The following is a 57,671-nucleotide window of genomic DNA, read 5'->3' as shown; positions in this document are numbered from 1 at the left end:
AAATTATTGTCGGTAAGTTGCAGTGTTTGATGTTGCGAATGAATATCTATAAGTTGTACCCCCAAACTCGATAACACATCTAAGGTTACAGGAGTATCATTAATAAAGGCACGCGATTTCCCACTTGGAAGTATTTCTCTTCGGATGATGGTTTGCTTTTCAAAATCGAGGTCATTCGCCTTAAAAAAACCTTCTAAATTGTAATTATTAATAGCGAAACTAGCCTCAATGACACATTTTTCATCACTATTTTTAATACTACTTAAATCGGCTCGTTTTCCTAATATCAAAGAGATTCCACCTAAAAGAATGGATTTTCCCGCTCCAGTTTCTCCAGTTATGGCTGTTAATCCATCTTTAAAAGAAACTTGAAGGTTATCTATTAACGCGAAATTTTTAATTGTAAGTGTTACTAACAATGCTATCTAATTTTATTTATCAAAGATAATTGTTATTTCAAGCGGAATAAAATAATGTTAGTATTTTATACGAGACCAAGTATCGGAATAAAGTGGAGCAATCTCATTTAGTGTTTCTTTGAGCTTTACAATATCTACTTTTGGTCCGTCTGAAAAAACATTTGCTATTTCTTCAGATTTTGCATCAAAAAACGCCTGAAGCACAAAAGAATTAGGTCGGACGTTATTCAATTTGTCAAAAAGTTTCATGGAGCCTGCTATCGATTGCTTTGCTAAACTTGCATTATCAACTAAATTATCAAGCCCTAATCGATGGTAATTATACAATGCCAAACGATATTCCTTAAAGGTATTAGACAAAAGGTTATCTACCAACTCCCAACGTGTTCTATTGCCATCTGTTTGTTGCCAACCTGCATACCCGCTTCCTTGCGACAAGTTTACAATATTTTGCGCCTGCTTAAAATATGGCGTACCGCCTTCTTTTACAAAAGTATCGGCATCTATTCCTAAAATAATATATACGTAGTAAGTTATAACCGAAGTTAAATTAGACTCAAAAACATTAGGGTTAAAATATAAAGGTGCAAACTCCACATAATTAAATGTAAAACGCTTGTCTTGATAATTAAATACTGGAGATTGGTAAGTAGAATTAAAAACCGGACGATTAGATTGCACTTGAATTGTTCCACTAAAAGCACTGTTTTCGTACTTGTTAATGGTAATCATCATACTACATTCTATTCTTTCTTTTACTGAAAAGGTACGATTTGTCCACTTTGTTTGGTTTACATAATCGTTAAGCGACTTCTCTAGGGTTTTAAATATTTGCTTGTTTGTTTGATTTACTTGGTCGGAATTAACAATAACAGTACAGCTCAATTCTTGTGCAACTGCAACTTGTAGTGAGCATAAAATTACGAGTAAAAAAAGCTTTTTAATCATTCAGGCGATTCAAGATTTCGTTAAAGATATCATTTGCTACTTCCGTTTTTGATTTTAATGGAAACGGAATACTATTTAGATTCTTATCTATAAAAGTAACTTTATTTGTGGTTTTTCCAAAACCTGCACCTTTATCGTTTAACGAATTTAAAACAATAGCATCTAAATTCTTTGCAGAAAGCTTCTTTTTTGCATTTTCTAGTTCGTTGTTAGTTTCTAAAGCAAAGCCTACTAAAAACTGTTTTTCTTTATTTCTTCCTAAAGAAGCTAGAATATCTTGTGTTGGCTCCAAATCTATCTTCATTGTCGCCATTTTTTTCTTTATTTTCTTATCTGCAATGGTAGCTGGGCGGTAATCTGCCACAGCAGCAGAAAGTATGGCTATATCAACTTGATTAAAAACCTGATGTGTAGCATTGTACATTTCTTCTGCGGAAGTAACTCTGACCAATTTTATATAAGAATGTGAAATAGTTAAATGTGTAGGTCCCGAAATCAAGAAAACTTCTGCTCCTAAATTTGCAGCTTTTTCTGCCAAAGCATACCCCATTCTCCCGCTTGAATGATTTCCTATAAAACGAACTGGATCTATAGCCTCATAAGTAGGACCGGCAGTTATTAACACCCTCTTCCCTTTCAAAGGGAGCTTAGAAAGAATATCTTTTGATATAAAAGATACTATTTCTTCTGGTTCTGCCATTCTCCCTTCGCCTACAAGTCCGCTAGCCAATTCTCCATGTCTAGCAGCAATCATTATATTTCCAAAAGATTTTAGAGTTTCAAAAGTAGCAATTGTAGATGGGTGTTTATACATATCCAGATCCATTGCTGGCGCAAAATATACTGGACATTTAGCAGACAGATAGGTTGCCAACAGAAAATTATCTGAGGCTCCAGATGCCATTTTAGACAAGGTATTTGCCGTTGCAGGAGCAATTACCATAACATCTGCCCACAACCCTAAATCTACATGATTATTCCAAAGTTCATTCTCCTCTTCTTCATCTGTAAAAGAAGAATAAACCTTGTTTTTAGACAACGTAGAAAGCGTTAAAGGAGTAACGAAATCTTTAGCAGATTCTGTCATTACAACTTTAACGCTTGCTCCAGCTTTAATAAATAAACGTATTAAAAAAGCCGATTTATAAGCGGCAATACCTCCTGTAATACCAAGTAAAACTTTTTTGCCGCTAAGTATGGACATGCCTTACTCTTTTTCTGTGTTTCTGTAATAAACCTTATCTTTCAACCACTCTTCTACAGCAATTGCGTGAGGTTTAGGTAATTTTTCGTAAAATTTAGAAACTTCTATCTGCTCTTTATTTTCGAAAATCTCTTCAAGACTATCTGTGTAAGTAGCAAACTCTTCCAATTTTTCAATCAACTCCTTCTTAATATCCCCATTAATTTGATTTGCACGCTTAGCAATAACAGATATAGCCTCATATATATTGTTTGTAGGCTCATCTATCTCATTTCTATCGTAAGTTACTGTAGAAACTGGTGCTTCGGAATTTCTTAATTCGCTCATAACTTTTCTTATTTACTGTATTTCGTATTTCTCTAATAATTCTTTGAATTCTTGCAATTCTGTATCCAAATCTGCATTCATTCTTTCGGCTTTATTCTTATATTCAGTATCGCTGAATTCACTAATCAATTTAGTATATGCTTCTTTTGCTTGCCCTATACGCTCTTCTCTTTTAGAATAAATACTATTTACTGCTAGGTTGTATTTCGCTAAATAATCGTAATATAAAGCATCCTCTTTATAAACAGATCCAGGAAACTCTTTAAAGAATAACTCAAAAGACTTTATAGAGGCGTGGTAATCTGATATTCTATTATATTGCTTTGCTATTTCAAAAGCTTTCTTTTCTTTCTTTGCTCTTAAATCTGCTGCCATTTCATTGGCTTCATCCATATATTCCGATTCTGGATGCGTGTTAATAAACACCTGAACCTTACTAATAGCTTTGTCCGTTTCCGTTTGGTCTAAACTATATCTAGGCGATGTTAAATACTGACTCTTAGCGCCTAAAAAAGCAGCTTCTTCAGCTTTATCACTTCGTGGATATGATTTTGAAAATCTCTCAAATTGATAAGCTGCTAAATAATAGTCGCCTGTTTGATAATAAGAATTCGCATAAAAATAGATTAAACGCTCTCCTTGTGGTTTCCCAACATATTGAGGAACTATTTGTTCAAAAAGTCTAATAGCTCGCTTATAATCTCCTTCATTATAAAGCTTTTCGGCCATATCATATTTCTTCTTAACATCACTATCTTTTAGTACTTTTTGATATTCACTACAACTTGTAAATAATACAACTAAAAGAACTGCTAAATATGTATACTTCATATTTTTAATCATCCGGCAAAATTAGTTAAATATATGTAATTTAAAAAACTATTTTAAAGTGTGAAGAAAAGCACTTCAAAAGTAATTGGCAATACTTCGTTTAATTTTTATTAAAAGTTTAACTTGTTGCAACACTTTATTTATAAGTTTTCAATATCATGAAGCATGGAATGATCTATTACAAGCCTCCCTTCTTCTCCATATCCATAGGACTTCGTAAACTTTTTATCTATAATTAAATCCCTATATAAATAAGATTTTACATCGTAAATTTCATTATTAAAGGCATCATCATAATAAGAAAATAATACTACTATCTCTGCTTTATATTCTTCAATTTTTTCTTTTGTTAGATTAAAAAAAGGACTTTCTTCATCTATTTCATGCACAATAGTCCACGTTGTTGGCAAATATGTAATGGTTTTACGCTCTAATTTTAGATTAAAATATTCGGGCTGAAAATACCCATTAACCAATTTATGTAAGATTAAAGTAACATCCACCTTTGGTTTAATAAGAATATTTCTACTTGTATTCATTACTTTAATCATCAAGGCTCTTTTATTTCTAAAAGGGCGGACTACAAAATTTTTGCTGAAAGAAATAAGAGTTTTAGGTTTAGAAAAACGCCCATATAACAATCCTGTTGTAAAAGAAAAACTCAACAAACCTACCAAAGCTTCAAAGCTTGCCAGAATGCCAGATGCTGTTCCAGAAGGCGACATAACCCCGTAACCTACGGTTGTTATTGTTTGTGATGAAAATAGAAAAGCATTAAGGAAGTTATCTATAAAATAAGGCGATTCATAAGCAGAAATATCATTAACACCAATAAAAACATACCCTAACGCAAAAAGAACATTTATTAAAATGTATGCTAATAAAACATAACAAAAAAAAGAAATCCACGAAATCCTAATTAAATAGGAATACGTGGATTCAAATATGCTTTTTTTATTAATATGGCTTGTATTAAACCGCCCGTCTTCTGTAATAAATCTTTTTACATTTTTAGTGGCATTTAATCCAAACCCAATATCCTTAAGTCTTTTAACCATTAATTTTATTTGTGGCTAAAATAGGAAAACTATTTATCTTCTGTTTTAGTGCAGCTGTTGCCTCCATTAAAGGAAGTCTCACTTTCCCAGTGCTTAATCCTAAATTCTCAAACACAGCTTTAATTCCAGCTGGATTTCCTTCTTCAAAAATATAATCTATAATATCCATTAATTGGAAATGGATATTATTTGCATCATCCAAATTACCTCTTAAAGCATAACGTACCATTAAAGAAAACTCTTTTGGCAACCCTTGCCCAATAACAGAAATAACACCAGCTCCACCAGCAAGAATCATCGGTAACGTAATCATATCATCCCCAGAAATTACTAAAAAGTCTTTTGGTTTGTCTTTAATTAAACGCATAGCTTGGACAATATCTCCTGCTGCTTCTTTTACTCCAATAATATTTTTAAAATCGGTTGCAAGACGAATAATTGTTTTTGGCAGTACATTAGAACCTGTTCTTCCAGGAACGTTGTATAAAATTATTGGCAACGGAGAAACCTCTGCTATTGCTTTAAAATGCTGATAAATTCCTTCTTGTGTAGGTTTATTATAGTAAGGCGATACTGATAAAATTGCATCAAAAGCACTAAGATCGCTTGTTTGAAGTTCGTTTACTACCTCAGCAGTATTATTACCTCCAACACCAACAACCAAAGGAACACGTCCACTATTAGCTTTTACTATTGTATGTTTTACAAGTTCTTTTTCCTCCTTAGTAAGTGTAGCAGATTCTGCAGTAGTTCCTAAAACCACCAAATATTCTACTCCCCCATTAATTGCATGGTTTACAATGTTGATTAATGCATCCACATCAACACTTAAATCTTCTCTGAAAGGTGTTACTAATGCAACTCCCGTTCCTAAAAACTTTGACATAATCATATCTTTTTTAAAATAGAAAGGTATTTAACTAGTTCATTATTAAACTGAGAAAAATCCTTTTCATCTGTCTTCAATACTAAATTGTTTATCGCTTCTCCTTCGCTAGTAATCCCTACTTTTAACTCACTTTTAATTAAAGCTGAAACTAGCGTTAAATAAATATTCGGTTCTGTATAATAATTAATCACAATATCATAATCCCGCTTTAAAAACTCGCTTACTTCTTCACTTTTAATTTTTCCCTTCATACCGAAGGAATTATCTGTAAAAACAGGTATCAAATAATTTACATTCTTATAAAACTTATTTACATACCCAATAATATAAACGTCTTCATTACTTATATTTATAGCTTTTGCTATATCCATAAGTGGTTTGTAATCTACCAGCTTGTCATAATTAATAACAATAGCAAGCGAACGCACAGCACCAGTGTCTCCAGCAGACTGAACTTGGTTTAGAACTGACTTCTGAATTGCTTTTTTTATTGATTTTTCTTTAAGGCCCTTAAAAATCATTTACATTTCCGTTATTTTTGCAAATGTAAAACTTTCAATAGTTCCTGATATTAAAATTAAGAATCTTATGCCTCTTAAAACTAAACATTTTGTTATATTTATAACAATTATAGGTTTCATCTCTTGTAATCAAGGGATTAACTCCCCCCGTAGTATTACAGGAAAAAGAATAAATATAACAGATTCTATAGCTAGCGTGGATAGTATAGATCAATTTATAACACCTTATCGCGAGCATATTGAAGAAGTTTTAGACGCACAATTAGCGTATAATCCTACTAATTTGTCTAAAAATGATGGTAAATTAAACTCTTCTATCGGAAATTTGATGGCAGATATTACTTACGAACAATCTAATCCAATTTTTAATAAACGTACAGGAAATAACATAGATTTTGTGCTTTTGAATCACGGAGGAATTCGCGCAGCAATGTCAAAAGGAAAAGTTAGCCGAAGAACAGCATACGAAATTATGCCTTTTAAAAATGAAACTTATGTGCTAGAATTGTCCGCAGAAAAAGTAAAAGAACTTATTTCTTTTTTAGCTGAAAAGCAAACTGCTCACCCCATTAGTAAACAATTACAAATAATTCTAAACAGGGATAGCTCTGTAAAAAGTAGCACCATAAACGGAAAACCTATTGAAGACAATAGAACCTATTTTGTAGCAACTTCAGATTTTCTTGCAACGGGCGGAGACCATATGAACTTCTTTAAGAATCCAATTCAAACTATAGATATTAATTATTTATTACGAAACGAATTGATAGATTATTTTGAAAAAGTAGACACTATTAAAGCGAGTACCGATAACAGATTTATAAAAAAGTAAGTAATGAAAAGAAGACAATTTATAAACAATACAGTAGCAAGTACTGCATTCATAACAGCTGGCGGACTTTCGTTAACTTCTTGTTCTACGGAAAGAAAAAAACATATTACAATACTCCACACCAACGATGTGCACAGTCATATAGACCCATTCCCTGCCACCGATGCCAGAAACCCTAACCAAGGAGGAGTGGCTAGACGAGCTACTTTAATTGAACAAATAAGAACAGAAAATCCAAATACACTTTTATTGGATGCTGGAGATATTTTTCAAGGTACTCCTTATTTTAATTTCTACGGAGGTGAAATTGAATTTAAGTTAATGAGCATGTTAAAATACGATGCTGCTACCCTTGGAAATCACGATTTTGATAATGGTATTGACGGCTTGCTTTCTCAGCTTCCAAATGCAAAGTTCGAAATTATAAACGGTAATTACGATTTTTCCAACACCATTATGGATGGACAAATAAAGCCCTATAAAATTTTTACTAAAGACGGTCTTAAAATTGGAGTTTTTGGGTTAGGAGTTGAGTTGGAGGGTCTTGTTACTAAAGGACTCTATAAAGAAACCAAATATCTCGATCCAATTGAAATTGCACAAGATTTAACCCGAGAACTAAAAAAAGAACAAAAATGCGACCTTGTTATTTGTTTATCACATTTAGGTTTTAAATACCAAGATAACACTGTTTCTGATATTGTTTTGGCACAAAACACGGAAAACATCGATTTAATTATTGGTGGGCATACACATACTTTTTTAGACAAACCAGTAGTAGAAATCAACAGAAAAGGACAAAAAGTACTTATTAACCAAGTTGGTTGCTATGGAATTTATTTAGGGAGAATCGATTTTTATTTTGACGAAAAAGAAAAATCTTCAGATGGAATTAGTATAAACGTATAAAATTATAGCTCTTAATAAATTTCAGAAGAAAGAAATAACCTATTACTTTAACTACTACCACTGTAAAATCAAAAAAGAATAATTCAAAAAGGTAATTATCTATTGCCATTATAATATCTCCAATTAAAAAACAAACAGCTACCATAACTGGGTAGAAATTTACTTTTGTTTCATTATTAAAATAATTAACTAAGGAAATAATTGTAAAAGCACTCAAAACAATAGAATAAGCCAAAACAAAAGGGTACAAATCTCCCATCTGACTACCGAAGATGTCTTTTATGGAATAATTAAAATATACAAACCAAAGTGTAATTACAGGTAGCGCAGAAAATATAAGCTTTTTAGCATTAAAATCTTGGATAGCTCTGTAGCAAACCAATGCAAAAACTAAATGATGAATTCCAAAAGTAACCAAATACAAACGGGAGGTATACCTGTTAAAATCTAACATAAAAACATCTCCTAAGAAGCAAAAAATCAACAATAACATTGGAATTAACTCCAATTTATTTTTATAGAAATAGTAATTAAAAAACACCAATGGAATTAATGAAACTTTAGCAATATTGGCTACTAATTTTACATGAAGAAGTGATGCTATTAGGAATACAGCACTGAAAATAAAATAAAGCGTCAAAATTTGTCTGCTGTTCATAACATGTTCAAAAATTCATCTTCAGAAATAATGGTAACACCTAGTTTTTCTGCCTTTTCCTTTTTGCTAGGTCCCATTTTATCTCCAGCAACCACATAAGTTGTTTTTGAAGAAATAGACGAAGCTACTTTTCCGCTGTTATCTTCAATTAGTTTTTTAAGTTCATTTCTTGAAACTTTCTCAAAAACACCAGACACTACAAATGTAATTCCTTTGAACTTATCCGTAATATTTTCAAGCTTATCTGCAGAAATCTCCAGTTGAACGCCATATTCTTTTAAACGACTAACAATGGTTAAATTCTTTTCATTCTGAAAGAAATCGACTACACTTTCTGCTATTCTTATTCCAATCTCATCTACTTGCACCAGTTCTTCCGCGGAAGCATTCATTAAAGCCTCGATAGATTTGTACTCTTTAGCCAACTTTTTTGCCACTGTTTCCCCTACAAAACGAATCCCAAGCGCAAATAAAACTCGTTCAAAAGGAATCTCTTTAGATTTTTCAACTCCCTGAATGAGATTATCAGCAGATTTTTCTGCCATTCGCTCTAAAGGAATAACATCTTCCTTTTTAAGCGTATATAAATCGGCATAATTATTTATAAGTCCTTCTTTAAAGAGCAACTCTACTGTTTCTCCTCCAAGACCTTCTATATCCATTGCTTTTCGAGAAATAAAATGCTGTATCCGTCCTGTTATTTGTGGCGGACAACCGTAGGTATTTGGACAATAGTGTTGCGCCTCCCCTTCATTTCTAATTAATTCGGTACCACATTCAGGGCAATTTTCAATATAATGATGTGGCTCTGCATCAAGAGCTCGTTTGGTAAAATCTATCCCAACAATTTTTGGAATAATCTCCCCTCCTTTTTCAACAAAAACCTCATCCCCTTCTCGAACATCTAATTTTTCTATTTGGTCTGCATTGTGTAAAGAAGCTCTTTTTACAGTAGTTCCCGCCAAAAGGACTGGTTTTAAATTGGCTACTGGTGTAATAGCTCCCGTTCGACCAACTTGGTACGTTATACTTTCTAAAGTAGTAGATACCTGCTCTGCTTTAAATTTATAAGCCATTGCCCAACGAGGTGCTTTGGCTGTATAACCCAACTCATCTTGATGCTGAAAACTATTAACCTTTACCACTACCCCATCAATTTCATAAGGAAGTTCATGCCTATGGACATCCCAATAATTCACAAAATCCATCACTTCAGCAGTTGTTTTACAAAGTTTAGCAACTTCAGGAACCTTAAAACCCCATTCTTTTGCTTTTTGTAAACTTTCAAACTGACTTGTAATTCCTAAATTTTCTCCCGTAATATTATAAAGTAAACACTCTAATGGACGTTTTGCCACTTCAGCACTGTCCTGAAGTTTTAAACTTCCGCTGGCTGTATTTCTAGGATTCATATAAGCTTCTTCTCCAGCTTCCAAACGCTCCTGATTCATCTTTGCAAACCCTTCCAACGGTAAAACAATTTCTCCACGGATATCAAATTTCTGTGGGAAACTACCTTTTAATTTTAAAGGAACAGAACGAATTGTTCTTATATTATTAGTAACATTATCCCCCTGAAATCCGTCTCCACGGGTTACTGCCTTTTCTAAAACTCCATCTTCATACGTAAGGCTAATAGATGCTCCATCATACTTTAATTCGCATGTAAAAGCAACCTCTACATCTCCTAAAATACGTTGGATACGTTTTTCCCAATCTTCTAAATCTTCTTTTGAATACGAATTATCTAAAGAATACATCCGATGCTCATGTGCAATAGTTTCGAAGTTTTTACTAACCATTCCTCCTACGCGAACTGTAGGAGAATTTGCATCAAAAAATTCGGGATGTTTAGCTTCTAATTCTTGCAGTTCTTTAAGTTTAATATCAAACTCATAATCTGAAATTTCAGGAGTATCTAATACATAATAATTATAATTATGCTGAGACAATTCCTGACGTAGCGATTCAATTTTTTTTGCTATATCCATGAAAATAATAAAGTAAGAGTGCGTTCTTTTCTGATATCACAAATATAGGTTAATGAAGGATATTTTTATAATCTGAGCCGCTAATTAATCCTACATATTTAAACCAACAATAGATCTAAAAAAAAACAGATTTTATTTCACAACTTAATCTATCGGCTTTTTTAATTCATTCTCATACTTCCAGAAAGATCTAGAATCCATAAGGCTCAAAAATGCAAAACTCTAATAATTCGGAAACAAATTTGATCTAAAAAATAGTTAAACGCTCCCGTATCGAGCATATTCTTACTGCAATAGACTTCCTTATTTTTTCTGTCTTTTATTTTTGATATCCGATAGATGCAAGCCTTTTTCCCTTAAAAAAGAAGTGTTTTTAGGACTCCCAATTATCTGAGAAGAATATACCCCTGTATGACCAGAGAATAAATAAGCCGTACTACAAGCCAATGCAATAAAAACCCCTGCTTCAATTCCAAATAATTCTATCCCCATAACAGTACATGCTATAGGAGTATTTGTTGCTCCAGCAAAAACAGCTACAAATCCCATTCCTGCCAATAACCCCATTGGCAACGGGATAAACCAAATTAGCACATTTCCTAATGCTGCTCCGATGTAAAATAAAGGAGTTACCTCACCTCCTTTAAAACCTGCGCCTAAAGTGAAGGAAGTAAATAAAAGTTTTAGTAAAAAATCGTAAGAATTTAAATTCTCATTAAAAGAATCTACAATTGTTGGAATTCCTAATCCTATATATTTTGTGGTTCCTATTGCATAAACAGCAATAGCCAAAACTATTCCTCCTACAAAAGGTCTTAAAGGAGGATATTTTATGTGTTTTTTAAATAAATTACTCCAAAAATGGGTAGATTTTGAAAATAACATAGCTACCAATCCGAAAATAATTCCTGCTAATAATGCCCATAAAAGGTTTACAGGATTCATCTCTGCCACAGAAGAAATATGATAATGTGTATGAGATACATTCCAAACTTCACAAAAATAATTTGCAAAAACAGCTCCCATAAAACTTGGAATAATAGCATCCAAACGAATTCTACCCAATATTAAAACTTCCAATGCAAAAATCCCTCCTGCCAAGGGCGTTCCAAATACAGAAGCAAAACCAGCGCTAATCCCTACAATTAAAACAATTCTCCTATCTCGATTAGATAGTTTCAACAACTTTGTAAACCTATCTGCTATAGCTCCCCCTATTTGTACTGCAGTTCCCTCTCGTCCTGCCGAACCTCCAAATAAATGAGTAACAATAGTACCAAAAAGCACCAAAGGCGCCATACGGAAAGGAATTACCTTTTTTGGGGTATGAAACTCTTCCAACAACAAATTATTTCCTTTAACTACACTATTTCCATATAAATGATAGGACAGTCCAATAATAAACCCTCCTAATGGAAGTAACGCAATAATCCACAAATGAGCCTCTCTCCAATTTGTTGCCCATTCTAAACTTAATAGAAAAAAAGCAGAGACACTCCCTACAATGCTTCCTATTAAAGCACAAATTAAAATCCATTTAAAAAGATAAAATAATGTGGGAATTTGCTCTAGTGAGAACAAATAATCTTTGATTGTTTTGATATTCATTTTGACATATATATAATGATTCTACACTGGCATAAGCCATTATCAGTAGAAGTCATCAGCTCATTTTGAGCGGTTAAAGGCAGACCTCATTGCCAAATGTGATGCAAATATAGTAAAAAAGCTTACTTATAGAAGATGAAAAACAGATAAAAACAGGCTACTACTTCTCTCCCTTCATCATCCTGTTATTTCCAAAAAGATCCTTTTTAAGTTGATTATTGCTGAATTTATATTTCTCCATTAGTTCCAGCATTTCCTTCCCTAAATATTGATTAATTTCAAAATACAACTTCCCATCTTCTTTTAAATTACTCGAAGCTAATACAGCTATTATTTCATAAAAAAGTAGCGCATTATCATCTGCTACAAACAAAGCTGTTTCAGGCTCGTATGCTAAAACATTCGTATTCATTTCCTTCTTTTCAAGATTCCGAACATATGGTGGATTTGAAACTATAACATCAAATCGGCTTACTTCAGGAAAAATAATTGACAAATCTGAACACTTAAGAATATCTACTTCCGAAAATGTAACTTTTACATTATTACTTTCAGCATTCCTCTTTGCTATTTTTAGAGCTTCCGCAGAAACATCCAACGCATACACCCTTGCATTTGGTAAGTTTTTAGCAATAGCGATTGGAATACAGCCCGTTCCAGTTCCAATGTCAAGAATGTTTAAATTATCGCTTTTTGAAACATCTTTTAAAATCCATGAAACCAACTCTTCGGTTTCTGGGCGCGGAATTAAGGTGTGCTCATTTACCATAAATTCCATACCATAAAAATGAGCACTCCCTAGAATATACTGTATTGGCTTTTCTACTTTTAAAGCATTTAAAGCTGACTGAAATTTTAATAAACTGTTAGCTTCTATAACTAGATCTAAATCCTGCTGTATCTGAAAAGGTTTTAATTGTAAATACGCCTCGCAAAGCCAATTAAAAAAAGTTTTTATTTCCTCTAAAGGATACAAAGCCTCTAATTCGTTTTGATATAACCTTTTTATTTCTCCTAACTTCATTACCAATAAAATATTGTTTAAATAGCTCTAGTTTAGAATTACGTTGATTATTTGTTAGCTTTAATACCAATCCATATACCAGTGACTTCATGCTCTTTATTTTTTTGCTCGCCCAAAAGAAACGAAACAAAAAAAAGGAGTCTTATCAAATGAATTTTTTCAACATCCATACTGGGCAAGAATAATGACCCGTATTTCCCATTGGAGCTTCCAGATATTGAAATCCCGCTTTTTTATATAATTTTTGTGCGTCTGTCATATAAGGCATCGTTTCAATATAACATTGCTCATATCTAAACTCCTGAGCCTTGCTCAAACAAGTATGCATCATTTTCATTCCTAATCCTTTTCCACGTGTACTTCCCAAAAAATACATTTTTTGAAGTTCACAAACTGTTTCAGCCTCATTTGCTAAATGTGCAATTCCAGCACCTCCAACAACTTTCCCTTCAACCTCAATTACAAAATAACAAGCCCTTTCCTTATTATAAGTTTCATATAAATTCTCTAGCGCTTTATCTTCATAAGCCGTTCCTACTTTTGGAGCTCCCATCTCTACAATTACTTCTCTTACAATCTCAGCCATTCTTTCATTATCTTTTAGCTGAATTTCTCTTATATTCATGAAATATTACAATGTTTTAATAGTATTTTTGCCTTGATAAATTTCGGGATGAATATACACGATTTCTACATAAAAAGATGCATCGAACTTGCTAAAAATGGATTAGGAACCACCTACCCAAACCCCATGGTTGGCAGTGTTATTGTTGCTAACGGAAAAATAATTGGAGAAGGTTACACAAGTCCTGCTGGACAAAACCATGCAGAAGTAAATGCTATCCAAGCTGTTAAAGACACCACTTTGTTAAAAGAAGCAACTATATATGTTACGCTAGAACCATGTTCTCACTTTGGAAAAACGCCTCCATGTGCCGATTTAATTATTGAAAATAAAATTCCAAATGTAGTTATTGGAACTCTAGACACCAATGAAAAAGTTTGTGGTCGTGGTGTAAAAAAGCTTCTAGAAGCAGGCTGTAATGTTACTATTGGTGTATTAGAAGACGAATGTAAAGAAATTAATAAGCGTTTTTTTACTTTCCATGAAAAGAAGCGTCCATATATAATTTTAAAATGGGCAGAAAGCAGCGATGGATTTGTAAGTCCGATACAAACTGATGAAAGAAAACCTGTATGGATTACAGAAGAAATTTCAAGGCAATTAGTACATAAGTGGCGAGCTGAAGAACATGCTATTTTAGCGGGAACAACCACAGTTATTAAAGACAATCCTAAATTAAATACTCGCCATTGGAAAGGCAATTCTCCTACACGCATCATTATAGATAAAGAATTAAAAATTCAAAGAGAATCTAATGTTTGGGACGATTCTCAAAGCACCATTTTTATTATTGATAATACCACAGATACTCCCAAAAAAGGATACAAAAACACCACTTTTGAGACGGTTAACTTTAAAAATAATTTAGCCGAGGAAATTACAGCTGTTCTTTATAAAAACAATATCCAAAGTATTATTATTGAAGGAGGAAGTAAAACCCTACAAACATTTATAAATTCTAATTTGTGGGATGAAGCACGTGTTTTTGAAGGCAATGCAATTTTTAAAGAAGGTACTAAAGCACCCAAATTAACCCCATCTACCTTAATTACAAAGAAAACCCTTGGTTCTGATTCTTTAAAAATTTATAAAAACTATTAAAATGCTAGAAACAAATGCACAGAAAAATACCATTAAGAATATTGTATTTGATTTTGGCGATATTTTTATAGACTTGGACAAATTGGCTTCCATGAGATTAATTCATAAAGAATTTCCTGAGTTTACTTTAAATCAGGATATAATTAATACTAATAATGAGTATGAAAAAGGCATAATCTCCACAACAAATTTTATAGAATCTTATAAAAAATCGCTTCCTAATATTTCAGATGAAAGGTTAAAAGAAATATGGAATGCTATTATCTTAAAAATCCCTACACATAGATTAGCTTTTATTGAAGAACTATCGCAAAAAGGCAATTATGAGCTATTTTTGCTTAGCAATACAAATGAGCTTCATATAGAGCAAGTAATAAAAAATAACGGTTTAAAAAGCTACCATCGTTTTAAAAATTGTTTTAATAAATTCTATCTTTCTCATGAAATCAAATTCAGAAAACCCAATAGAGATATTTTTGAATTTGTTTTAAACGATAATAATATCATTCCAGGAGAAACCCTTTTTATTGACGACACTTTAGAGCACATCAATACTGCTAAACAAATGGGATTTCATACTTGGAATTTAATTCCTGGAAAAGAAGATATAACAGAATTATTTAGCAAAGATTATCCGTTCAAGGATTAATTATGTTAGTAACTCCTATCTTGAATTGTTAACATTTTATAAGTTTGCATCCTAAGAAATCAAATTACTTTGGAAGATTTATATAAAACCCTAGTTAAACCAACAAGTGAAGTCCTTTTTAAAGATAAAGGAAGTAAGTTTTTTGGATATGCTTTCCCTGTTGAGAATGAAGAAGATATAAAATATTTTTTAGAAGAAATAAAAAATAAACACAGCAGTGCACGCCATCATTGCTACGCATGGCAAATAGGAACCGAAAAAGACAAAATTCAGTACCGAGCCAATGACGATGGAGAACCATCCAATACTGCTGGAATGCCAATTTACGGACAACTACAATCTTTTGATATTACCAATGCATTAATAATTGTTGTACGTTATTTTGGAGGCGTAAAACTAGGTGTTGGCGGACTTATAAACGCCTATAAAACTACCGCTCAAATGTGCTTGGAAGCAGTAGATATTATAGAAAAAACAATTGATATTCACTATAAAATTACCTTTGAATACAAGCACATGAACACAGTAATGCGAATTATAAAGGAGAAGAATTTAAACATTGAAAGTCAAACAATGAATCTATCTTGTGAAATCGTTGTTAGTATTAGAGAAAGTCAAGCAGCACAAGTCCCTATTTCCTTCGAACCTTTTTATGAGATTAAATTAACCGAGTTGTAGTATTTCTCATAATTTATTTAGAATATAATCTGGACAGCGCATAGGTCTTAAAGTTTCACTATTAATAAATGCCAAAATTGTGTTCCCTTCAGCAATAATATCTCCTACTTCGTCAAAAATTGTATAATCAAATTCAATCTTAACCGTAGGTGTTTTTTTCAATCTAGCTTCTACTGTTAATAAATCGTCATACTTTGCAGATTTCTTATAATTAAGCTGTAGGGACACTACAGGGAGCATTACTCCATTTTCCTCCATCCAACGATAGGAAACCCCAAGTGCTCGCAACCATTCAACTCTCGCAATTTCAAGATATTGAGCATAATTACCATGGTATACCACCCCCATTTTATCGGTTTCACTATATCGAACTCTTATGTTAATTTTATTTGTTTTCTCCATATAAAAATGTATTTTACGAGTGTTAAGAAATTATGAACAGAAAGTTAACAAGCATGCGAAAAAAAAAGAATAAATTCAACCTACTTTCATTTTTTTTTTCAATTTTTTGTTCACATATTTGTTTAATCTTTTACGATAGTTGATTTCTAAAATTCTATTCACTATCAAACCTGACTAACTATTAAAATAATATCAAAGAATGAACGTAACTGCGGAATCCGTATGGGAAAATTGTCTACACTTTATAAAAGACAACATACAACCTCAAGCATATAAAACTTGGTTTGAACCCATAAAGTCTGTAAAGTTAACGGATAATGCTTTGAGTATCCAGGTTCCGAGTAAGTTTTTTTACGAATGGTTGGAAGAACATTACGTAAAACTCCTTAAAGTAGCTTTAACCAAAGAATTAGGAGAAAACGCAAAGTTGGTGTATGTTATTAGAATGGAAAACACCTACGGCAACAAACAACCGTTTACAGAAAGTATCCCGAGTTCCAACAGAGCAACTATGCAACCACAAGAACTTGACGTTCCTGTAAAACACAAGAATCCAGAATTAAAAAATCCTTTTGTAATTCCTGGAATTCGAAATATCAAAATAGAATCTCAATTAAATCCAAATTATAGTTTTGACAATTTCTTAGAGGGCGATTCTAACCGATTGGCACGTTCTGCTGGATTAGCAGTTGCAAACAAGCCCGGCGGAACCTCTTTCAACCCATTACTTATATTTGGAGGGGTTGGACTTGGAAAAACTCACTTAGCGCATGCTATTGGTGTTGAAATAAAAGACAAATATCCAGAAAAAACAGTTTTATATATTTCTGCGGAAAAGTTTACGCAACAATATATTGAATCTGTTAAAAAGAATACCAGAAACGATTTTATTCATTTCTATCAACTTATTGATGTTTTAATTATTGACGATGTTCAGTTCTTCTCAGGAAAATCTGGAACACAAGATGTATTCTTTCATATTTTCAACCATTTACATCAAAACGGAAAACAAGTAATTCTTACTTCAGACAAAGCTCCTGTAGATATGCAAGATATTGAGCAACGCTTACTATCTAGGTTTAAATGGGGATTATCTGCTGAATTACAAAATCCTGATTTCGAAACACGTATTTCTATCCTAAAAAATAGACTCTACCGAGATGGTGTTGAAATGCCAGAGGAGATTATAGAATGTGTTGCAAGAAATATTAAAACAAATGTTAGAGAATTAGAAGGCGCCATCATCTCTTTGATAGCTCAATCTTCTTTCAATAAAAAAGAAGTAACAATTGAACTTGCCAATCAAATTGTTGAAAAGTTCGTTAAAAACACCAAACGTGAAGTTTCTATAGACTACATTCAAAAAGTAATTTCAGATTATTTCCAAATGGACGTAGAAACACTTCAGTCTAAAACTAGAAAGCGTCATATTGTTCAAGCTAGACAATTAGCCATGTTTTTTGCTAAGAAATACACCAAAGCCTCTTTGGCTAGCATTGGTTCTCAAATTGGAAAAAGAGACCATGCCACCGTTTTACACGCCTGTAAAACTGTTGATAACTTAGCAGAAACCGATAAACAATTTAGAAAATACATAGACGACTTAAGTAAAAAGTTTGCCCAATAATGCGTGTAAAAGTACTCATGGTTTGCTTAGGAAATATTTGCAGATCTCCATTAGCAGAAGGTATTTTAAAAGCTAAAGTGGATCCAAACAAAGTTTTTGTGGATTCCGCAGGAACTTCTAATTACCATATTGGAAGCTCTCCAGACCCAAGATCTATTCAAATTGCTTCCAAATACAATATCGATATTACCAATCAACGTGGGAGACAATTTACCCAGAAAGATTTTGAGGATTTTGATTTGATCTTTGCCATGGACAACAGTAATTATAAAAACATTGTCCAGCAAGCAAAAAATGAAACTGATAAAGAGAAAGTTCATCTCATCCTCAACAAATTAACTCCAGAAGAAGACCTAGATGTTCCTGATCCATATTATGGCGGAGTAATGGGGTTTGAAAATGTCTACAAAATGCTCGATGAAGCTACTGATGTTATTGTAAAAGAAATTTCTATTTTATAGTTTCTTTGTATCTTAGAGCCAAAATTTGCTCATGACTTCAGAAAGTAACACTAAGGGAAAACTATACTTAATCCCAACAACATTAGGTGAAGTAGAACCTCTTGAGGTACTCCCACTTTCCATAAAAAGAGTTATTGAAAATCTTGATTTTTATATTGTTGAAAACGAAAAAACAGTCCGTCGTTTTATTAAGCGGATAAGTCCTAAAAAGTCACAACCAAGTTTAAAAATTCAAGTTTTAAACAAATACACTTTACCAGAAGAAATTCCAACTTTTATTACACCCTGCTTAAATGGGTATGACGTTGGAATTATTTCTGAAGCTGGTTGCCCTGGAGTTGCAGACCCAGGAGCAGATGTAGTTGCAATTGCACACGACAAAGGCGTACAGGTAGTTCCTTTAGTAGGTCCCTCCTCCATTTTACTCGCTTTAATGGGAAGCGGAATGAACGGTCAGAGTTTTGCATTTAATGGCTACCTCCCTATAGATAAAGCTGAGAAAAAGAAAGCCTTAAAAGACTTAGAGAAGAGATCTAAAGAACTAGACCAGTCGCAAATTTTTATGGAAACTCCCTACAGAAATGATAAACTACTAGCCGATTTAACAACTATCTTAGCTGCTAATACTCAGCTTTGTGTAGCTACCGATATTACTTTAAATACAGAATATATTAAAACACAATCTGTATCTCAATGGAAGGGTGCTAATGTAGACTTACACAAAAGGCCAACCATATTTATTTTACATGCGGAATAAAACAAAACTATAAAACACAAAAAGCCCGAAAACATTTATGTTTTCGGGCTTTTTTATTAAGATCATTTTAAGCCTACTATATTCTAGCAGCTTTATTAGCCTTTACATGAGATACATCGTATCCTGAAAATTTGCGCATATAATAACGGACAGAAGCTCCATTTGCATCAGCAAAACCAGAAACTCCATGGGTGCGTAAATAGCGTTTTACATTACCAGGGCCTGCTAAATGTGCAGCAGCTAAAATTCCCGACTCTGTAACTTTAACACCATTAAATACACGACCAACATACCATTCGATATCTTTCCTTAAAACCCATTTGTTTCTTTCAAGATTGGCTATAAAAGCTCTTTCCTGCAATTCTGGATTATTAAGAAAATCTGAACTAGAACTCACTCCTATTGTTTTAAGAGTAGATGCTCCAAATTGATATTTGCCCATATATCCTAAAGGGTTTACAGTAAAATAATCCCCTCTTGATTCTTTAAAAGCTAATGCTTCTTTGAAACCATTAAAAGACTTTCCTAAAAAGGGTGTTCTAATAATGTCTTCAACATCTTCATCTTCTAAAGAAACCGAATACGCTAAAGGCTTCGTTACTCTATTAATGTTATGAACGTTTTCTTCGGTTTTTTTTGTTGAAGTAAAACCTAAACTTACCACGATTACTAAAACTAAAACAGCTACTAAAACATTAAATTTTAATATTTGTTTTCTCATATAAGTATATTTCTTTAAGCTTTACATCATCGAAATGATTACTTAAAATTGAGCGTGCAAATATACAACTTTTTTAATAAACAGAAAATCAGTAAGTTAAAGTAATCTTAAAGTTTAAATTAACGTTTTATAGCCTGCGAATTAAGCCATTTTACATACTCTTGCTTGTTTGCATTATGCTGTGAAAGCGTTTTGGCAAATTTATGATATCCAAAATCTTTAACATTTGCTACAAAATACAGATAGTCATTTTTTTCATAATTTAACACTGCATCAATAGCAGAAATATCTGGCATTGCTATCGGACCAGGAGGAAGTCCAGCATACTTATAAGTGTTATATGGAGAGTCCAATTCTAAATCTTTATAAAGAACTCTTTTAATTACTTTATCCTCATCTCCTGTATGCTTTCTTATTGCATAAATTATAGTTGGATCTGCCTGTAAAAGCATATTCCTATTTAACCTATTCATATAAACACCTGCTACCCTTGGTCTCTCATCAACCATAGCTGTTTCTTTATGAACAATAGATGCTAAGGTTACTACTTCCAATGGCGACAAACCAATAGCTTCTGCTCTTTTTAGACGAGTTTCATTCCAAAAACGATTGTATTCCTTCAGCATTCTATCTCTAAAACTATCGGCAGAAGTATTCCAGAAAAATTCATAACTATTTGGCACATACATTGCCAAGGCAGTATCTTCATTAAAGTTACTACTGCTTAAAAAACTACTATCAGTAAAACTAGTATGCAGAGAAACACTATCGGCTTCTATCTGTGTAGCAATTCTACCTGCAAGTTTAGTAAGCGACTCTTGATTATTAAAAGAAAGTGAAATAGGTACGTTTTTACTCCTTAAAGAATTAATAATTTCGTTATTATTCATTCCTTTTTTAATAGCGTACTTTCCTGCTTTAATGTTAGCTGTATATCCTTTTTGAGTTGCTACCTTTTCAAAAGTAGCCATGTTTTCCAACAAAGGATCTAATTGCTCTTTTACATCATTAAATCCAGCATCCGATTTAATATAAACATACGCTTCTTCATTCTGAAAAGCTGTGTTTGGAGAGAATACGGCATTATAAACATAATACACAAATACAAAGCCTACAATGGCACCCAGAAGCGCTATCGCTACTAAAATTTTTCTTATATACATTATTTATTAATCTTTTGATAAAGAATTTCGTTTTGAAATTTTCCCGAAGTATAGTTCCAATCTTTTTTAATTCCAATTCTTTCGAAACCTAAATTTGAAAAGAGATGAATACTAGGTTTGTTGCTTTCAGAAATATTGGCATATAATTGATGAAGATCTAAATGATTAAAAGCATAATCTATTAATAAAGACAACGCTTCACGCCCTACTCCTTTATTTCTATTAGCTTCTTCTAAAACTACAATTCCAACTCCTGCTCTTTTATTTTTAGGATTAAAATCGAAGATATCTATAAAACCAAGTAATTTATTATTGTAATTGGAAATTGCCAATCTAAGTTGCTTAACTTCAAAAATATCTTTGTGACTATTTGCTAAATACTCTTTCAAAATAAATTTAGAATAAGGTGCTAAAGTTTCACTTACCTCCCAAACTTTCTCATCGTTTTCCAAAGTATAAAGAAAGTCTAGGTCTTCTGGTTCCAAAGCCCTTAAATAAATTGTATTTCCAGAGAGTGTTATCATTATACTTTTATTATTCCTGAAAAAACCTGCGTTGCTGGCCCTACTAAATGAATATTTTTATACCCCACTCCATTCTTTTCGAATGAAACTTTAAGTTCTCCGCCAGGGGTTTTTAATGTAATTTTATTACTTGTTGTCTTTGCTGTTTCATGCATAGCAATAGCAACCGCTGTTACTCCTGTACCACATGACAAAGTTTCATCTTCCACTCCACGCTCATAAGTTCGTACACTAAAAGTTGTGTCTCCCTCTTGAGCTACAAAATTTATATTACTCCCTTTACTCCCATATTTACCATAACGTAGCTTGGCTCCATTTTCTTTTACATCTAAATGCATTAAATTTTCTACTAACTGCACATGGTGTGGAGAGCCAGTATTTAGAAAAGTATAGGTGTCAAAAACATCTATTTTTGCTACATTTTGCATTGCCAAACTAACAATTCCACCTGCTACGCTTGCGGTATGTAGACCATCAACAGCTATAAAAGAACAATTATCTTCTATTACATTTAGAAATTTTGCAAATGCCACTAAACATCTCCCTCCATTACCACACATAGAACTTTCGTTTCCATCTGCATTATAATACACCATTTTAAAATCTGTAGCATCATCATTCTCTAAAAGAATTAATCCATCAGCTCCAATTCCAAATTTTCTATCGCATAAAAAATTAACGAGTTTGGTATCATTTTTGGGAAAGATATCCTGACGATTATCAATCATAACGAAATCGTTTCCAGTACCTTGGTATTTATAAAAATTAAGTTCCATAGTAAAATTTATACTTGTATCTATTAGAATTCTGAAGGCTTTGTTAAAAATTAACAGTCTTCTAACCGATTCACAAATATACAATAAAGCAAACGTTTATTTCATTGTTAAAGTGCGTTAAAATTGAAATATGGAATATAATTATCAAGTAATTTTAAGTGTTAATTAAAATAAATTAGTTTAAAAGTGATGAAGAAATTTTTAAGTCTTTTACTCGTATCTATACTAGGGGGTGCCATTACTTTAGGCATTTATAAATTTGCTTTTGAAAAGCAAATTCCTTTAATAGAAAACCAAGAAAATCAATCTAAATTTGTAACTGCTAGTTACAATCCATCAACCTTAGAAGCAGCAGAAAATATCAATTTTACTGAGGCTGCAGACAAAACAGTTCATGCGGTAGTTCACGTTAAAAATCTAACGGTAAGCAAAGGCCCTACAAGTATAATGGAATACTTTTATGGATCTGGAAGTAGTCAGCCAAGAACTCAAGTAGGAACTGGTTCTGGAGTAATTATTTCTCCTGATGGCTATATTGTTACCAACAACCATGTTATAGCAAACGCTACTAGGCTACAGGTAACTCTTAATAATAATAAAACCTATAGCGCCGAATTAATTGGAACCGACCCTGAAACAGACATTGCTCTTATTAAAATTGATGCTGAGAGTGATTTGCCTTATTTAGCTTTTGGAGATTCCGATTATTCAAAAATTGGCGAATGGGTATTAGCTGTAGGAAATCCTTTTAATTTAACTTCTACAGTTACTGCGGGAATTATTAGTGCTAAAGCTAGAGATTTAAATGAACAAGATGGGGTTTTTCAATCCTTTATTCAGACAGATGCTGCCGTAAACCCAGGAAATAGCGGAGGTGCCTTAGTAAATACTAATGGAGAGTTAATAGGTATAAATACCGCTATTACCTCTCAAACTGGGTCGTACATTGGATATTCTTTTGCTGTACCAAGTAATATTGCAAAAAAAGTAGTTGACGATATTATGGAGTTTGGAAATGTACAAATGGGAACTTTAGGAATTAAAGGTCAAGATTTAGCTGTTCTTAATGGTCGAGTTGAAGGAATTAACGAATCTGAAGGGGTTTTAGTTGCTGAAGTATTTAAAAAATCGGGGGCATATAAAGCTGGACTAAAATCGGGGGATATCATTAAAAAAATTGATAATATTAAAATATCTAAGTTTTCTGATTTAACAGGCTATTTAAGAAGTAAAAGACCTAATGATTTGGTTAATTTAACCATCCTAAGAGATGATGAAAATATGGAACTTCCTGTAACATTAATAGATAATACCTCCTACACATACACTATTGAAGAAGTTGGAATTTCCATCCAAGCACAAACAAAGTCGGATAAAGATAGATACAACAATCAAGAAGGTGTTGTAATATATAGTACTAACGACTACAATAGAAGATTAGGTTTAGATGGAAAATTATTAGTTGGTATCAACGACGATAAAATAGAAACTATTGATGATGCTAAAAAAGCCGTTGCAAAAGCTAAAGAATATGGAATGATGAGTCTTGTTATTTTAAATGAACATGGTGAAAGAGAGCGTTTAGTTTTCAGAAATTAAAAGCGTATAATACACACTTAAAAGAGCTTCGAAATGAAGCTCTTTTTTTTATCAAAAAAGCTTCACGAAAACGTTTGAAATATATACTTTTGCGAAAAAATAAAAACCTTCAGTAGATAATAAATGAAGGAGAAGTTAAAAATATTTTCAAAAAAGAGGGTAGCCTCAAAAAAAACAAAACCCTAATAGGGGATTAAAAAAGCACTACAAACAAAACAACACAAGAATGAAAGTAACAAATGAAACCTATGAGAAAGAACTTGCTTTTCAGGCAGACAGAAGAAGAGCAACCGTAGAGTTTATTAAAATTGTAAGTGATCTTTGGTATGATAACTCCGTTGAACTAGTACTTTTTAGAAATCAGTTGATAGACAAAAGTGTTAGTGAAATAATGAACTTACACAAATATGCAGGAGAATTTGTACAGAAACCAATATCAATTTTCGATTCGGTAGACATTGCAAATGCCATAAAAAATATGAATCTACCTCCTTCAAAAATCGACATAGGAAAACTTACCTATGAGTTTCATGTAGAAGATTCTCAGCATACAGATACCGCTTCATTTGTTATCAATAAATTAAAAGATGCTAATAAAACAAATGGGATAAAACCTAAAGACGTTATTTTATACGGGTTTGGAAGAATTGGTAGGCTCTTAGCTAGAGAATTAATGGCAAAAACTGGAGTTGGATCACAACTTAGATTAAGAGCAATTGTTACCAGAGGTGAAATTACAGAAGAAGTCCTAAAAAAAAGAGCTTCATTACTAGAAAACGATTCTATTCATGGTTTCTTTTCAGGAACAGTTGCTATTGATGTGGAGAAAAAAGCATTAATAATAAATGGAACTACTGTTTATTTAATTAATGTATCCAATCCAGAAAACATTGATTATACTGCCTACGGAATTAAAGATGCGCTAGTAATAGATAACACAGGAGTTTATAGAGATGATAAAGAGCTAGCACGTCATTTAAAATCGAAAGGTGTAAAAAAAGTACTTCTTACAGCTCCAGGAAAAAACATTCCTAATATTGTATATGGTGTAAACCACAAAGAATACAATCCTGATAAAGAAACTATATTTTCTGCCGCATCCTGCACCACAAATGCTATTACACCAATTCTCAAAGCTATTGAAGACTCTTTAGGGATTATAAAAGGACACCTAGAAACTATTCATGCCTATACAAACGACCAAAATTTGGTGGATAATATGCATGGAAAATATAGAAGAGGAAGGGCTGCAGCATTAAATATGGTTATTACCGAAACTGGAGCAGGAAAAGCTGTAGCAAAAGCGCTCCCTAATTTAGAAGGAAAATTAACCTCCAATGCCATTAGAGTTCCTGTTCCAAATGGCTCCCTAGTTGTTTTAAATTTAGATATTGAAAAAGGAACAACAAAAGCAGGCATTAATACCATTATAAAAAAATATGCATTAGAAGGAGATTTGGTAGAGCAAATAAAATATTCCTTAAATAACGAATTGGTTTCCTCGGACATTATAGGCACCTCCGCCCCTTCTATTTACGATAGTAATGCTACTATTGTTTCTCCAGACGGAAAAAACATTGTTTTATATATTTGGTACGACAATGAGTACGGCTATAGCCACCAAGTAATGAGACTTGCAAAGTATATTGCTAAAGTTAGACGTTTTACTTACTATTAATAATAAAATAAGCCTTATTCTTGACTCATAATTAAGAATAAGGCTTTTTTAATTTCACAATTATTAACTATTTTAGTTATTTAACTCATATTAAATAACTCATGGAAATACCTAACAAAGAATATGCTTCCTTTAAGGTAATTCTTGTTATTGTTATTTTTATTTTTTTGAATTTTTCATTCAGCTACTCTCAAAATGACAGTATTGCGGATCATGATTTTACCAGACAATTATGGTTTGAATTAAAACCATCTTGGAAATTGAGTGAACGCACCCGTCTAAATACAGATATTAGCTATAGAACTAACGAACCAAAAAATGGAGAAAGATTTGTCTCCAAAGCTGAAATCCAATACCAATTAAAACAACTCAATCTAAAGAATTTAAAATTTAACCATGCGGTAACTGGAGGTATCGGGTATTTTTATATCAATAATTTTAATGCCGTTAACGCATTTGAATATAGGATATACCAAGGATATAGTCTTGGTTTTAACTTTACCAAAAGAACAAAATTTAATCAATACCTTCGTTTAGAAGAACGTTTTACCAATCTTTTCAGAGAAGAAAACAGCTCTTTTGGATTACGATTACGATATAAAATATCTGGTATTATTAATTTGTCAGACTTATTTGCGGATAAGTCAAAAGGCTTTTACATCCCTGCTGATGTTGAGTTTTTCTTCAATATTAAAAAATCTAAACAAATTAACGATGTTATTAGAATCACTCCTGGAATAGGCTATGTATTCAATCCTAGTTTTAAAGCACAATTCAGCATTGGTTATCATTACACTAAACAAGAATTTGAAAACTTAGTTCGAACTAATGATATTATCTTTCAATTAAGAGTATACAAAACATTTCCTTTACGCTTAGTTAAAGACCCACATGAATTATAATAAAATTATTAATGTCCGAGTAAAAATACTAGATCGCTTCGCTATAAGAATAAAGGACAAAACTAAATCTTAAATACCACAAAATAAGTAGTTTAAAGAAAACGCATTACTAAAATCCTTTTTTCATTCATTCTTATTAATAGCAAAGCTTCCATTTTGAAAACCCCATTTGAACTATCATATAAATGGAGTCCAATAAATTCCGTTAAACTTTTATTGGACAACAATATAATAAAATGTAAAACTTTTTTATTAAATGAAAACAATAACTTAATATTGTAATCGTTTGCAGTAAAAACGTAACTTTGCAACCCTAAATATTGCTACTACATAGATTTTTTTGAATCATCCATCTGCTTTAAGCCTAAATATGTGATATTCAAAAAGAATAAATTAATTCATTTTGACATATATTGTCAATGGATTAAACTCTTTATGAGAAATTAAAACGAATAATTAACCTACTTCGGTTCTAGCTAAATGGATTTCGATAAAGAATCGAAGTAAGAATCGAGGAATTAAAACCACGTAGTGGAATTAACATTTTAACGAATGAAGATGACGAGAAAGAACCTATTAACAGCAACATCCTTAATTCTATTTTCAATTTTCACTGTCATTGCACAAGAAAGTGATAAAAAAGAATTGTCTTTAACAGAAGGGAGTATCGACAATCAGTTTGAATACATCTTTCAAAAGGCCAACAATTATCAAGATTATAAAGTAGTAAAGAAAAACTGGCTTTTACTTCTAAAGAAAAACACGCTAGATTCTGTAGCTAGGTTAGAAAAAGAGCTTGCAACATCGGAGCAACTAACGAGTACACAGAAATCAAAAATTGATAATTTAAACAAAGAATTAGCTTCTACAAATCAACAACTTGCAACAGTTACTGAAGAGAAGGATAGCATTTCTTTTTTTGGAGCCCTTATTAACAAACCTGCCTACAAAGGTATTATGTGGGGAATTGTTGCTATCCTAGCTTTAATTCTAGGTTTCTTTGTTTATAAATTTAAAAATGCCAATACAGTAACTCAAGAAGCTCAAAAATCTTTAGCGGAATTGGAAGAAGAATATGAAGAACACCGCAGAAAAGCTTTAGAGCGAGAGCAGAAAGCTAGAAGACAATTACAAGACGAAATAAATAAGCAAAAACTTACTAAAACTAAGTAAGGTTTTAACTTTTTTAAGATATAAATCCCATTTATGGGGATAAATTATGATTCTATTAAACTCCCCTTAAGGGGAGTTTTTTTATCTTACCAATTAAAAACCATCCATGTCAAAAAGAAAAAAAGCAACTTACATAGTTGTAGTTATTATACTTTTATTAGTTATAGTACGGTTATTACTTCCCACTATTGTAAAGAGATATGTAAACAATACTTTACAAGAAATACCAGGCTATTGGGGACATGTAGAAGATATAGACATTAATTTGTACCGAGGTGCTTATGTTATTCATCAATTAAAATTAGATAAGATGAATGGAGAAAGTAGCATTCCTTTTTTAAATTTTGAGAAATCCGACATCTCCATTCAATGGAAATCGCTTTTTGACGGAGAAATTGTAAGCAAAATCGACTTATACAGACCTAAAATCACTTATATTTTTGAAGAACAAGTAAATGATTCTGTAAAAACTTCTAACAACGATTGGAGTAAAGCACTAACAGATCTTGTTCCCATAGACATTAATAAACTTACAATTACTGAAGGAAAAGTAGGATTTATTGAATTTAATAAGAGTCCCGATGTAGATTTATATATTGACCAAATAGAGTTAGTAGCCACCAATTTAAGAAATGTAGAAAACAAAGAACAAAAGCTCCCTTCCTCACTTCATTTAACAGGAGTTAGCATTGGTGGCGGAAATGTAAAACTTGATGGAGAAATGGATTTAGTACAACAAATTCCAGATGTTGATTTTAATTTTTCACTTGAAAAAGCAGCTGTCAAAGCTCTAAACTCATTCACCCTTGCTTATGTAGGAATAGACTTTGAAAAAGGAAATTTTGACCTTTTTAGTGAGCTTGTAATAAACAATGGTTATTTAAAAGGATATTTTAAGCCTATTTTAACGGATGTAAAAATTGTAGATTCTTTTGGCAAAGAAAACAGTAGTATCTTTAAAAAAGCATGGGAAGGATTTGTTGGATTTTTTAAATTTATCTTTAAAAATCAAAAACAAGACTCTTTAGCTACTAAAATCCCTATTGAAGGCGACCTTAACAATGTAGATTCAAACATTTTTAGTACTATTGCAGGAATCTTTAAAAATGCATTTATAAAAGCCTATAAAGGAGAAATAGATGAGTCGGTAATGTTTAAAGATGCTAAAAAAGAAGAATAAAATTCTATTTATAAAATGCGGATAGATATAATTACAGTACTACCAGAGCTACTTACAAGTCCTTTTGAAGCTTCTATTTTAAAAAGAGCAATTGATAAAGGGCATGTAGAAATACATTTACATAATTTAAGAGATTATACTACAAATAATTACAAAACTGTAGATGATTATCAATTTGGTGGCGGAGCTGGAATGGTAATGATGATTGAACCCATTGATAAATGTATTAGCGGATTAAAAGCAGAGAGAAGCTATGATGAAGTTATTTATATGACTCCAGATGGGGAAACCCTCAATCAAGGCATTGCAAATCAGCTTTCATTAAAAGGGAATCTTATTATTTTATGTGGCCATTATAAAGGAGTAGATCAACGGGTACGTGATATTTTTGTAACCAAAGAAATATCAATAGGAGATTATGTACTTTCTGGAGGAGAGTTGGGAGCCGCTGTACTATGCGATTCTATTATCCGCCTTATTCCAGGTGTTTTAAATGATGAAACCTCTGCCCTAACCGATTCCTTTCAAGACGATTTATTGGCGCCACCTGTTTATACTAGACCCTCAGATTATAACGGACATAAAGTACCTGAAATTTTATTGAGTGGTAATTTTCCTAAAATTGAAAAATGGCGTGAAGAACAGGCTTATAAGAGAACAAAAGAGCGCAGACCTGATTTATTAGATGAATAAATCTAGTAATTATAACATTATGTCCGAGTAAAAATACAAGACCGCTTCGCTACAAGAGAAAAGAACAAAGACTAAATCTTAACTATTACAACATGAGCAGCTTAAAGAAACAACATTACTAAGCTCCTCTTTTTATTCATTTTTCTTAATAGCAAGGGGGGTATTTTAAAAACCTCTATTAACCCTTGATATATGTAGAATGCAATAAACATTGTCTGCTTTTATCGGACAATAATATAATTATAACATTTATGTCCGAGTAAAAATACAAGACCGCTTCGCTGCAAGATAAAAGAACAAAGACTAAACCTTAACTATTACAACATGAGCAGCTTAAAGAAACAACACTACTAAGCTCCTCTTTTTATTCATTTTTCTTAATAGCAAGGAGGCTATTTTAAAAAACTCTATTAACCCTTGATATATGTAGAATGCAATAAACATTGTCTGCTTTTATCGGACAGTAATATAATTATAACAAAAAATAAACTGTAAAAGGTTGTATTTTAATTAATAATAATTATTTTTGCACCCAAATTCGGATTAACCTCTGACGATAATCGTGAATGTTACTCTGAATCAACACATTATAAATATAGCACAATGGAAGCTTTAGTAAAATTTGTACAAGACGAGTTTGTAGAAAGAAAAGAGTTCCCTGAGTTTTCAGCAGGAGATACAATTACTGTATACTATGAAATTAAAGAGGGAGAAAAAACACGTACTCAGTTCTTTAGAGGAGTAGTTATCCAAAGAAGAGGAACAGGTTCTTCAGAAACGTTTACTATTAGAAAAATGTCTGGAACTGTTGGGGTAGAAAGAATTTTCCCAATCAACATGCCTGCATTACAAAAAGTAGAGATCAACAAAAAAGGTAAAGTACGTAGATCACGTATATACTACTTTAGAGGTCTTACTGGTAAAAAAGCAAGAATTAAAGAGGTTAGATCTTAACCTATTTACCATAACACCAAAAAGCCTGCTATATGCAGGCTTTTTTTATGAACAATTGTTAATAAGTCATGTTTATAAAGTGTTGATTAATAATGTGTTAAAAAATTGTAATCAGCATACATTTACCTTATATTTACAATAGAGTTTTAAGAAAGATTAATTCTTAAAACATTTGTTCTTAATGAGTCTCTTCACTATTTAATTTAAAAAGTTAAATCAAAGAGAAAGTTTGAATTTAGTAGATCATACTAAATCAGTGCCAAAAGAGTGGAAGTTTTATACTGAAATTCAATTAGGAATTAAAAACAAATTTGAAGCATTAAAGTTAGGTCTTGATTAAATTATTGAGAAAACTAGATGTTTCATAGAAATAGCGAACTATTAGTAGTAGCGTTCTTTTATAGAAAATACGAAAATTTAAGTACCTATTTCTAAGAAAGCCATATCAAAACATATAATGTATTGATATGGCTTTTGTTTTTTAAATATCTCTAAAATCAGTACTATTTTTTTTCTACTGATTAAATTAATTAAAAAAAGACTGCTAAGTACAGTCTTTTAATTTATAAGATTTATAATCAATTTTTAACTTTTTAGGGATATTACCCTACTATTACATCTTTTTTCATGATAGTGTAGTTTTTACATAACAATATATACAATTTTAATACCTATCAAACTAGAAAACAAATATATTAACTTATTTAACACCTAAATCATCTCCAGATTGAAATTTCTTCGACACAATACAATCCTTTGAATGAAAATCTTTTACAAAAACTTTATTAAGACCAGACAAGGAATGCTTTGCTATAATTGTTAATCTTAAAAAAGAAGACTCATCTACCCAATTATCTTCTAATTTTTCGGTAGTTCTAACTCTCATTGCATGACAATTATGAGAATCTCTACTGTTTTTACATGGAATAGTAGATATAAAATTATCTTTCAACTGAATATCTTTACTTCTCAAATTAGTCCCATTCAAATCGCCAAAAGGCTTATAAAAAGTAGGCTCCACTCTAACATCAAATATCTCCGAACTAGTCTTATTTACAAATTTGAATAAATAGTTAATCTCCTCATCAATAACATCCTTACTTATATAATCTGATATTACAATCTTCGGTCTTTTCTTTTTCAAATAATACATCAAAAAAATATACGAAGCAAGTAAACCAGATAAGACACCAACAAATAAACTTGTAGTTAAATTATTAATTAAGGTTAATAAAAAATCATTCATATTAGTTATTTTTATTGTTAGTATCACACTAAAAATAGAAAATATATATTACAAAATATTTTTTATAGAAAATAATTTTAAAGAGTTATTTCTCTACACATTAAGTTTTCTTAAATTTTGAACCTAACAAATACTATATAGATTATTATTTTTACATACTATTTTAAGCTAAAATTAAAAACACAACTGTTATTGAAATAAATCCCAGAAATATAAAACCAGAATTACTACTTAATTTATGTTACTTAGTCCTTACTTTATCAACTGTTTTTGGTGCATTAGCAACTATGGAATCTTTCATTATAAAGATATAATAACAAGTGATAACTGGTCTTTTCCAGCATATCAATCAATACCTGGACGGAGACATTTTGATCTTATCTCTAATGAGAAAGAAAAATCTAGAAAATTTAAATCTACCAAAGCAGGAATAATTGACTTAGAAATGTATCTTAACAATGCAGGTGAAGTAAAAATTGAAGTTTTTGAAAATAATTCAAGAAAACCTAATTGGGAAAAGAAAAAAAATGTAGCTCTTCTAAAATCCAAAACCTAAACCAAAGGCAACACGTATCCCGTCTACCGAATCAAAAACTCCCAAATTAGCAGAAATTAATTCAGCGCCATTAATAAACATTCCTCCTCCATAAGAGTTGTGCCACTTACTCCCTTCATTTTCTGTAAACCATACGCGCCCATAATCAAAACTTCCATACAACCCTAATTTTATAGGAATTAAAGGTGTCTTAATATTTGAAAAACTATAACGCAGATCTGTATTTTGATAGAAAGAAGTTTTCCCTGTAAAACGCTGATTTCTAAATCCTCGGAGTCCATCTATCCCTCCTATTGTTGCAGCCTGATAAAATTCATAATCATCTCCTATATTTAAATGGGCTTTTATGTTTGAAGCTAAAACTAAGCGCCCAGAATGATTTAATTTATGCGCAATCCCCAAGGCTGGAATAAAATAACCATATTGGCGACTATTAACATCTAAATTAGCACTATACCCAGCGAGCATAGAAAATCTTAAACCTACCGTTGGATAAGCCTTATTATCGTAATTAGAATAACTAAACGACGTTTTTACGCCAGCAAACTGTACCTCATCAAAAACATAACTAGGCAAAATATTATTGTTCTCCTGAACAAATCTGTTATCGGTATCATTTACTTCTACCGACTCATAATAAGCTCCAAAAGTTACTGAGCTTCTCCTTGATTTCCATACCATACTTGGAGCAATACCAACACTTCGAACTTTTACTCTATTGTAATCAAGACCTAAATCATCATCATTATTTGCTGTTTTATTTCCGTAGCCAAAAAAGTTTAAAGAGTAATTTGGACTTTGAAATCCTGCTTCCAAACGAAAGTTCAACCCTCCAATTACATTGGCAAACTCTCCTTGATATAATACCTCATATCCGTTGGTAGCAAAATAATAAGCCGCATTTATATGATGCTGCGTTGTAAACGGATTTCTCTCAAAACCATAAGTTGTATATGTATTTGAAACGCCTATTTTCAAACCATCATCTGGATTTGCTCCTATAACTGGAATTATCTGATTGGTGTTATTTTTGAACTTTTTATAATTGTAAACATTTGTTTTATACCTATCTGTGAGCTTAATATTGGCAGATTTTACATTATCAAGTGTGTTTTTCTTTGACTTATAATCATAAATAACTACATTCTTACCATGTGGTATAATGTATTCATCATTATTTTGTCCTCCTATAAGTTTGATTTTTATTTTCCTACTTTTATTAAACATCTCAAAAGTATCGGTATCATCTAAACCATAAATCCATATCTCTTTCGTCTCTTTTGGATTGTATACCCTATGATGAAATTGATCTTTAATAGTATCATCTTTCTTTCTAAGAGTGGACACTTCAACACTCCCATCTTTATAGGCTTTTATAGAAAAATAATCATCTTTATTGGTTCCTGTAACTATAGCTAATTTATTAACAACCTTATAGTATCGATCGGATATATCTTGCAAATTTTTGCGTCGAGATTTTAACAAATATTTTATCCTATCAATAGATTCATCTTGGACTTCCTTAGGCATTTCAGCAAAAGATTTATCAATAACATCGTCAGTAACATGCTGTTGAATATATCTTACTTGTGCATCCCATACAGATTTATCAACATCAATAATAAAAGTTTTATCCAAAGGAAAGGGCTCTACATTAATCCCTTTTACATCTTTCAAATCTTCATCATACTGTCTTAAAATTCTAGCAGCGGGCAACAAATTTATTGCAGCAGTCAAAATAGCGCCATCTGACATTTTAGAAAATGCTTGATCTCGGTCTCTTGGTAAAGCACGATATACTTTTTTTCCGTTCTCTTTAAATTCTAACCAACGCCATTGATCTTGATGCCGATCCCAATCGCCTATTAGCATATCAAATAATCTAGCACGTACATAATTTTCTTGATCAATTACTACATCTTCATCTGAATGAATTTCTTCTATAACATCTAACGTACTAACAATATCTCCTGTAAAATTTTTGCCTGCTAAACTTGGATGTCCTTCTGAGGCATGCTCTTCTAATAAATACAATTCATTTCCAAACTCATTATTGTAGCCCATCAAAGCATTTTGCTTTGGTATGTAATATAACTTTGGATTTAAATGATATACGCCTGCAGCATCAGACAATTCTCCAATAGCCAAGGGAGCATATGGATGCGAGCCAGTAAAAACATCTTTTAACAAAGCTTCGGCTGCAGTTTCATCAAACTGATCGTCAACATATTGATCGTCAAACAACGAAGCTTGTATGTATTGCGTTGCACTTTTTTTAACGGCTCGCATAACATACTGTGCTCCATTTTTGGCTTCTAAACGCAAAGATCTAGATTGAGTTCCTCCCCCCTTTCTTACAGGTTTTAATCCGCCGTATAATGTGTCCAGATTAACGGTTTTTGCCAAAACAGGCTTGCTAAAATAGTCTCGATAACGCGCTCCCCATAACCAACTATAAAATCCGCTTTTGGTTGTTTCGTCTAAAGTATAAACCGAAGCCGATATAGAATCTGGAAACTGAGAAGGATAGTTGATAAAAGATTTTCCTTTTTCTGTATTAACTTTTGAACGAAAAATAACCTTATTGGTTGCTGCGTCAAAAAATTGAACATCCGAAGTTTTGTCTTTGTTGATATTTAACACTGCAAAACCATTTGTACTTGCTCCAAATACGTTTCCATCTCTTTTACGCACTCCTGTTATTTTAGAGCCTGATCCACTTATTATTTGAGTTAAATTATCTGATTGAATAAACTGTAAATTATGCTCGTGCCCTGATAAAAAAACCACATTATTATTTTCTTGTGCAGCAGCTATTAATTTTTTTCTTAAATCATTATAATACCAATTCGACATATCTGCATTAGAAGCTCCGCTTGTAGTTCTTAAAACATTTTTTATGGTTCCTAAAACTGGCAGCGGACTCATATTACTTTTGACGGTGTATTGCCCAGCATGAGAGCCGTTACTAAACATTGGATGATGAATAGCCACAAGCGTTGTTTTACCTCTAGCTTTTTTAATTTCACTACGAAATTCTTCTAAAAATTGATCTCGGGTTTTAATTTCACAATCATCATTTATAGTTGGTTGTTTGTCCCAATCGGTTATATACCATTGCGAGTCTACAAGCAACAATACGGTATCATCATTGATATTAATTTTTTCAATTCCACATCCATCCTCAGGCTGAAAAGTATTTTTACCAAGCGCCTCTTCTACCAATTTTTCTTGGCGCTTGAGTCCTTTTATTCCATGATACCAATCGTGATTCCCTGGAATAACATAAACACTCCCAGGAAAAGACTTAGCAACTTTTAATTGTGCATCTAAGTTTTGTTTAGCCGCTTTATAACCTTTCTTTTTTTCTGAAGGCAATCCTAATGGATAAATATTATCTCCTAAAAAAAATAGTATATCATTAGCATCTGCTTCTTTAAATTGTTCTTGCAATGCTACTAATGCTTTGGGAGTAGTATTATTAACCCCTAATTTCCCAGCATCTCCAATTAAAAAAACATTTATAGTCTCTTTATTAATTCCGCTTAAAACAGCATTATTCTCTTTATTAGTTTCATATTCTAAAGTAGCACAGGCTGTAAAGAAAACTAAAAGGAATAAATATTTAATTGGTAGTTTTTTTATCATTAATTATTTTTTTAAACAATTAAACGGATTGCAAATCTTTCACCGTAAAAACATCTGAAACCTTTTGTAAATTAGGATTTAATTCTGCTCTAAGAGCTTTTATTCCACTTGCACCTTGCAGTTCCTCTAATTCTAAAATCTCTATATGTTCTCCAATGTAATTTTTAGATTTTAAAAACTCAAAATAAGCTAAATATTCTCGTTCTATTGCTGTACTAGAAAATACTACACATAATTTATGAGGTTGCGTTAAACGCTCATTTGTACCTTTTATATGCGCTTTGTCTATTCGCTTTTTAATCATTTCATACCGTACATTGTACGCACCATCTACATCAAAATGTTTTTCATCAATTCTATATTGTATTGTAATTGGTATGTCATAAGCTAGTATAAGAGATGCTACTTCTAAAGGCAACGGGAAGTCTTTTTGTTGCTGATAATACATTGCTTCCATCTCACAAGTAACCTGTAATTGCCACAACCGTAGGTTATACAATACAGTGTCATGATACGTTAAATGCTTCACAATTGATTGTCCTACATACATATTATGCTCTAGCCCATCAGTTTTATACTTTTCAAAATAATGTGGAAACATTTGCTGAGCTTCTTTCTGCTTCTTATCCATAAAATTTGAAAAGAGTTTATTAATAGCATCTACAGCAGTATCATAAGCTTTTCGAGCTATATAGAAAGTTTTATTCTCTTCTTCTAACAGTGCTAAAAATGCATCTATATCTTTAGAGGCTTTTTTAGACGCTTGTATGTGTTTAAATAATGGATATAATTGATTTTCAAAAAAGATAGTTATCTCTTGTTCTGTGCTTGCATTAAAATTCTCATTAAGCTCTTTGAGATATTTAGCTATCTGAAAAATTAATTGTTCGTAAAAAGGAAGCTTATCATGCTTTACTCTTGCCTCTAACAATACGCTACTTTGCATTAATTGATTTGTTAAATCTTCACGAATAGCTTCATTCCTTGCTATAGAAGACCCCACAATATCTACTTGCCCATATAAAGGATACACATCTTTAAAAGCAATTTCTTTAAATGAAGGTGATTCCCCCATGTTACGTCTATAAATATACCGAGCAGCTTCTTCTTCAAATCGCCATTCTACAGATGGATGGATAGAGGTACATTCCTGCTGAATTACTGCACTTACTTCATTCTGAAATTCATTTACAGAACGCTTTGAATAACTCAGTATAAATGGAATAATACTATCTAGTTTCACCATGTTTATAGCATTGATCTGATTAATTTCAGGAGTTGCTAATTCAATAATAAAACTTAGTTTTCCTTCAATAGAAATAGGCAATAAAGCGGCACTTTTTAATCCGCGTTCTAGTAATGCCTTACTCAATCTATTGCCATTATTTTTTTTATGGTAGTTTTCTACATTTGCAATAATGGCTGGTTTACACTCATCAAACAATAGATTATTCATCTCCGTACAAGCATAATTGGAAGTCTCAATAATTTCTTCTGAAGACAAGGTAAGCATCTCAAAATTTTTATCGTACGGCGGAATAATTTTATTATGATCCACTTTATAGCTCCCTAAGCGTAAATTTGGAATATTAAAAATTGCTCGAATATCTTCTAACAAATATTTAAAACTCTTATTATTTGGCTGGATTAAATGTGTTTTAAAAGTATCTATTTGATCGTCTAGAGTTACATGTATCATATTTAAAATTCCAAAACCTTCTATGGTCCAAGAATCGTTTGAAAAATAACTTTGCCATACCTCTTCATCGTCTGCATTTGAAAGCAGAATATCAAGAATTTCAGGTGTAATCTCTATTGCATTTTCATTTGGATACATGGTTATAAAATCGGCATTAAAAGCTACTCTATATGTTCTTGTTCTTCCGTTAACGCCTTCTAACTTTATATGTTTTGGTCTTTCAAAATCTACATTATACCCATAATATTGATTAAGAATAATAGCATATGGATTTAAATTCACCACATTTTCATTCTTCTGATATAGCTTTCTAAAAACTTCTTCAATATCTGTAGTTGTTTGTTTAGAAATATCTAAAAAACGTTTAGATGCGTAAAAAAACTGATTTGAAAACGGAAAAACAGCAGCTTTAATTTCGTTTCCACTTAATGCTGAAGGAAACAAAACACTCATTAATTGTGCTACTTCTTCTTTATAAGAGTTAAAAACCTTATAATCTCTCATTCCATTAACTAAATCTGGAGTTTTATCCAAAATAGCCAAAATTTGCTCCGCCTGAAACCTCTCTATACTATTAGATGAAGCCAATAAGTCTTTAAGCTTTGCTGCCAAAACTTTAAATGAAATAATAGGTTTAAATGGCCCTGTAGGGATATGCCTTTTCATGCTAAAAAATATTAATGAAAAAATTATAGCTTACCACAAAAGATATTGCCGAAATTACTATCCCAATCATAAATACTGTGTAAGTAATTCTTAACAATCTATATTTTCGTTCTAAAACAAGTCCTAAATAATATAAATCTTTAGTAAGCGAATTATACAACGTGTCTTCATTGCTAATTAAATAGTCGATTCCCCACTCAAAATCTTTCAAATTCATCTTATAGAAATTTCCAAAAAACAGAATATTCGTCCTATTATTTACTATCATTTCTTTTGTTACTGTAACATTAGATATGTTTGGTCTAGTAGATATTACAGACAAAACAATAGAAATAACACTAAAAGTTAATAGGATAAGAGTTGGGTAGACTAAAAATAAATTCGATTCGTTATCAAGCTTAGGTACCAAGTTAGATAGCACCACCGAAATAATAATTGCGTTTACAGATAATAAAATATTGGCTTTAGTATCTGCAATTGCACTTAACTCGATATGGTTTTTTAACTGAACTCTAAAGAGCGTTTCTACACCTCTCCCCGTTTTTTTATTGGCACTTTTATTAGCTCTCTTTTCTTCTAGTTTAGTAATTTTTTGATTTAAATGATACTCATTAATTTCTTTTTGAGGTTGAAGCTTTTGAATTGCATATGTTGTATAAAACGAATGCTTTTCTAGAAACTGTTTGTTTTTTAAAAACCAGTCTAACTCTAAAATTTCTTCCTCTTTTTTATAAATTAATTCCAACCGAAGTTGTTCTGAAATATCAAAAAAATCGTTTGAAGCAACATGCGCACAATCTGCATCTTTCATTATTTGCTCCAAATGTGTTTTAGGGGGTAAATTAGATTGTGTTACTAATATTAATTTTTCTACCAATAATTTATCTTCTTCTGAAATTGATATTTGGTCAAAAAACTGCTTTATTATTTCGACACTTTTAAATTCATGACCTACATCTTCAACTACAGTATAACCTGTATCATGAAACCATGCAGCCAATTTTAGCAAAAAAATGTCATGCGCATTACAATTTTCATATTTAGAAATCTTTGTTACATTCTCTAAAACTCTTTCTGTATGTGCTATGTTATGATATAAATTTTTTGGAGATAATTTATTTTCAAATAAGTCAGTAACAAATGTTGCTGCTTGTTGTAAGATAATCTCTTCCATAGGAAATGCTTTGTTAAATATTATATAAAAATAAAGAATTAATAGGAGTTATTGGTGCTAGCCTATCCAATTTTAATTAAACACATACCTCTGTCTTATATGTCTTATAAAACTTTCAAGTAAAATCAATTTTATTCAGTTTATTTTAAATCAATTTTAACAACAAAGAGAATGTTTCTACTACGGTTAAATTTAATTTCTCTTTTCTTAAAGAGCGGATAGTATGTAATCCACTATTTTAGTTCATTTCGATGCAAAATTCATCGGCAAATTTAGAACAATCTCTTGGAAATTAAATCCTCTATTAGGCATTAAAAAAACCTAAAATGGTCATAATTACTATTACCACATTAGTATTTATAACTATTTTCTCTTAAATGGTTAGCTTTCTATTGCCGAAAAAATGTTTAAAATTGTATATTTGCGAAGTTTAATTAAAAAATAGTTCTTCAAATAAATGTCACATAAACCTAAAATTCTTTATACCAAAACAGACGAAGCTCCAGCATTAGCCACTTATTCTTGGCTTTCTATTGTTAAAGCATACACTGCAACATCTAATATAGATATTGAAACAAAAGACATCTCTCTTGCTGCTAGAATTCTGGCAGTATTTCCAGATATGCTTACCAAAGAACAACAAGTTCCTAACGATTTATTAGAACTTGGAGAAATAGCTAAAACGCCAGAGGCAAATATTATAAAGCTTCCAAATATTAGTGCGTCAATTCCTCAATTAGAAAATGCTATTGAAGAATTGCAAGCTAAAGGGTTTAATATTCCAGATTATCCGCATGAGCCAAAAACAGATGCAGAAAAGGAAATTAAAACCCGTTACGACGGTATTAAAGGAAGTGCTGTTAACCCAGTATTAAGAGAAGGTAATTCTGACAGAAGAGCTCCAAAAGCGGTTAAAAATTACGCAAAGAAAAATCCGCATTCAATGGGGGCATGGAGTGCATCATCAAAATCTCATGTTGCAACCATGGATCAGGGTGATTTTCGTTCCAACGAAAAATCATTAACCATTGATAACGCTCAAAGTTTAAAAATTCAATTTGTTGACAATAACGGAAATAAAGAAGTTTTAAAAGAGCAAGTAAAAGTTATTGATAAAGAAGTAATTGATGCTACTGTTTTAAGTAAAAAAGCATTGGTTAGTTTCCTTGAAAAAGAAGTTAAAGACGCTAAAGAAAAAGACGTTCTCTTTTCTGTACACTTAAAAGCTACAATGATGAAAGTGTCGGATCCAATTATATTTGGCCACACCGTAAAAGTGTTCTTTAAAGAGTTGTTTGATAAACATGGTGCTTTATTAGAAAAAATAAATGTTGAAGAGAATAATGGTCTTGGAGATTTATTAGAAAAAGTTGACGAGTTACCTGAAACTGAAAAGCAAGAAGTAAAAGCTACCATTCAAAGTATCTTAAACGAACAACCAGATTTGGCTATGGTAAATTCTGACAAAGGAATTACCAACTTACATGTTCCTAGTGATGTAATTATTGATGCTTCTATGCCTGCAATGATTCGTAACTCAGGACAAATGTGGAATGCAGAAGGTAAGAGTCAAGATACTAAAGCGGTTATTCCAGACAGTAGCTACTCTAGTGTTTACCAAGCTACTATAGATTTTTGTAAAGAAAATGGAGCTTTTGATCCAACTACTATGGGAACAGTTCCTAATGTAGGATTAATGGCTCAAAAAGCAGAAGAATACGGTTCTCATGATAAAACTTTTGAAATCTCAGGAAATGGGGTTGTTCAAGTTTTAAATGGTGAAGGAAATGTTATAATAGAGCATAAAGTTGAAGAAGGAGATATTTGGAGAATGTGCCAAGCAAAAGACCTTCCTATTCAAGACTGGGTTAAACTTGCTGTTTCTCGCGCAAGAGCTACTAATACTCCAGCCATTTTTTGGTTAGATAAAAATAGAGCTCATGATGCTGAGTTAATCAAAAAGGTAAATTTATATCTAAAAGACCACGATACTAGTGGCTTAGAAATAAAAATAATGTCTCCAGAAGAAGCTACTCACTATACACTAGCTAGAATTAAAAAAGGAGAAGATACTATTTCTGTTACCGGAAATGTTTTAAGAGATTATTTAACAGACCTTTTCCCTATTTTAGAAGTAGGTACTAGTGCTAAAATGCTTTCTATTGTTCCTTTAATGAATGGGGGAGGTTTATTTGAAACTGGTGCTGGAGGTTCTGCTCCAAAGCACGTTGAGCAATTTTTAGAAGAAGGTCATTTACGTTGGGATTCTTTAGGAGAGTTCTTAGCATTAGCCGTTTCTCTAGAGCACTACGGAAATGTTAATAATAACAGTAAAGCTAAGGTATTGGCTACCACTTTAGATGAAGCTACAGGTAAGTTTTTAGAAGAAGATAAATCGCCTTCTAGAAAAGTAGGAGAATTAGACAGTAGAGGTAGTCATTTTTATTTAGGGCTATATTGGGCTCAAGCCTTAGCAAAACAAACTGAAGATGCTGAATTAAAAGAAGCCTTCACTCCTATTGCAGCTGAGCTTACAGAAAAAGAAGCTCTTATTATTAAAGAGCTTAACGAGGCACAAGGAAAACCTGTCAATATAGATGGGTACTACATGCCAAATGTTGAGAAAACAAAACAAGCTATGCAGCCTAGTGCAACATTTAATAGCATTTTAGCTAAAATATAAGTTTACAACCATACCTTTTTATATATAAAGCCTTCTTTTTTAGAAGGCTTTATTTTTTTATTATTGTAGTCCAATAAAAGTTAACAGAATTTATTGGATTCAATTTATACCAAGGTTTAAATGAGGTTTTCAAAACAGACCCCTTGCTATTAATAAAAATGATAAAAAGAGGGTTTAAGTAATGTTACTTCTTTAAAGAACTTATTTCTGATAGTTAATATTTAGTCTTTGTTCTTTCTTCTTATAGTGAAGTGGTCTTGTATTTTTATAGAAGTTCTTACTTTTTTTTATCTATAACAGTAAAATTACTTTTATTTTTAATGAAAAAAAGAATGAACAACTTTTTAAAGTTATGCTTATTTCTTCTCTTCGGAATCTCATTTTCCTTTGCCCAAGAACAAGTAACCTTAAGCGGAACAATAACAGACGCTTCTAGTAACGAAACACTTATTGGAGTAAATGTTATCTTTCCTGAACTTAAAACTGGAACAACTACCAACGAATATGGCTTTTATTCAATAACTATCCCAGAAGGAAATTATACCGTTCAAATAAGTTATTTGGGATTTAATACTATTAGCAAACAGATAGAGCTCTCTACAAGTTCCAAACAAGATTTCAGTTTAAAAGCTTCCTCAGAAGAACTTGATGAAGTTGTGGTAGAACAAGATATAGAGAGAATAAATATCAAAAAGCCCGAAATGAGTGTGAATAGTATGAGCGCTGCTACCATAAAAAAAATACCCGTGGTTCTAGGAGAGGCCGATGTTATAAAATCTATTTTATTATTACCAGGTGTTAGTAATGCAGGAGAAGCCTCGTCTGGATTTAATGTGCGAGGAGGATCTGCTGATCAAAATTTAATCCTCTTAGACGAAGCCATTATTTTTAACTCCTCTCATCTCTTCGGTTTCTTTTCTGTATTTAATCCAGATGCCATTAAAAACTTAAAATTATATAAAGGAGGAATTCCTTCTAGATATGGAGGTAGAATTTCTTCTGTATTAGATATTTACCAAAAAGATGGTAATAGCAAAAACTTTCATATGACGGGGGGTATTGGGGTTGTTTCTAGTAGAATTCTGGCTGAAGGCCCTATTGTTAAAAACAAAGGTTCTTTTCTTATTGGTGGTAGAAGCTCCTATGCCCACTTATTTCTAAAATTAACCGATAATGACAACTCCGCATATTTTTACGATTTAAACACAAAGCTTTCTTATAAGTTAAATGAAAATAACAACCTTTATTTTTCAGGGTATTTTGGACGTGATGTATTCGATATAAACGATAGCTTTAATAATGTCTACGGAAATTCAGTAGTTAACTTAAGATGGAATCATTTATTTTCAGATAAATTATTCTCCAACCTCTCCCTTATTTATAGCGATTATTACTATGGTTTAACTCTTAATTTTGTAGGCTTTAACTGGAATAGTGGGATAAACAACTTCAATTTAAAATACGATTTTAAACATTACATTTCCAATAAATTTAAATTGCAGTACGGAATAAATAATGTGTATTATAAATTTAATCCAGGAGAGATTGAACCTGAAGGAGATGATTCTGGAATTAATTATTTTAAACTCACCGATAAATATGCTAATGAAGCGGCTGCATACATAGATATTGAACATCAAATTACCAACAAATTAGCTATTGAATACGGTTTGCGACTTAGTAGATTTGATAGGTTTGGACAAGACGAAATTAACGTTTATCAAAACAATACCCCTGTAGTTTACAATCCAGATCTCGGCATTTATGAAAAAGCTACTCCAATAGACACTATTAGCGCCAGCAGAAGCAAGTCTATTAAATCATATACAAACTTAGAGCCACGTATTGCTGCTTCCTATATATTAGACAAAACACAGTCTATTAAAGCTAGCTACAACCGTATGTCGCAATATTTACATCTCATTACCAATACAAGCTCTCCCACCCCATTAGATGTTTGGGCGCCTAGCGGTTCGTTCATCAAGCCACAACTACTCGATCAATATGCGGTGGGTTATTTTAAAAATATTAGTGATAATAAGTATTCATTAGAAACAGAACTCTTCTTCAAAAACATAAAAAATAGAATTGATTATATCGACGGGGCAGATTTAATTGCCAATGATGCTATTGAACAAGTTGTTTTAAATGGAGAGGCTAAAGCTTATGGAATGGAGGTTTTATTCAGAAAAAATGAAGGAAAACTTCAAGGCTGGTTATCGTATACCTTATCAGAATCTAAACAACGTACCCCTGGAAGAACTCCTGATGAACCCGGAATTAATAACGGAAAATGGTATTATACTCCCTATGATAAAACCCACGATATTTCTGTAACTGCTTCCTACACTTTAACGCCAAAATGGAATTTTGGAGGGAATTTTATCTTCCAAACTGGGAGACCCGCCTCTTATCCAGATGGACAATATGAATATGAAGGAATTACTATTCCTAGTTATGGCGAAAGAAATAACAGTAGACTCCCTTCTTACAACCGATTAGATATATCTGCTACCTACACCCCAAAACCAAAGAAAACTAAAGGATGGCAAAGCGAATGGGTTTTTAGTATCTATAATGTTTACAATCGGAAAAATGCTGCTTCGGTAAGCTTTAGAGAAAACACCGAAGAAATGAGAAATGAGGCCGTAAAATTATCTATTTATGGCATTATCCCTTCCATTACGTACAACTTTAAATTTTAAAAAATGAAAAAAATTATCAATATATGTCTGCTTGTTTTCTTCTTTACTTCCTGTGAAGAAGTTATTGAGGTTGATCTGGATGATGCCCCTCCAAGATTAGTCATAGAAGCATCTATCAATTGGATAAAAGAAACTTCAGGACAGTCTCAATTCGTTAGACTCTCTACAACTGCTCCCTATTTTGATACAGAAATTCCGCCAGTAAATAATGCTGAAGTTTTTATTACTGATGACGAAGGAAGTCAATTTGATTTTATAGAAGATGGAAACTCTGGTTTTTATTATACCCAAAATTTTATTCCGCAGTTAAACAAAACCTACTACTTAACTGTTATTACTGAAGGAGAAACCTACACTGCTGAAGAGACTTTACTTCCCGTTTCCGATTTAGAATATGTAAGTCAGCAAAACGGTGAGATTTTTTCTGAAGAGTATATTGAAATTAAAGCTTATTTTAATGATCCTGTAGAGGAAGAAAACTATTATTTCTATTCTTTTTATGCTGAAAATGATACTACTATAAATGTACAAGAAGACAGACTGGTGAATGGAAATGAAATGTTTGCTTATTTCAATAGTGAAGAATTAAAACCTGGCGATGAAGTAGAAATCAATTTATATGGTGTTTCTAAAAGATATTTCACCTATATAAATACCTTACTTTCTCAAACTGGAGAAAGCGGTGGCCCCTTTGAAACGCAACCCGCAACCGTTAGAGGAAACATAGTGAATACTACAAATCCAGAGAATTTTGCCTTTGGGTATTTTAGACTCTCAGAAACCGATACTTATACCTTTACTATTGAGTAATATTTTTTACTTTTGACACATGGATTTTACAAGAACTACAGAGCAAGCGTCTAACTATAATCATCTTGAAAAGATGACTGTAAAAGAGCTACTCACTAATATAAATAAAGAAGATAATACCGTTCCAACTGCCGTAGGAAACGAAATAGCTTCTATAGAGGCTTTAATAAACGTTATTGTTCCTAAATTGGAACAAGGAGGGCGACTTTTCTATATGGGAGCCGGAACAAGCGGTAGACTTGGCGTTGTAGATGCTTCAGAATGCCCTCCTACTTTTGGGGTTCCACACGACCTAGTAGTTGGTATTATTGCTGGTGGGGAAACTGCTATTAGAAAAGCCGTTGAATACGCAGAAGACAGTACCGAACAAGGATGGAAAGATTTACAGGAGTATACTATTTCCGATAAAGATATTGTAATTGGAATTGCTGCTTCTGGAACTACACCTTATGTAATTGGCGCATTGAAAGAATGTAATAAAAACAATATCATTACTGGCTGTATTACTTGTAATAAAAATAGTCCACTTGCCAAAGAAGCACAATATCCAATTGAAGTTGTTGTAGGTCCAGAATTTGTTACTGGAAGTTCTAGAATGAAAGCTGGTACTGCACAAAAACTAGTGCTTAACATGATTTCTACTGCTACTATGATTCGCCTAGGAAAGGTTCAAGGAAACAAAATGGTAGACATGCAATTAAGCAATGTAAAGCTTGTTGATAGAGGAATTAGAATGATAATGGATGAAATTCCAGTAGAAAATAATAAAGCCTCCGAATTATTAAAAAAACACGGAAGTGTTCGTAATGCTGTAAATGCTTATTATAATGAAAAGAACGGATAGAGAACTCCTCCTAAAAAGCCTTAAATACTTTGCATTTACAGTAGCACTTATGTTTATGGCTCCCACAGTAATATATCAAGCTTTTAAAAACCAAACCCACCCTTGGTATTGGCCAGTCTTAATAGTTGGAATTTTATTAGCTATTAGCGCCATTATAATGGGGTTTTATAGCCTAAGAGTACTAATGAAGTCTTTCTTTGGAGAAAACTAATTATAAAACTAAAGAGTCGACATAAAAAGTGTGGGACTTTCTAGCCGACTCCGTCGCATTAATTAACAAATTGAATTTTCAATCTACTTTCTAAACAGAAACTAGGTTATAATTCTTTAATATTTATATTTTTCCAATAGACTTTAATTCCGCCTCCGTCATGAATTTGCAAAGCTATTTTACCTGTTGCCTCCCCTATTTTACTGTCTGTAAAACTTATCATCTCTTGTCCATTTAACCAAGTAGTAACATGATTTCCTACAACACGTACCTTCATTTTATTCCATTCTCCAAATTTTAAATACGCATCTTTTGCTGGTTCAGGTTTTATAAGCCACCCTCTGCCGTAAGACTCATAAATTCCTCCTGTATCATGCCCTGGAGGAGCTACTTCTGCTTGCCAACCACTAATTTTTGTTCCTTCAATATCAGATCTAAAAAAAATACCACTGTTTCCATTAGCTTCTTGTTTAAACTGAACTGTTAATTCAAAATCTTTATAGGTCTTTTCTGTAGCCAAATATCCATATTGCTCATCAGGCCCACTTTCAGATATAAGTAAACCCTTATCATTTACGTACCATTTTTCGGTACCATAAATATCCCAACCTGTAAGATCTTTCCCATTATATAATGCTGTTGAAGAACCACAACCTACACAAAGAAATAAAACAGTTAATATTCCAAAATATAATGATCTCATAATTTTCTAACTTTTATATTTTTAAACCAAATAAAGCTTCCATGATCTTGAAGTCCGATGTATCCTGTTTTGGCTACTCCATAATCTGGATAGTCCTTCCATTTTCCTTCCTCTTTTCTTTTTTGCCAATCTTCACTCCATGGAACAAACGAAACTGTTTTCTTTCCATTTAACCAGTATTCAACAGTATCATTTGTAAAAACAATTCGGGTATTATTCCACTCCCCTGCTTTTTTAATAGCTCCTTCATAATCTGGGTTATACATTCCATAATCTGCTCCTAAAGACTGCCAAGGCTCTAACTTTTGAGGAAACCCTATCTGATCAATCATTTGGTATTCTGGAGCATTATAATACGGTGCATCATATTTTTCGCCTTCAACTACATGGTAGAATACTCCACTATTACCTCCCTCAGAAATTTTCCAATCTATAGAAAGCTCAAATTCTCCAAACTTCTCTTCGCTGTAAATAATATCACCACCTATATCTCCGCCTTTTCCTAGAGATTTCAACATATCTCCTTCTAAAACCCATCCATCTGGCAAAGAAGTTCCGTTGTAACTTCTCCATCCATCAGTAGAAGTTCCATCGAATAAATAAATCCAATCGTTACTTTTCTCTTGAGCTATTACAACTTCTTTTTCAACCTTTTCTGTTTCGGTCTTTTTCCCTTCAGATTTACAAGCTACCACCATTAATAGTGCTGTAGCCAAAAAATATATTTTCTTCATTTTCTTTATTTTAAATAAGGTTCATGTTTACTGGATCCCACTCCATAAATTTATTCTGCTGATAGCTATCGTTACATAGTAAAGCTGGAGCTGCGGCTCTAAATGCAAATTCAGGATCTTCTACAACGCTACCATTTGTTCTAATAGCATTGAAAAAGTTTGCAAAATGGTCGTAATGAGCCCCTTTATACCCTTTTTCTGCTGTATATACGGTTTCTAATGGAGCTACAATTCTTTTTCTATCAGATTGTGCATTTTGCCCTTTCATTTTTTCAGCTAAAAAAGGATCGTCATCAAAAGAATTGGCGTTGCGCTTAAGAACAACTTCTTCCCATTTAACATCCATAGAGCCTTTGCTTCCTACTATTTTAAGATATGTACTTCCACTGGTACCATCTACAAAATTGCAACGAAGCGATAAATTAAATCCTGGATGCTGATCGGACTCAGGATAATCAAACATTCCTAATAAAACGTCAGGAACTTCACGTTCATCTTTCCAATATCTCAATCCGCCAGTAGCAGAAACTTTATTAGGACCATAAGAATTCGTTATAAAATGAAGACTTGAAAATAAATGCACAAACAAATCTCCAGACATTCCTGTTCCGTAATCTAAATAATTTCTCCATCTAAAAAATCGAAGAGGATCAAAATCTCTTTTTTTAGTATTCGCTATATAACGATTCCAATCAACAGTATTAGTAGAAGCATCATTTGGAATTGGATACTGCCATGCTCCAAGAGGAGAGTTTCTCGCCCAAAAACCTTCAGCATAATTAATATCTCCAATAGCTCCAGCTGCCAAAAGTTCTTTAGCCTTTTCATTTCCTAAAGAAGATAAACCTTGACTACCTACCATAAATATCTTTCCAGATTTTTTCCAAGCATCTATTAGGCTTTTCCCCTCTGATACAGAATGTACCATTGGTTTTTCACAATATACATGCTTCCCTGCATTTAAGGCATCAATCCCTATCTGTTTATGCCAATGATCTGGAGTTCCTATAATTACAGCATCAACATCTTTTCTACTAAGAATTTTGGTGTAGTCTTTAGTGGTATATATATTACTCCCCCATTTTTCTTTTGCACTTTCTATTCTTGCATCATATAAATCGCATACAGCAACTAACTCTATATTTGGGTTAAGTAATGCTGTTTCTGTATCTGCAGTTCCCATTCCTCCTGCACCGATTAAGGCAATTTTAATGGTACTTAAATTAATTGTTGGGTTAACTCTTTTTAGGTAATGAAGAGATTTAGTTTCTTCAGCAAAGACCATTGGAGAAACTGCTGCTGCTACACCAGTTACTCCTAATTTCTTTAAGAAACCTCTCCTTTTATTTTCTTCCATAAATAAAATTAGTATTAGTTTATTAATAGCTCTAATCTAAGTATTTAGGATGTACTAAGAGGGGTAATAAATGGGGTAATAGAATAAAAAAATTAAACTTGAAGTGAATTTATATCATAACCTTCCTTATAAAATGCCTCATACAGCCGTTTATAATTTTCAATTAATTTTTGTGCAGTCATATGCTTTCCTGCATTTGTAAACAAATAATATTTAGTTCTAACTGCATTCTCATACAATGGATCTATCTCTAAAATTGCATCACAAATCAAAATTAATTCATCTTTAGAAAATTGTTCTTCCTGTTCTTTATCTATACATGGAGTAAGAATATCCAAAATAGCATTTCCATAATCAGACTTAAAACTATCCAACCATTCTAATTCTATTTGAGGTAAAAGAGCTCCATTCTTAACAATTTGCGCTATTTGAATATGCGATTTATTCTCCGTGTGAATTTGTTTTCCAGAAAACAGTTGAGGAATTGACTCATTTAATTGTGTTACATCGGTATATATTGATTCTGGAATACTTAATTTCCATTTTTTCTCAATAAAATTAATTTCTAGAGGGAGTCTTCCTTCAAAAACTTTTCTGAGCTCTTTTATTTGTGTACTTCTATTATTTTTAGTGCTCTCATAACTAAAATTAGGCCACAGAATATCACCCATTTTTTTGGAAGAAATTCCGCCATTTTTTATCGTATAAAGAAAAAGAAGTAAAAATAATTCCCTGCGTTTTGGAGAAAGCAAATGGGTAAACTCTTTTCCTTCAGTATCTATTAAAGTAAAACCGCCTAGAAAGCGAATATTATAATCCTTAACTATTTCAACAGACTTTGAACTTTCAGAAACATACACTTTATTTAGCACTCTTTTATATCCATAAAAAAAGTAAAATATCCCTCCTAATGGAATTAAGAGTAAGAGCCACCACCATAAAAAAGCCTCTTTTGGTTTCTCTGTTTTTAATAATACGCCATCTTGATAGACCTCAAACACTTCATCGTTACTCAATGCACGATTCCAAAGAGCAAAATCTTTCATAAATCCTTTGTAATATTGTCCCCACAAATTACTCCCTATCAAAATAGAATGGTCAGTATTAGCTATGGTTGAAGCTTTGATTTGATCTATTAAAGTTCCATTCATATAGAAAAATAATTGATCATTCGGCATAAAAACAAAAGCAACATGCACCCACTCATTCGGATTCACATACAATACATTACTTATATGATCTTTTATTCCCGGAGTTGTAAACTGAAGATTTCCATCAAAAATTTTAGCTGAAAAAACTTCTCCTTTCCCTATTATACTGTTACTTCCAGATACCTTTTCTGGCTTTAACCATACTGCAACTGTTAGTTCATTAAAATTAGTATTATCGGAACCAAAATCAATATAACTAGATACTCCATTAAAATAAGCAGTTTCACCTTTACCACTTTCTTGATAGGTTACTTCTATTTGATTTATCTTTTCATTATTGACTTTTGTAGAAATAAATTCCTTCTGAAATGGTAAATAAAGCTTTAATCGGTCTGTGAGATTATATTTGTATGCTCTAAAAATTTTTGGAGTATTCGAGTTATAATCATCAAAATTAAAAATATCTGGAGAAAATCTATAGCCTCTTTTTTGAGGAGATAATTTAAGACTTCCTGTTTCAAAAACCCCTGTTGTAATAAGATCAGGGTTTTCTTTCCACTTTACATCTTCTAAAGCTTTTCCCCCAATCTCTACAGTAACAGAATGTTTTTCCTCCATAATATCATATCCCTGAGCAATAATAATATTGCTACATAAAAATATCAATAAGACGAAAAAAACTTTAGCATTCATAATCTTAGGAAAATCATATGCATCTAAAATAAAAAAAACAAATGAACAAACTATCTTTTATAAGCTTTTCATCACTTTAAATTAAATCACAACAGTATTTTAGTTAAGATTAGCCTGATAAAATACCTGCTGTAGGGAAGGCCTAATGTTTAAATTATATAAATTTCTATTATTACGAGTAGGGTACACTCTATTGGATAGAAATATAAACATCAAATTATTAACAGGATCTGCCCACACATAAGTCCCAGTAAACCCACCATGACCAAAACTTTGAGCACTTACTTCAGGAGCTGGAGAGGCATGAGAAATATCTAATGTAGCATTATTTAATAAAGGTTTATCAAAACCTAGCCCTCTTTTATTATTATTTTCAGGATACTGAACACGTGTAAATTCTTTCATTGTTTTTTCAGAGATGTATCTTTTCCCTCCATATTCTCCTAAATTTTGATACATCTTAATCAATTTTGCTAAATCGTTTGCCGTTCCAAACAAACCTGCGTTTCCTGATACACCACCCAATAAACTCGCATTCTCATCATGCACCCATCCTTTTACATATGCATTTCTATAAATTGTATCTAGCTCTGTTGGAACAATTAAAGATTCAGGATATTTACCAATTGGATTAAATATTAAATTAGTAGCTCCCAAAGGCCTATATATACTATCTCTTACATATTTTTCATAATTAATCCCTGTAAGCTGTTTTATCATTTCAGGATAAATTAAAAAACTAAGCCCAGAGTACTTATACTTTTTAATCTCTGAAACCTCTGTTCGATTAATAATTCGATACATCTTTTTCACAAAACGCTTGTTTAGGTAAAGATCTTTATATATTTTGACTGAATACTTATTACTTTCAGTATTACTTACAAATCTGGAAACAAATTTTCTGTTCTTTATAATTTCGTTTAAAAAAATATAATAAGGCTCTAAACCCGCTTGATGCGCAAGAATCTCCCTAAAAGTAAGATCTTTTTTATTTTTAACATTACGCCAAGGCTTCCAATAAGTACTAAACTTTTCATCAATATCTATAATTCCTTTATCTACCAACTGCATGATAACAGGAAGGGGACCCGTAACTTTTGTAACGGAAGCTAAATCATATAAATCATAGTTTGAAACTTTTTGTATATTATCATATGTATGGTAACCAAAAGACTTATGGTAAATGATATTATTATTTTTAGCAACCAATAATTGAGCTCCAGGAAAAGCATGTTGCTCAATCCCTTCTTTCATGATAGAATCTACTTTCCGATTAATAAAATCCTCATCCAATCCTTCCTGAGACGGAGAAGTATACCCCATTCTTATTGTCTTGTTTAATAAAATTCCTGAACCACTTTTAAAGTTATTATTTACATCCTCCTCTAAAACAGCATTAGTTGTTTTAGCACCAAATATAATTTCAGCAGCACTTTCTGAATTTATTGTATTGTAAGATTGAAATTGAATTATTGTAGTAGCATTAAATACATAATTGTTAAAGGAAATTTCTTTAAGAGGTAAAAAAGAAACTAAAATTAATTTAGTTTTTGAGAGTAAACTAGAAAGTTTATATAAAGTATTCCAATGTATATTCTTAGAAGAAATAGCAGCTATAATTATATCGCGTTCTTGTACTTCTCCTATAATAGATTCATTTAAAGAATTCTCAACACGACTTATTCTAGTGTACTGATTAAGCTTTAATAAAAAATCATCCGTATTAAATTCAGATTTATCAGCATCGAGATTAATAAACCCTATATTGTTTACATCGAGAGATTTAATAGGTATAGTATTATTAATATTCTTTACAAGAGTTGCAGAAGAATCAGAATCATTTTCATCTTGAGCGTGTAATATATAAAAAGAAAAAACAGCTAAAAAAAAGGAAAGTATATGCTTTATATTCATGTATTAAAATTTGAAAAAGCAATTTAATAAATAATATCCTCAGATTTGATAAAAGCTTGATAGATTGTCTGATGTTTTTAGGGTTAGTGGGGAGCAGAACGGCTTTATGCTTTAAGCTATATGCAGTAAGCAGTTTCAAAGGGCAGTAAGCATTAGGCTATAGGCGGTAGGCAGTTTTTTTCTTCAATCCTTCAATAAGCAGTAGGTTTTTGGTTTATTGTTTATGGTTTGTAGTTTACAAGATTTTCAAAAGAATAAGAATACTTTTTTTTTTTGCATTCTTGACTCTTGATTCCTGACTCTTGATTGAAAATGTACGCTTACTGAACATTGCATTATGTCTTCCGACTTCCGAATTCTTCAATCCATCAAAGTGGCAAAGGGCAGTAAGCATTATGCGGTAGGCAGTAGGCGATTTTTTCTTTGTAACATCGTAACTCCATAACAGCATAACTTTTTAACTCAAAAGGTTCAAAGGTTCAAAGAAGCTATATGCAGTAAGCATTAGGCGGTAGACGGTAGACGGTTTTTTTCAAAGTGGCAAAGTGATAAAATCCTTCAATCCTTCAATCTTTCAATCCTTCAATTTTCAATGTACTTCCTTAAAAAAAAGGCAAAAAAAATCCTCATCAAATAAATGATGAGGATTCTAAAGAAGGCGGCGACCTACTCTCCCACGAAAACGTAGTACCATCGGCGCTGGCGGGCTTAACTGCTCTGTTCGGAATGGGAAGAGGTGAGCCCCGTCGCTATAACCACCTTAAATCTTAAAGCCTCCCCCAACCCCCTCCAAAGAGGGGGCTAGGTTAATGTTGCCCATTGTCCCTCCCCAAGGGGAGGTTAGGTGGGGCTTTTAATAAGTTAACATATGGAGATAAAAAAATACTAGATCATAGATTCTAAAAAAAAGAAAGATAGAAGTAAAAAGAGTTTGCGCCCTCTTGCTCTTTGCAAAAGCAAGAGGACTACTGTACATAAGCTTACGGGTTATTAGTACTACTCGGCTATGACATTACTGCCTTTACACCTATAGCCTATCAACGTGATCGTCTCTCACGACCCTTTAAAGAAATCTCATCTTGTGGCGGGTTTCGCGCTTATATGCTTTCAGCGCTTATCCCTTCCCAACATAGCTACGCTGCAGTGCTCCTGGCGGAACAACAGCTACACCAGCGGTTAGTCCAACTCGGTCCTCTCGTACTAGAGTCAGATCCACTCAAATTTCTAACGCCCACTGTAGATAGAGACCGAACTGTCTCACGACGTTCTGAACCCAGCTCGCGTGCCACTTTAATGGGCGAACAGCCCAACCCTTGGGACCTTCTCCAGCCCCAGGATGTGACGAGCCGACATCGAGGTGCCAAACCCCCCCGTCGATGTGAGCTCTTGGGGGAGATCAGCCTGTTATCCCCGGCGTACCTTTTATCCTTTGAGCGATGGCCCTTCCATGCGGAACCACCGGATCACTATGCTCTACTTTCGTACCTGATCGACTTGTAGGTCTCTCAGTCAAGCTCCCTTGTGCCATTGCACTCTACGCACGGTTACCAAGCGTGCTGAGGGAACCTTTAGAAGCCTCCGTTACTCTTTTGGAGGCGACCACCCCAGTCAAACTACCCACCACGCATTGTCCTTCTTAGAAAGAAGTTAGGCTTCAAATAAGTAAAGGGTGGTATTTCAACAATGACTCACACATACCTGGCGATACATGATCAAAGTCTCCCACCTATCCTACACATCACTTATCCAAAGTCAATACGAAGCTATAGTAAAGGTGCACGGGGTCTTTTCGTCCCACAGCGGGTAATCGGCATCTTCACCGATACTACAATTTCACCGAGCTCATGGCCGAGACAGTGTCCAGATCGTTACACCATTCGTGCAGGTCGGAACTTACCCGACAAGGAATTTCGCTACCTTAGGACCGTTATAGTTACGGCCGCCGTTTACTGGGGCTTCAGTTCAATGCGTCGCCGAAGCTAACATCTCCCCTTAACCTTCCAGCACCGGGCAGGTGTCAGGCCCTATACATCATCTTTCGATTTAGCAGAGCCCTGTGTTTTTGATAAACAGTCGCCTGGACCTTTTCACTGCGGCCCTTAATAAATTAAGGGCGACCCTTCTCCCGAAGTTACGGGTCTATTTTGCCTAGTTCCTTAGCCATGAATCTCTCGAGCGCCTTAGAATACTCATCCCAACCACCTGTGTCGGTTTACGGTACAGGTTGCATATATCGCTTTTCTTGGAAGTCGATTCGCTGGATTATCACCGCAGCCGAAGCCTTAGTGTACTATCGGAGTGTTACCAGCTCCTTCAACGTGCTATTCCGTCAGCACGCACCAACTATTCGCCTCCGTCACTTTTATCTATATGCAAGTACAGGAATATTAACCTGTTGTCCATCCACTACCCCCTTCGGGTTCGCGTTAGGCCCTGACTAACCCTCAGCTGATTAGCATAGCTGAGGAAACCTTGGTTTTTCGGCGTGCGGGTTTCTCGCCCGCATTATCGTTACTTATGCCTACATTTTCTTTTCTAAACAGTCCAGCAATCCTCACAGATCACCTTCTACCCAGTTTAGAATGCTCCCCTACCACTTGTACCAAGTACAAATCCATAGCTTCGGTGGTATACTTATGCCCGATTATTATCCATGCTCGATCGCTCGACTAGTGAGCTGTTACGCACTCTTTAAATGAATGGCTGCTTCCAAGCCAACATCCTAGCTGTCTAAGCAATCAAACCGCGTTTTTTCAACTTAGTATACACTTGGGGACCTTAGCTGATGGTCCGGGTTCTTTCCCTTTCGGACATGGACCTTAGCACCCATGCCCTCACTGCCAGTAAACATTTTATAGCATTCGGAGTTTGTCAGGAATTGGTAGGCGGTGAAGCCCCCGCATCCAATCAGTAGCTCTACCTCTATAAAACTATAAACCAACGCTGCACCTAAATGCATTTCGGGGAGTACGAGCTATTTCCGAGTTTGATTGGCCTTTCACCCCTACCCACAGGTCATCCCAAGACTTTTCAACGTCAACGGGTTCGGGCCTCCACTATGTGTTACCACAGCTTCACCCTGCCCATGGGTAGATCACACGGTTTCGCGTCTACTACTACTAACTAAAACGCCCTATTCAGACTCGCTTTCGCTACGGCTGCGTGACTGAATCACTTAACCTCGCTAGTAAAAGTAACTCGTAGGCTCATTATGCAAAAGGCACGCCGTCACCCAAAAAGGGCTCCGACCGCTTGTAAGCGTATGGTTTCAGGATCTTTTTCACTCCCTTATTCAGGGTACTTTTCACCTTTCCCTCACGGTACTGGTTCACTATCGGTCTCTCAGGAGTATTTAGCCTTGGCGGATGGTCCCGCCAGATTCATACAGGGTTTCACGTGCCCCGCACTACTCAGGATACTGCTATCAATAACGGTCTTTACTTATACGGGACTATCACCCTCTATGGTTTGTCTTTCCAAACAATTCTAATTCATAACGCATCAAATATCGCAGTCCTACAACCCCAAAATTGCCGTAACAAGTTTGGTTTGGGCTAATCCGAGTTCGCTCGCCGCTACTATCGGAATCACTGTTGTTTTCTTCTCCTCCGCCTACTTAGATGTTTCAGTTCAGCGGGTTTACCCTCCTTACGGAGTACTATACCTTCAGTATAGTGGGTTGCCCCATTCGGATATCTATGGATCATTGTGTGTGTGCCACTCCCCATAGCTTTTCGCAGCTTATCACGTCCTTCATCGCCTCTGAGAGCCTAGGCATTCCCCATACGCCCTTACATAGCTTATTGTACTTTTTGCTCTTTTATTCTATTCTATTTTTTTATATAATCAATCGTGCAATCAATTATATAATAAGATTCTTTTCTCTATAGTCTACTTAAAAGGTATTACTTTACGTAATACTTTCTCGTATCTCTTTATCTCAATATGTCAATGAACGTTTACAGCCCCCTCCAGCTCCCCCAAAGGGGGAGAGT

Annotated in this window: 48 protein-coding genes, 2 rRNA genes and 1 riboswitch (1 of these 51 cut by a window edge); of the genes, 21 read left to right on the top strand and 29 right to left on the bottom strand. The window is 32.9% G+C overall.

Annotated elements, in window-relative coordinates; genetic code table 11:
* The 8 genes from recN to AC13CQ_RS13500 form a co-directional block, all read right to left on the bottom strand.
* Positions 1 to 419, bottom strand: partial view of a DNA repair protein RecN gene (recN, locus tag AC13CQ_RS13535; protein WP_335587703.1) — the 5' portion only. The gene continues 1,243 nt to the left of window position 1, outside the view; the window shows 419 of its 1,662 coding nt (coding positions 1-419); the start codon lies at positions 417 to 419; its stop codon lies off the left edge, out of view.
* Between the two features lie 57 nt (positions 420 to 476).
* A complete protein-coding gene (gene porD / locus AC13CQ_RS13530; RefSeq protein ID WP_008614139.1) occupies positions 477 to 1,367 on the bottom strand; it encodes a type IX secretion system protein PorD in 891 nt (296 codons plus the stop codon).
* On the bottom strand, positions 1,360 to 2,571 hold the full coding sequence (coaBC, locus tag AC13CQ_RS13525) for a bifunctional phosphopantothenoylcysteine decarboxylase/phosphopantothenate--cysteine ligase CoaBC (protein ID WP_474507025.1): 1,212 nt from the start codon (positions 2,569 to 2,571) through the stop codon (positions 1,360 to 1,362). The genes porD and coaBC overlap by 8 nt, the downstream gene beginning before the upstream one ends.
* 3 nt (positions 2,572 to 2,574) lie before the next feature.
* The gene (locus AC13CQ_RS13520; RefSeq protein WP_008614137.1) at positions 2,575 to 2,898 is read right to left on the bottom strand and encodes a DNA-directed RNA polymerase subunit omega; all 324 of its coding nucleotides are present in this window, start codon (positions 2,896 to 2,898) and stop codon (positions 2,575 to 2,577) included.
* Positions 2,899 to 2,910: 12 nt separating this feature from the next.
* Positions 2,911 to 3,729 (bottom strand): outer membrane protein assembly factor BamD, encoded by an 819-nt coding sequence (locus AC13CQ_RS13515; RefSeq protein WP_008614136.1) that lies wholly within the window; start codon positions 3,727 to 3,729, stop codon positions 2,911 to 2,913.
* A gap of 140 nt (positions 3,730 to 3,869) precedes the next feature.
* Positions 3,870 to 4,787: an ion channel gene (locus AC13CQ_RS13510; protein ID WP_008614135.1), complete on the bottom strand. Its 918-nt coding sequence runs from the start codon at positions 4,785 to 4,787 to the stop codon at positions 3,870 to 3,872.
* Positions 4,780 to 5,673: a 4-hydroxy-tetrahydrodipicolinate synthase gene (gene dapA / locus AC13CQ_RS13505; RefSeq protein ID WP_008614134.1), complete on the bottom strand. Its 894-nt coding sequence runs from the start codon at positions 5,671 to 5,673 to the stop codon at positions 4,780 to 4,782. The genes AC13CQ_RS13510 and dapA overlap by 8 nt, the downstream gene beginning before the upstream one ends.
* A 2-nt stretch (positions 5,674 to 5,675) precedes the next feature.
* Entirely contained in the window at positions 5,676 to 6,197 is a 522-nt protein-coding gene (locus AC13CQ_RS13500; protein ID WP_474507024.1) for a DUF6913 domain-containing protein, read from the bottom strand.
* 67 nt (positions 6,198 to 6,264) lie between these two features.
* On the opposite strand from AC13CQ_RS13500, the gene AC13CQ_RS13495 reads away from it, so the two are divergent.
* Positions 6,265 to 7,029 carry a 5'-nucleotidase C-terminal domain-containing protein gene (locus tag AC13CQ_RS13495; protein ID WP_474507023.1) on the top strand — a complete coding sequence of 255 codons (765 nt, stop codon included), beginning with the start codon at positions 6,265 to 6,267 and terminating at the stop codon, positions 7,027 to 7,029.
* A 3-nt stretch (positions 7,030 to 7,032) separates the two neighbouring features.
* Positions 7,033 to 7,938: a bifunctional metallophosphatase/5'-nucleotidase gene (locus AC13CQ_RS13490; RefSeq protein ID WP_008614131.1), complete on the top strand. Its 906-nt coding sequence runs from the start codon at positions 7,033 to 7,035 to the stop codon at positions 7,936 to 7,938.
* Here AC13CQ_RS13490 and AC13CQ_RS13485 read toward each other — a convergent pair.
* From AC13CQ_RS13485 to AC13CQ_RS13465, 5 genes are all read right to left on the bottom strand, one after another.
* Positions 7,922 to 8,596, bottom strand: coding sequence for a lysoplasmalogenase family protein (locus tag AC13CQ_RS13485; RefSeq protein ID WP_335587709.1), 675 nt, complete (start codon positions 8,594 to 8,596; stop codon positions 7,922 to 7,924). The genes AC13CQ_RS13490 and AC13CQ_RS13485 overlap by 17 nt on opposite strands.
* A complete protein-coding gene (gene ligA, locus AC13CQ_RS13480; RefSeq protein ID WP_474507022.1) occupies positions 8,593 to 10,587 on the bottom strand; it encodes an NAD-dependent DNA ligase LigA in 1,995 nt (664 codons plus the stop codon). Before ligA ends, AC13CQ_RS13485 begins: the two co-directional genes overlap by 4 nt.
* Positions 10,588 to 10,890: 303 nt before the next feature.
* The gene (locus AC13CQ_RS13475; protein WP_337900449.1) at positions 10,891 to 12,195 is read right to left on the bottom strand and encodes a voltage-gated chloride channel family protein; all 1,305 of its coding nucleotides are present in this window, start codon (positions 12,193 to 12,195) and stop codon (positions 10,891 to 10,893) included.
* A 39-nt stretch (positions 12,196 to 12,234) separates the two neighbouring features.
* A riboswitch (Fluoride riboswitch) is annotated at positions 12,235 to 12,298 on the bottom strand.
* A 57-nt stretch (positions 12,299 to 12,355) separates the two neighbouring features.
* Positions 12,356 to 13,219 (bottom strand): peptide chain release factor N(5)-glutamine methyltransferase, encoded by an 864-nt coding sequence (gene prmC / locus AC13CQ_RS13470; protein ID WP_337900447.1) that lies wholly within the window; start codon positions 13,217 to 13,219, stop codon positions 12,356 to 12,358.
* Positions 13,220 to 13,364: 145 nt separating this feature from the next.
* Positions 13,365 to 13,844 carry a GNAT family N-acetyltransferase gene (locus AC13CQ_RS13465; RefSeq protein WP_337900446.1) on the bottom strand — a complete coding sequence of 160 codons (480 nt, stop codon included), beginning with the start codon at positions 13,842 to 13,844 and terminating at the stop codon, positions 13,365 to 13,367.
* 48 nt (positions 13,845 to 13,892) lie between these two features.
* Here AC13CQ_RS13465 and ribD point away from each other — a divergent pair, with 48 nt between their 5' ends.
* From ribD to AC13CQ_RS13450, 3 genes are all read left to right on the top strand, one after another.
* Complete coding sequence (gene ribD / locus AC13CQ_RS13460; protein ID WP_337900445.1) at positions 13,893 to 14,945, top strand: bifunctional diaminohydroxyphosphoribosylaminopyrimidine deaminase/5-amino-6-(5-phosphoribosylamino)uracil reductase RibD; 1,053 nt, start codon at positions 13,893 to 13,895, stop codon at positions 14,943 to 14,945.
* A 1-nt stretch (position 14,946) separates the two neighbouring features.
* Entirely contained in the window at positions 14,947 to 15,594 is a 648-nt protein-coding gene (locus AC13CQ_RS13455) for an HAD family hydrolase (RefSeq protein WP_335587715.1), read from the top strand.
* 69 nt (positions 15,595 to 15,663) lie between these two features.
* Entirely contained in the window at positions 15,664 to 16,272 is a 609-nt protein-coding gene (locus tag AC13CQ_RS13450) for an IMPACT family protein (protein ID WP_474507021.1), read from the top strand.
* 6 nt (positions 16,273 to 16,278) lie between these two features.
* Here AC13CQ_RS13450 and AC13CQ_RS13445 read toward each other — a convergent pair whose 3' ends face one another.
* A complete protein-coding gene (locus tag AC13CQ_RS13445; RefSeq protein ID WP_008614122.1) occupies positions 16,279 to 16,674 on the bottom strand; it encodes an acyl-CoA thioesterase in 396 nt (131 codons plus the stop codon).
* A gap of 199 nt (positions 16,675 to 16,873) precedes the next feature.
* On the opposite strand from AC13CQ_RS13445, the gene dnaA reads away from it, so the two are divergent.
* From dnaA to AC13CQ_RS13430, 3 genes are read left to right on the top strand one after another with little or no spacing between them, the layout of a single operon-like run.
* Positions 16,874 to 18,301, top strand: a complete 1,428-nt coding sequence (gene dnaA / locus AC13CQ_RS13440) for a chromosomal replication initiator protein DnaA (protein WP_008614121.1) — start codon at positions 16,874 to 16,876, stop codon at positions 18,299 to 18,301.
* Positions 18,301 to 18,762 carry a low molecular weight protein-tyrosine-phosphatase gene (locus tag AC13CQ_RS13435; protein WP_335587717.1) on the top strand — a complete coding sequence of 154 codons (462 nt, stop codon included), beginning with the start codon at positions 18,301 to 18,303 and terminating at the stop codon, positions 18,760 to 18,762. The genes dnaA and AC13CQ_RS13435 overlap by 1 nt, the downstream gene beginning before the upstream one ends.
* A 31-nt stretch (positions 18,763 to 18,793) precedes the next feature.
* Complete coding sequence (locus tag AC13CQ_RS13430; RefSeq protein WP_456867360.1) at positions 18,794 to 19,519, top strand: SAM-dependent methyltransferase; 726 nt, start codon at positions 18,794 to 18,796, stop codon at positions 19,517 to 19,519.
* 76 nt (positions 19,520 to 19,595) lie between these two features.
* Here the strand turns inward: AC13CQ_RS13430 and AC13CQ_RS13425 are convergent, their stop codons facing one another.
* The 4 genes from AC13CQ_RS13425 to dapF form a co-directional block, all read right to left on the bottom strand.
* Positions 19,596 to 20,240: a lysozyme family protein gene (locus AC13CQ_RS13425; RefSeq protein WP_008614117.1), complete on the bottom strand. Its 645-nt coding sequence runs from the start codon at positions 20,238 to 20,240 to the stop codon at positions 19,596 to 19,598.
* A 119-nt stretch (positions 20,241 to 20,359) separates the two neighbouring features.
* Positions 20,360 to 21,403 (bottom strand): endolytic transglycosylase MltG, encoded by a 1,044-nt coding sequence (gene mltG / locus AC13CQ_RS13420; RefSeq protein ID WP_474507020.1) that lies wholly within the window; start codon positions 21,401 to 21,403, stop codon positions 20,360 to 20,362.
* A complete protein-coding gene (locus AC13CQ_RS13415) occupies positions 21,403 to 21,927 on the bottom strand; it encodes a GNAT family N-acetyltransferase (RefSeq protein WP_008614115.1) in 525 nt (174 codons plus the stop codon). Before AC13CQ_RS13415 ends, mltG begins: the two co-directional genes overlap by 1 nt.
* Positions 21,927 to 22,703: a diaminopimelate epimerase gene (gene dapF / locus AC13CQ_RS13410; protein WP_337900439.1), complete on the bottom strand. Its 777-nt coding sequence runs from the start codon at positions 22,701 to 22,703 to the stop codon at positions 21,927 to 21,929. Before dapF ends, AC13CQ_RS13415 begins: the two co-directional genes overlap by 1 nt.
* Before the next feature lie 189 nt (positions 22,704 to 22,892).
* On the opposite strand from dapF, the gene AC13CQ_RS13405 reads away from it, so the two are divergent.
* The 7 genes from AC13CQ_RS13405 (at position 22,893) to rplS (ending at position 30,882) form a co-directional block, all read left to right on the top strand.
* On the top strand, positions 22,893 to 24,302 hold the full coding sequence (locus AC13CQ_RS13405) for a S1C family serine protease (RefSeq protein WP_008614113.1): 1,410 nt from the start codon (positions 22,893 to 22,895) through the stop codon (positions 24,300 to 24,302).
* Positions 24,303 to 24,528: 226 nt separating this feature from the next.
* Positions 24,529 to 25,980 carry a glyceraldehyde-3-phosphate dehydrogenase gene (locus AC13CQ_RS13400; RefSeq protein WP_337900438.1) on the top strand — a complete coding sequence of 484 codons (1,452 nt, stop codon included), beginning with the start codon at positions 24,529 to 24,531 and terminating at the stop codon, positions 25,978 to 25,980.
* Positions 25,981 to 26,081: 101 nt separating this feature from the next.
* Positions 26,082 to 26,882, top strand: coding sequence for a DUF2490 domain-containing protein (locus tag AC13CQ_RS13395; protein WP_008614111.1), 801 nt, complete (start codon positions 26,082 to 26,084; stop codon positions 26,880 to 26,882).
* A 558-nt stretch (positions 26,883 to 27,440) separates the two neighbouring features.
* On the top strand, positions 27,441 to 28,055 hold the full coding sequence (locus AC13CQ_RS13390; protein WP_157136685.1) for a tRNA (guanine-N1)-methyltransferase: 615 nt from the start codon (positions 27,441 to 27,443) through the stop codon (positions 28,053 to 28,055).
* A 106-nt stretch (positions 28,056 to 28,161) separates the two neighbouring features.
* Positions 28,162 to 29,235 (top strand): DUF748 domain-containing protein, encoded by a 1,074-nt coding sequence (locus AC13CQ_RS13385; protein WP_337900436.1) that lies wholly within the window; start codon positions 28,162 to 28,164, stop codon positions 29,233 to 29,235.
* Between the two features lie 15 nt (positions 29,236 to 29,250).
* Positions 29,251 to 29,928, top strand: coding sequence for a tRNA (guanosine(37)-N1)-methyltransferase TrmD (gene trmD / locus AC13CQ_RS13380; RefSeq protein WP_335587720.1), 678 nt, complete (start codon positions 29,251 to 29,253; stop codon positions 29,926 to 29,928).
* Positions 29,929 to 30,531: 603 nt separating this feature from the next.
* Positions 30,532 to 30,882, top strand: coding sequence for a 50S ribosomal protein L19 (gene rplS / locus AC13CQ_RS13375; protein ID WP_008614107.1), 351 nt, complete (start codon positions 30,532 to 30,534; stop codon positions 30,880 to 30,882).
* A 700-nt stretch (positions 30,883 to 31,582) separates the two neighbouring features.
* On the opposite strand, the gene AC13CQ_RS13370 is transcribed toward rplS, so the two are convergent.
* Entirely contained in the window at positions 31,583 to 32,128 is a 546-nt protein-coding gene (locus AC13CQ_RS13370; RefSeq protein WP_335587721.1) for a hypothetical protein, read from the bottom strand.
* Positions 32,129 to 32,366: 238 nt separating this feature from the next.
* On the opposite strand from AC13CQ_RS13370, the gene AC13CQ_RS13365 reads away from it, so the two are divergent.
* A complete protein-coding gene (locus AC13CQ_RS13365; protein ID WP_337900435.1) occupies positions 32,367 to 32,684 on the top strand; it encodes a hypothetical protein in 318 nt (105 codons plus the stop codon).
* Here the strand turns inward: AC13CQ_RS13365 and AC13CQ_RS13360 are convergent.
* Genes AC13CQ_RS13360 through AC13CQ_RS13350 form a run of 3 tightly spaced genes read right to left on the bottom strand, consistent with a single transcriptional unit; the run spans position 32,667 to position 39,871 of the window.
* Positions 32,667 to 36,332, bottom strand: coding sequence for a metallophosphoesterase (locus AC13CQ_RS13360; protein WP_474507297.1), 3,666 nt, complete (start codon positions 36,330 to 36,332; stop codon positions 32,667 to 32,669). The genes AC13CQ_RS13365 and AC13CQ_RS13360 overlap by 18 nt on opposite strands.
* Before the next feature lie 19 nt (positions 36,333 to 36,351).
* Positions 36,352 to 38,697: a hypothetical protein gene (locus AC13CQ_RS13355; protein WP_482882936.1), complete on the bottom strand. Its 2,346-nt coding sequence runs from the start codon at positions 38,695 to 38,697 to the stop codon at positions 36,352 to 36,354.
* Position 38,698: 1 nt separating this feature from the next.
* Positions 38,699 to 39,871 (bottom strand): Pycsar system effector family protein, encoded by a 1,173-nt coding sequence (locus tag AC13CQ_RS13350; RefSeq protein ID WP_335587725.1) that lies wholly within the window; start codon positions 39,869 to 39,871, stop codon positions 38,699 to 38,701.
* 457 nt (positions 39,872 to 40,328) lie between these two features.
* Here AC13CQ_RS13350 and AC13CQ_RS13345 point away from each other — a divergent pair, with 457 nt between their 5' ends.
* The 5 genes from AC13CQ_RS13345 (at position 40,329) to AC13CQ_RS13325 (ending at position 47,124) form a co-directional block, all read left to right on the top strand.
* Positions 40,329 to 42,554: an NADP-dependent isocitrate dehydrogenase gene (locus tag AC13CQ_RS13345; protein WP_335587726.1), complete on the top strand. Its 2,226-nt coding sequence runs from the start codon at positions 40,329 to 40,331 to the stop codon at positions 42,552 to 42,554.
* Between the two features lie 332 nt (positions 42,555 to 42,886).
* Positions 42,887 to 45,259: a TonB-dependent receptor gene (locus tag AC13CQ_RS13340; RefSeq protein WP_474507745.1), complete on the top strand. Its 2,373-nt coding sequence runs from the start codon at positions 42,887 to 42,889 to the stop codon at positions 45,257 to 45,259.
* A 3-nt stretch (positions 45,260 to 45,262) separates the two neighbouring features.
* Complete coding sequence (locus AC13CQ_RS13335) at positions 45,263 to 46,069, top strand: DUF4249 domain-containing protein (protein WP_337900428.1); 807 nt, start codon at positions 45,263 to 45,265, stop codon at positions 46,067 to 46,069.
* Positions 46,070 to 46,088: 19 nt separating this feature from the next.
* On the top strand, positions 46,089 to 46,913 hold the full coding sequence (murQ, locus tag AC13CQ_RS13330; RefSeq protein WP_474507298.1) for an N-acetylmuramic acid 6-phosphate etherase: 825 nt from the start codon (positions 46,089 to 46,091) through the stop codon (positions 46,911 to 46,913).
* Positions 46,897 to 47,124, top strand: a complete 228-nt coding sequence (locus AC13CQ_RS13325; RefSeq protein ID WP_008614095.1) for a DUF6095 family protein — start codon at positions 46,897 to 46,899, stop codon at positions 47,122 to 47,124. The genes murQ and AC13CQ_RS13325 overlap by 17 nt, the downstream gene beginning before the upstream one ends.
* A gap of 106 nt (positions 47,125 to 47,230) precedes the next feature.
* On the opposite strand, the gene AC13CQ_RS13320 is transcribed toward AC13CQ_RS13325, so the two are convergent.
* The 7 genes from AC13CQ_RS13320 to AC13CQ_RS13290 all read right to left on the bottom strand — a co-directional run bounded on the left by AC13CQ_RS13320 (position 47,231) and on the right by AC13CQ_RS13290 (position 57,481).
* On the bottom strand, positions 47,231 to 47,827 hold the full coding sequence (locus AC13CQ_RS13320; RefSeq protein ID WP_008614092.1) for a 3-keto-disaccharide hydrolase: 597 nt from the start codon (positions 47,825 to 47,827) through the stop codon (positions 47,231 to 47,233).
* Entirely contained in the window at positions 47,824 to 48,561 is a 738-nt protein-coding gene (locus AC13CQ_RS13315; RefSeq protein WP_008614090.1) for a 3-keto-disaccharide hydrolase, read from the bottom strand. Before AC13CQ_RS13315 ends, AC13CQ_RS13320 begins: the two co-directional genes overlap by 4 nt.
* Before the next feature lie 10 nt (positions 48,562 to 48,571).
* Positions 48,572 to 49,918 (bottom strand): Gfo/Idh/MocA family protein, encoded by a 1,347-nt coding sequence (locus AC13CQ_RS13310; protein ID WP_008614089.1) that lies wholly within the window; start codon positions 49,916 to 49,918, stop codon positions 48,572 to 48,574.
* A gap of 92 nt (positions 49,919 to 50,010) precedes the next feature.
* Entirely contained in the window at positions 50,011 to 51,762 is a 1,752-nt protein-coding gene (locus AC13CQ_RS13305; RefSeq protein ID WP_008614088.1) for a LamG domain-containing protein, read from the bottom strand.
* Between the two features lie 99 nt (positions 51,763 to 51,861).
* Positions 51,862 to 53,676 (bottom strand): serine hydrolase domain-containing protein, encoded by a 1,815-nt coding sequence (locus AC13CQ_RS13300; protein ID WP_008614087.1) that lies wholly within the window; start codon positions 53,674 to 53,676, stop codon positions 51,862 to 51,864.
* A 653-nt stretch (positions 53,677 to 54,329) separates the two neighbouring features.
* Positions 54,330 to 54,439, bottom strand: a 5S ribosomal RNA gene (gene rrf, locus AC13CQ_RS13295).
* A gap of 208 nt (positions 54,440 to 54,647) precedes the next feature.
* Positions 54,648 to 57,481, bottom strand: a 23S ribosomal RNA gene (locus tag AC13CQ_RS13290).
* Positions 57,482 to 57,671 lie beyond the last annotated feature (190 nt).

This window comes from Galbibacter sp. L-19 (genome assembly GCF_056857615.1).
This window is presented reverse-complemented; position numbering and strand designations above follow the sequence as displayed.

What these genes read in the sequence shown, in the direction of transcription:
- AC13CQ_RS13520 (WP_008614137.1), bottom strand. Translation starts at nt 2,898, where the DNA reads ATGAGCGAATTAAGAAATTCCGAAGCACCAGTTTCTACAGTAACTTAC.
- dapA (WP_008614134.1), bottom strand. Translation starts at nt 5,673, where the DNA reads ATGTCAAAGTTTTTAGGAACGGGAGTTGCATTAGTAACACCTTTCAGA.
- AC13CQ_RS13315 (WP_008614090.1), bottom strand. Translation starts at nt 48,561, where the DNA reads ATGAAGAAAATATATTTTTTGGCTACAGCACTATTAATGGTGGTAGCT.
- AC13CQ_RS13310 (WP_008614089.1), bottom strand. Translation starts at nt 49,918, where the DNA reads ATGGAAGAAAATAAAAGGAGAGGTTTCTTAAAGAAATTAGGAGTAACT.
- AC13CQ_RS13485 (WP_335587709.1), bottom strand. Translation starts at nt 8,596, where the DNA reads ATGAACAGCAGACAAATTTTGACGCTTTATTTTATTTTCAGTGCTGTA.
- murQ (WP_474507298.1), top strand. Translation starts at nt 46,089, where the DNA reads ATGGATTTTACAAGAACTACAGAGCAAGCGTCTAACTATAATCATCTT.
- AC13CQ_RS13355 (WP_482882936.1), bottom strand. Translation starts at nt 38,697, where the DNA reads ATGAAAAGGCATATCCCTACAGGGCCATTTAAACCTATTATTTCATTT.
- AC13CQ_RS13340 (WP_474507745.1), top strand. Translation starts at nt 42,887, where the DNA reads ATGAACAACTTTTTAAAGTTATGCTTATTTCTTCTCTTCGGAATCTCA.
- ligA (WP_474507022.1), bottom strand. Translation starts at nt 10,587, where the DNA reads ATGGATATAGCAAAAAAAATTGAATCGCTACGTCAGGAATTGTCTCAG.
- AC13CQ_RS13395 (WP_008614111.1), top strand. Translation starts at nt 26,082, where the DNA reads ATGGAAATACCTAACAAAGAATATGCTTCCTTTAAGGTAATTCTTGTT.
- AC13CQ_RS13515 (WP_008614136.1), bottom strand. Translation starts at nt 3,729, where the DNA reads ATGAAGTATACATATTTAGCAGTTCTTTTAGTTGTATTATTTACAAGT.
- mltG (WP_474507020.1), bottom strand. Translation starts at nt 21,403, where the DNA reads ATGTATATAAGAAAAATTTTAGTAGCGATAGCGCTTCTGGGTGCCATT.
- AC13CQ_RS13495 (WP_474507023.1), top strand. Translation starts at nt 6,265, where the DNA reads ATGCCTCTTAAAACTAAACATTTTGTTATATTTATAACAATTATAGGT.
- AC13CQ_RS13385 (WP_337900436.1), top strand. Translation starts at nt 28,162, where the DNA reads ATGTCAAAAAGAAAAAAAGCAACTTACATAGTTGTAGTTATTATACTT.
- dnaA (WP_008614121.1), top strand. Translation starts at nt 16,874, where the DNA reads ATGAACGTAACTGCGGAATCCGTATGGGAAAATTGTCTACACTTTATA.
- prmC (WP_337900447.1), bottom strand. Translation starts at nt 13,219, where the DNA reads ATGAAGTTAGGAGAAATAAAAAGGTTATATCAAAACGAATTAGAGGCT.
- AC13CQ_RS13360 (WP_474507297.1), bottom strand. Translation starts at nt 36,332, where the DNA reads ATGATAAAAAAACTACCAATTAAATATTTATTCCTTTTAGTTTTCTTT.
- AC13CQ_RS13390 (WP_157136685.1), top strand. Translation starts at nt 27,441, where the DNA reads ATGACGAGAAAGAACCTATTAACAGCAACATCCTTAATTCTATTTTCA.
- AC13CQ_RS13370 (WP_335587721.1), bottom strand. Translation starts at nt 32,128, where the DNA reads ATGAATGATTTTTTATTAACCTTAATTAATAATTTAACTACAAGTTTA.
- AC13CQ_RS13510 (WP_008614135.1), bottom strand. Translation starts at nt 4,787, where the DNA reads ATGGTTAAAAGACTTAAGGATATTGGGTTTGGATTAAATGCCACTAAA.
- AC13CQ_RS13430 (WP_456867360.1), top strand. Translation starts at nt 18,794, where the DNA reads ATGACTTCAGAAAGTAACACTAAGGGAAAACTATACTTAATCCCAACA.
- dapF (WP_337900439.1), bottom strand. Translation starts at nt 22,703, where the DNA reads ATGGAACTTAATTTTTATAAATACCAAGGTACTGGAAACGATTTCGTT.
- AC13CQ_RS13325 (WP_008614095.1), top strand. Translation starts at nt 46,897, where the DNA reads ATGAAAAGAACGGATAGAGAACTCCTCCTAAAAAGCCTTAAATACTTT.
- rplS (WP_008614107.1), top strand. Translation starts at nt 30,532, where the DNA reads ATGGAAGCTTTAGTAAAATTTGTACAAGACGAGTTTGTAGAAAGAAAA.
- AC13CQ_RS13405 (WP_008614113.1), top strand. Translation starts at nt 22,893, where the DNA reads ATGAAGAAATTTTTAAGTCTTTTACTCGTATCTATACTAGGGGGTGCC.
- trmD (WP_335587720.1), top strand. Translation starts at nt 29,251, where the DNA reads ATGCGGATAGATATAATTACAGTACTACCAGAGCTACTTACAAGTCCT.
- AC13CQ_RS13435 (WP_335587717.1), top strand. Translation starts at nt 18,301, where the DNA reads ATGCGTGTAAAAGTACTCATGGTTTGCTTAGGAAATATTTGCAGATCT.
- AC13CQ_RS13465 (WP_337900446.1), bottom strand. Translation starts at nt 13,844, where the DNA reads ATGAATATAAGAGAAATTCAGCTAAAAGATAATGAAAGAATGGCTGAG.
- AC13CQ_RS13415 (WP_008614115.1), bottom strand. Translation starts at nt 21,927, where the DNA reads ATGATAACACTCTCTGGAAATACAATTTATTTAAGGGCTTTGGAACCA.
- coaBC (WP_474507025.1), bottom strand. Translation starts at nt 2,571, where the DNA reads ATGTCCATACTTAGCGGCAAAAAAGTTTTACTTGGTATTACAGGAGGT.
- AC13CQ_RS13335 (WP_337900428.1), top strand. Translation starts at nt 45,263, where the DNA reads ATGAAAAAAATTATCAATATATGTCTGCTTGTTTTCTTCTTTACTTCC.
- porD (WP_008614139.1), bottom strand. Translation starts at nt 1,367, where the DNA reads ATGATTAAAAAGCTTTTTTTACTCGTAATTTTATGCTCACTACAAGTT.
- ribD (WP_337900445.1), top strand. Translation starts at nt 13,893, where the DNA reads ATGAATATACACGATTTCTACATAAAAAGATGCATCGAACTTGCTAAA.
- AC13CQ_RS13400 (WP_337900438.1), top strand. Translation starts at nt 24,529, where the DNA reads ATGAAAGTAACAAATGAAACCTATGAGAAAGAACTTGCTTTTCAGGCA.
- AC13CQ_RS13455 (WP_335587715.1), top strand. Translation starts at nt 14,947, where the DNA reads ATGCTAGAAACAAATGCACAGAAAAATACCATTAAGAATATTGTATTT.
- AC13CQ_RS13345 (WP_335587726.1), top strand. Translation starts at nt 40,329, where the DNA reads ATGTCACATAAACCTAAAATTCTTTATACCAAAACAGACGAAGCTCCA.
- AC13CQ_RS13445 (WP_008614122.1), bottom strand. Translation starts at nt 16,674, where the DNA reads ATGGAGAAAACAAATAAAATTAACATAAGAGTTCGATATAGTGAAACC.
- AC13CQ_RS13490 (WP_008614131.1), top strand. Translation starts at nt 7,033, where the DNA reads ATGAAAAGAAGACAATTTATAAACAATACAGTAGCAAGTACTGCATTC.
- AC13CQ_RS13320 (WP_008614092.1), bottom strand. Translation starts at nt 47,827, where the DNA reads ATGAGATCATTATATTTTGGAATATTAACTGTTTTATTTCTTTGTGTA.
- AC13CQ_RS13300 (WP_008614087.1), bottom strand. Translation starts at nt 53,676, where the DNA reads ATGAATATAAAGCATATACTTTCCTTTTTTTTAGCTGTTTTTTCTTTT.
- AC13CQ_RS13350 (WP_335587725.1), bottom strand. Translation starts at nt 39,871, where the DNA reads ATGGAAGAGATTATCTTACAACAAGCAGCAACATTTGTTACTGACTTA.
- AC13CQ_RS13500 (WP_474507024.1), bottom strand. Translation starts at nt 6,197, where the DNA reads ATGATTTTTAAGGGCCTTAAAGAAAAATCAATAAAAAAAGCAATTCAG.
- AC13CQ_RS13365 (WP_337900435.1), top strand. Translation starts at nt 32,367, where the DNA reads ATGTTACTTAGTCCTTACTTTATCAACTGTTTTTGGTGCATTAGCAAC.
- AC13CQ_RS13475 (WP_337900449.1), bottom strand. Translation starts at nt 12,195, where the DNA reads ATGAATATCAAAACAATCAAAGATTATTTGTTCTCACTAGAGCAAATT.
- AC13CQ_RS13305 (WP_008614088.1), bottom strand. Translation starts at nt 51,762, where the DNA reads ATGAATGCTAAAGTTTTTTTCGTCTTATTGATATTTTTATGTAGCAAT.
- AC13CQ_RS13425 (WP_008614117.1), bottom strand. Translation starts at nt 20,240, where the DNA reads ATGAGAAAACAAATATTAAAATTTAATGTTTTAGTAGCTGTTTTAGTT.